The organism is Desulfosediminicola flagellatus, from assembly GCF_005116655.2.
In the GTDB taxonomy this organism is placed as follows: domain Bacteria; phylum Desulfobacterota; class Desulfobulbia; order Desulfobulbales; family Desulfocapsaceae; genus Desulfopila; species Desulfopila flagellata.
Map to the genome: position 1 here is coordinate 3,487,987 of NZ_CP050698.1, position 57,671 is coordinate 3,545,657.

The 57,671-nt window shown below is 44.1% G+C and carries 38 protein-coding genes and 1 riboswitch (2 of these 39 only partly in view); of the genes, 16 read left to right on the forward strand and 22 right to left on the reverse strand.

Features of this window, described 5'->3' with window-relative positions; translation table 11 throughout:
* Positions 1-472: the 3' portion of a hypothetical protein gene (locus FCL46_RS14430; protein WP_136807525.1), read on the forward strand. It extends 188 nt beyond the left edge of the window; the window shows 472 of its 660 coding nt (coding positions 189-660); its start codon lies off the left edge, out of view; the stop codon is at positions 470-472.
* Between the two features lie 369 nt (positions 473-841).
* Here the strand turns inward: FCL46_RS14430 and FCL46_RS14435 are convergent, their stop codons facing one another.
* Entirely contained in the window at positions 842-2,053 is a 1,212-nt protein-coding gene (locus FCL46_RS14435; protein ID WP_136807523.1) for a hypothetical protein, read from the reverse strand.
* A gap of 1,604 nt (positions 2,054-3,657) precedes the next feature.
* Between FCL46_RS14435 and FCL46_RS14440 the strand changes: the two genes are divergently transcribed.
* On the forward strand, positions 3,658-5,379 hold the full coding sequence (locus tag FCL46_RS14440) for a methyl-accepting chemotaxis protein (RefSeq protein WP_136807522.1): 1,722 nt from the start codon (positions 3,658-3,660) through the stop codon (positions 5,377-5,379).
* Between the two features lie 228 nt (positions 5,380-5,607).
* Here the strand turns inward: FCL46_RS14440 and FCL46_RS14445 are convergent, their stop codons facing one another.
* The 9 genes from FCL46_RS14445 to FCL46_RS14490 form a co-directional block, all read right to left on the reverse strand.
* On the reverse strand, positions 5,608-7,884 hold the full coding sequence (locus FCL46_RS14445) for a mechanosensitive ion channel family protein (RefSeq protein ID WP_167505876.1): 2,277 nt from the start codon (positions 7,882-7,884) through the stop codon (positions 5,608-5,610).
* A gap of 330 nt (positions 7,885-8,214) precedes the next feature.
* Positions 8,215-11,556 carry a non-ribosomal peptide synthetase gene (locus FCL46_RS14450; RefSeq protein ID WP_136807518.1) on the reverse strand — a complete coding sequence of 1,114 codons (3,342 nt, stop codon included), beginning with the start codon at positions 11,554-11,556 and terminating at the stop codon, positions 8,215-8,217.
* A gap of 18 nt (positions 11,557-11,574) precedes the next feature.
* On the reverse strand, positions 11,575-13,947 hold the full coding sequence (locus FCL46_RS14455; RefSeq protein WP_167505875.1) for a PhpK family radical SAM P-methyltransferase: 2,373 nt from the start codon (positions 13,945-13,947) through the stop codon (positions 11,575-11,577).
* A 14-nt stretch (positions 13,948-13,961) separates the two neighbouring features.
* Entirely contained in the window at positions 13,962-18,698 is a 4,737-nt protein-coding gene (locus tag FCL46_RS14460; protein WP_136807514.1) for a non-ribosomal peptide synthetase, read from the reverse strand.
* Between the two features lie 853 nt (positions 18,699-19,551).
* Positions 19,552-20,328 carry an aspartate/glutamate racemase family protein gene (locus tag FCL46_RS14465; RefSeq protein WP_136807512.1) on the reverse strand — a complete coding sequence of 259 codons (777 nt, stop codon included), beginning with the start codon at positions 20,326-20,328 and terminating at the stop codon, positions 19,552-19,554.
* Positions 20,329-20,770: 442 nt separating this feature from the next.
* Positions 20,771-21,403: a tyrosine-type recombinase/integrase gene (locus FCL46_RS14470; RefSeq protein ID WP_136807510.1), complete on the reverse strand. Its 633-nt coding sequence runs from the start codon at positions 21,401-21,403 to the stop codon at positions 20,771-20,773.
* A gap of 198 nt (positions 21,404-21,601) precedes the next feature.
* On the reverse strand, positions 21,602-23,569 hold the full coding sequence (locus tag FCL46_RS14475) for a tetratricopeptide repeat protein (protein ID WP_136807508.1): 1,968 nt from the start codon (positions 23,567-23,569) through the stop codon (positions 21,602-21,604).
* A 170-nt stretch (positions 23,570-23,739) separates the two neighbouring features.
* Positions 23,740-25,299, reverse strand: a complete 1,560-nt coding sequence (locus FCL46_RS14480; RefSeq protein ID WP_136807507.1) for a toll/interleukin-1 receptor domain-containing protein — start codon at positions 25,297-25,299, stop codon at positions 23,740-23,742.
* A gap of 377 nt (positions 25,300-25,676) precedes the next feature.
* The gene (locus FCL46_RS14490) at positions 25,677-25,967 is read right to left on the reverse strand and encodes a hypothetical protein (protein ID WP_136807505.1); all 291 of its coding nucleotides are present in this window, start codon (positions 25,965-25,967) and stop codon (positions 25,677-25,679) included.
* Positions 25,968-26,025: 58 nt separating this feature from the next.
* On the opposite strand from FCL46_RS14490, the gene FCL46_RS14495 reads away from it, so the two are divergent.
* On the forward strand, positions 26,026-26,712 hold the full coding sequence (locus FCL46_RS14495) for an IS6 family transposase (protein ID WP_136807503.1): 687 nt from the start codon (positions 26,026-26,028) through the stop codon (positions 26,710-26,712).
* 105 nt (positions 26,713-26,817) lie between these two features.
* On the opposite strand, the gene FCL46_RS14500 is transcribed toward FCL46_RS14495, so the two are convergent.
* From FCL46_RS14500 to FCL46_RS14510, 3 genes are all read right to left on the reverse strand, one after another.
* Positions 26,818-27,375, reverse strand: coding sequence for a cob(I)yrinic acid a,c-diamide adenosyltransferase (locus tag FCL46_RS14500; protein ID WP_136807501.1), 558 nt, complete (start codon positions 27,373-27,375; stop codon positions 26,818-26,820).
* Positions 27,376-27,622: 247 nt separating this feature from the next.
* The gene (locus tag FCL46_RS14505; protein ID WP_136807499.1) at positions 27,623-27,838 is read right to left on the reverse strand and encodes a hypothetical protein; all 216 of its coding nucleotides are present in this window, start codon (positions 27,836-27,838) and stop codon (positions 27,623-27,625) included.
* Positions 27,839-27,930: 92 nt separating this feature from the next.
* Positions 27,931-28,461 carry a hypothetical protein gene (locus FCL46_RS14510; RefSeq protein WP_136807497.1) on the reverse strand — a complete coding sequence of 177 codons (531 nt, stop codon included), beginning with the start codon at positions 28,459-28,461 and terminating at the stop codon, positions 27,931-27,933.
* Between the two features lie 172 nt (positions 28,462-28,633).
* On the opposite strand from FCL46_RS14510, the gene FCL46_RS14515 reads away from it, so the two are divergent.
* Positions 28,634-29,329 carry an SIMPL domain-containing protein gene (locus FCL46_RS14515; protein WP_167505874.1) on the forward strand — a complete coding sequence of 232 codons (696 nt, stop codon included), beginning with the start codon at positions 28,634-28,636 and terminating at the stop codon, positions 29,327-29,329.
* A gap of 68 nt (positions 29,330-29,397) precedes the next feature.
* On the opposite strand, the gene FCL46_RS14520 is transcribed toward FCL46_RS14515, so the two are convergent.
* Positions 29,398-30,345 carry a D-2-hydroxyacid dehydrogenase gene (locus tag FCL46_RS14520; RefSeq protein WP_136807493.1) on the reverse strand — a complete coding sequence of 316 codons (948 nt, stop codon included), beginning with the start codon at positions 30,343-30,345 and terminating at the stop codon, positions 29,398-29,400.
* Between the two features lie 211 nt (positions 30,346-30,556).
* A complete protein-coding gene (locus tag FCL46_RS14525) occupies positions 30,557-30,970 on the reverse strand; it encodes a gamma-glutamylcyclotransferase family protein (protein WP_167505873.1) in 414 nt (137 codons plus the stop codon).
* A gap of 152 nt (positions 30,971-31,122) precedes the next feature.
* On the opposite strand from FCL46_RS14525, the gene FCL46_RS28265 reads away from it, so the two are divergent.
* Positions 31,123-31,665 (forward strand): C40 family peptidase, encoded by a 543-nt coding sequence (locus FCL46_RS28265; protein ID WP_228723226.1) that lies wholly within the window; start codon positions 31,123-31,125, stop codon positions 31,663-31,665.
* 225 nt (positions 31,666-31,890) lie between these two features.
* Here the strand turns inward: FCL46_RS28265 and yjgA are convergent, their stop codons facing one another.
* Both yjgA and gpmI read right to left on the reverse strand, forming a co-directional pair.
* Positions 31,891-32,439, reverse strand: coding sequence for a ribosome biogenesis factor YjgA (gene yjgA, locus FCL46_RS14535; RefSeq protein ID WP_136807489.1), 549 nt, complete (start codon positions 32,437-32,439; stop codon positions 31,891-31,893).
* A gap of 52 nt (positions 32,440-32,491) precedes the next feature.
* Positions 32,492-34,117, reverse strand: coding sequence for a 2,3-bisphosphoglycerate-independent phosphoglycerate mutase (gene gpmI / locus FCL46_RS14540; RefSeq protein WP_136807487.1), 1,626 nt, complete (start codon positions 34,115-34,117; stop codon positions 32,492-32,494).
* Between the two features lie 615 nt (positions 34,118-34,732).
* Here gpmI and FCL46_RS14545 point away from each other — a divergent pair.
* From FCL46_RS14545 to FCL46_RS14580, 8 genes are all read left to right on the forward strand, one after another.
* A complete protein-coding gene (locus tag FCL46_RS14545) occupies positions 34,733-35,335 on the forward strand; it encodes a hypothetical protein (protein ID WP_136807485.1) in 603 nt (200 codons plus the stop codon).
* Positions 35,332-36,603, forward strand: coding sequence for a molybdopterin molybdotransferase MoeA (locus tag FCL46_RS14550; protein WP_136807483.1), 1,272 nt, complete (start codon positions 35,332-35,334; stop codon positions 36,601-36,603). The genes FCL46_RS14545 and FCL46_RS14550 overlap by 4 nt, the downstream gene beginning before the upstream one ends.
* Positions 36,600-38,528 (forward strand): molybdopterin biosynthesis protein, encoded by a 1,929-nt coding sequence (locus FCL46_RS14555; RefSeq protein WP_136807482.1) that lies wholly within the window; start codon positions 36,600-36,602, stop codon positions 38,526-38,528. The genes FCL46_RS14550 and FCL46_RS14555 overlap by 4 nt, the downstream gene beginning before the upstream one ends.
* A 101-nt stretch (positions 38,529-38,629) precedes the next feature.
* Positions 38,630-40,357 carry an aldehyde ferredoxin oxidoreductase family protein gene (locus tag FCL46_RS14560; RefSeq protein ID WP_136807480.1) on the forward strand — a complete coding sequence of 576 codons (1,728 nt, stop codon included), beginning with the start codon at positions 38,630-38,632 and terminating at the stop codon, positions 40,355-40,357.
* On the forward strand, positions 40,358-40,582 hold the full coding sequence (locus FCL46_RS14565; protein WP_136807478.1) for a MoaD/ThiS family protein: 225 nt from the start codon (positions 40,358-40,360) through the stop codon (positions 40,580-40,582).
* Between the two features lie 256 nt (positions 40,583-40,838).
* Positions 40,839-42,020: a diguanylate cyclase gene (locus FCL46_RS14570; protein WP_136807476.1), complete on the forward strand. Its 1,182-nt coding sequence runs from the start codon at positions 40,839-40,841 to the stop codon at positions 42,018-42,020.
* A 443-nt stretch (positions 42,021-42,463) separates the two neighbouring features.
* A complete protein-coding gene (locus tag FCL46_RS14575; RefSeq protein ID WP_136807474.1) occupies positions 42,464-42,736 on the forward strand; it encodes an acylphosphatase in 273 nt (90 codons plus the stop codon).
* 10 nt (positions 42,737-42,746) lie between these two features.
* The gene (locus tag FCL46_RS14580; RefSeq protein ID WP_136807472.1) at positions 42,747-44,357 is read left to right on the forward strand and encodes an ABC transporter ATP-binding protein; all 1,611 of its coding nucleotides are present in this window, start codon (positions 42,747-42,749) and stop codon (positions 44,355-44,357) included.
* A 10-nt stretch (positions 44,358-44,367) separates the two neighbouring features.
* On the opposite strand, the gene thiC is transcribed toward FCL46_RS14580, so the two are convergent.
* Positions 44,368-45,708, reverse strand: a complete 1,341-nt coding sequence (gene thiC, locus FCL46_RS14585) for a phosphomethylpyrimidine synthase ThiC (RefSeq protein ID WP_136807470.1) — start codon at positions 45,706-45,708, stop codon at positions 44,368-44,370.
* A 91-nt stretch (positions 45,709-45,799) separates the two neighbouring features.
* A riboswitch (cobalamin riboswitch) is annotated at positions 45,800-46,012 on the reverse strand.
* Between the two features lie 216 nt (positions 46,013-46,228).
* Here thiC and uvrC point away from each other — a divergent pair.
* Positions 46,229-48,037 carry an excinuclease ABC subunit UvrC gene (gene uvrC / locus FCL46_RS14590; protein WP_136807468.1) on the forward strand — a complete coding sequence of 603 codons (1,809 nt, stop codon included), beginning with the start codon at positions 46,229-46,231 and terminating at the stop codon, positions 48,035-48,037.
* Between the two features lie 147 nt (positions 48,038-48,184).
* On the opposite strand, the gene FCL46_RS14595 is transcribed toward uvrC, so the two are convergent.
* The 4 genes from FCL46_RS14595 to FCL46_RS14610 form a co-directional block, all read right to left on the reverse strand.
* Positions 48,185-48,838, reverse strand: coding sequence for a hypothetical protein (locus FCL46_RS14595; RefSeq protein WP_136807466.1), 654 nt, complete (start codon positions 48,836-48,838; stop codon positions 48,185-48,187).
* 445 nt (positions 48,839-49,283) lie between these two features.
* Complete coding sequence (locus FCL46_RS14600; protein ID WP_167505872.1) at positions 49,284-51,731, reverse strand: glycosyltransferase; 2,448 nt, start codon at positions 51,729-51,731, stop codon at positions 49,284-49,286.
* A 952-nt stretch (positions 51,732-52,683) separates the two neighbouring features.
* Positions 52,684-53,148, reverse strand: coding sequence for a hypothetical protein (locus tag FCL46_RS14605; RefSeq protein ID WP_136807462.1), 465 nt, complete (start codon positions 53,146-53,148; stop codon positions 52,684-52,686).
* A gap of 473 nt (positions 53,149-53,621) precedes the next feature.
* Positions 53,622-54,389 (reverse strand): 16S rRNA (uracil(1498)-N(3))-methyltransferase, encoded by a 768-nt coding sequence (locus tag FCL46_RS14610; RefSeq protein ID WP_136807460.1) that lies wholly within the window; start codon positions 54,387-54,389, stop codon positions 53,622-53,624.
* Between the two features lie 138 nt (positions 54,390-54,527).
* On the opposite strand from FCL46_RS14610, the gene FCL46_RS14615 reads away from it, so the two are divergent.
* Both FCL46_RS14615 and FCL46_RS14620 read left to right on the forward strand, forming a co-directional pair.
* Complete coding sequence (locus FCL46_RS14615; RefSeq protein ID WP_167505871.1) at positions 54,528-55,793, forward strand: 3-deoxy-D-manno-octulosonic acid transferase; 1,266 nt, start codon at positions 54,528-54,530, stop codon at positions 55,791-55,793.
* A 123-nt stretch (positions 55,794-55,916) separates the two neighbouring features.
* Positions 55,917-57,671: the 5' portion of a DNA internalization-related competence protein ComEC/Rec2 gene (locus FCL46_RS14620; RefSeq protein WP_167505870.1), read on the forward strand. The gene runs 672 nt beyond the window's last position; the window shows 1,755 of its 2,427 coding nt (coding positions 1-1,755); the start codon lies at positions 55,917-55,919; the stop codon falls past the right edge of the window.

Here is a 57,671-nt window from a genome sequence, read left to right on the forward strand (position 1 = left end):
ATCTTCAACATCAAATAGCGGAATGTATTCTAATATTGCAGGTTGGGCTGGGATTATAGGGGCTCTAATCACCATTATTCCTAAGATACTAGCACTATCCATGTTGCTTCAATTCTACTTTTCGTTCAACTTAACAAATAACAGTCAATTAATTCATGTATTTAGCCTATGGCTAGGCGCTGTCATGCTTTTTTGCTGTTGCCTAATTTTTTCCCTTCTCACAGTTAAAATATGGAGCAACAAAAACAGATATTTTCTTATAGGAACAATTGGATATATGATCCTTACTGTGACATTCTCAAAGCTGGTACTAAATTTCTTTTCAGGTTTTCAAATTAATTGGCACTGGGGAGAAATTGACACAAGTCTCACGTATTTAATCATCTCATCATCTGCTTCTTTTCTCTGTATTGCCTATTTCTATGCCGGATTTTTTAGTGGAAATGAAAACATTGGGAATAATGAAGATTAGCCGCAATATTACTAGTGTCAGAAAAGCCACTGCGCCCGTGCTTGAGTTCAAGACCCTGACCGCTGGAGAGCTTTTTTGGTCGTCTTGGCGGCTTCCTCTAACGATCTTATTGCCGTCGATGCTGAACTCCACAGCGGTAATGCCAGACCAGTGCTCTGTAATTCTGATTCTTTAAAGTATTATCCTAAACAAACGACTAACAGCATTTTTTAAAACCATGTAGCATGCCTGTTGTGGTCATCCAAGACTACCCCAGGTAGTGAAACGTGAGGAGTTCACGTGCGCAAACTCAGTGATAGGCAGTGTAAGGCAATATAAAAAACTCATTTTGTGTACCGGCATACCGCTTTTAAAAATATCCCTACCACATCATTTACCTCCTTTTGTCTCTGCTGGCTTCATTCTATCTATTACCATCTTTGAAACTATTGGTTCACTTATCGAGCACAGGAGACCTATCAGTAATCCAAACAGCGGATTTGAACTGACTTCGTTTAAAACTACACTCCCCACACCTAGTATGAAGACATTAAATTCCAACATAATAAGAAGAACTAGAGCCAATATGGTGATCAGTAAGAGGTAACGCCCCGGGCGCATTCCATAACGATAAATATCATCAAAACCTTCATATGTTATTTCTCGAGATCTTAAAAAACCGGTAAGAAGTAAGCCGATTGCCCCACCAATTATAGCGAGTCCATAGCCTAGAATAAGATTTGATGTTTTTTTAACCGTACCTGCGTATGATTTCCTTTTGGTCTCATTAAGAGCCGACCAGTTAGGAATTAATAATGAGGTAACATTAAGGGCTAAGGATGTTGAGAGTCCGTCACAGTAACTATGCCTCTTAATCCCCTCTTGCGAAGCGCCATTTTTAATGACTTCTTCACTAAAGTTATTCGACACTGATGGTTGACAAAGGCTAAACGCTTTATCCATATCACTAAACACTGAATAATGCATCGGTAGCCAGAGTGAAATAAAGGCTAGCGATACAAAAACCACAATCAGATTACAGATTATGGTACTCAATAAAAATCTCCTCCTAACCTTCTGTGATTCAATGGGTACCATACTCTTGAAGGCAGCGAAGTATAATTTGGCAAGCTTTATTTCAGTATTCTTGCCGTAAAATCCGTTTACAACAACGTCCATCAATGAATAATATAGCTGCTCGCGCTCTTGTGGATACTCTCGAAATGCTGTACTGAGGCGCACAGAAGCGATTTTCACCTCCCGTAACAACTCCAGCTCATCATTAGCCAGCTCTTCCTGCCCTTTTTCCGGAATCAGTATTATTTCGTTAGGTACATCATTATCATCAAGCCTGAAGCCTACCTCCCGAAACCACTTTGCAGATTCATTGGCCTCCATCTGACGTACCCACTTTATTTTCGCACCAGTTATTTTATCAGGCTTCTGGAAAAGATTTGTAGCTTTTGAAGTAATAGTATCAATAAACCCCAGTGCGCCTCCTCCCGACTGTTGAGTCTTGCCCGTATCTTTCTGCAGAGGTTCAGCTTTACTGGAATCAGTTTTAGAGTCTTCTGTTTCGGCATTTATTGGTTTCTTTTCCATGGAATCCCTCCCTAACAGCAATTTTCCCAGTATCCGTTGATCAAGGCATCTAAAACAATGCAATACACATAGCCTGTAAGCGTTTTCCCCTCTGTATTGAGCCCGCTCAAGACCTCTGATTCAACACAGAGGTCTTGAATTTTGCGTTCAAATTTTATCCATTAGATCCTGACCCTTAACTCACGATACCTGCATCCTGGAGCTGCGACGCAACCCCTGAGAATTCTGTCCGGTCTTGAAATTGGTCGAAGTCGCAGATCACGTAATGAGAGCTTGATTACTGTCGAGGATGGTCTCAACTTTTTCAGGAGCGTATCTTTATGCCATATTGTTACCAGGCAACCTTTTGGTAATGTCGCTCAAGTACATTGCGGGGAATTTTAGGGACAATTCAATCGCTTCTTCCGATTCCTCCACGTTTACGATAGGTTCAATCCCGAACTGGTCGCTATCATAAATAGTATCTAAGCCAGCAGGGTTAAAAAGAATTTTATTACGCCTAACAAACCTCCCATCTAATCTGCTTGTATTGTGATGCAAAATAGCTCCATTGCAGAGCGCAGGAACCATCCTATTGGCCCAAAAGACAATTGTTAGGATATTATTTAGCGTATCACATATTGACCTACATATTAATTACATAGAGAACCCATGAAAATACCATGTCGAATAGGAGGAGGAGCGCTGCAGCAACAACAGCAACTTATCGTTAGGTCAGTGCTGTTTTTTCATGAATCTCGATTATGGTGCCGGCCTTAAACATGTTCCTATCTCAGTGTTGGTTAGCTTTATTAACGGCTTCAGATTCACTCTCCATAGTATATTCTCAAAAGAATTTAAGGATTCAGCCATGACAATGTTGATGCTCTCCAGCTTTTTTGCCTGACCTTAGTTCTGTGAGGAAATCACAAGAAGATATGAGATCGACTCCCCCCTCACTTCTGTGTTGAATTATCTGTGCCAGTGGTCTACCCCCATAAATCAATTCATTATAATGAATTGATTTATGGGCATAATATTAAAACAGACAGCTTATGCCTAAGAAGCACTATCACTCAAAGTGAAGCGTAACCAAGCTGAGGTATTCTATAGAACTATCTATGCCGTCATTCATTGAAAGAACACCTTTAATAAGCTGAATATAATCAGGATTTATCTCCGAGCAGAGACTATTAGAAATCTTCGCTGATCAAAACGTGCATCTATAAGGTGTTGCAATTACTAACCTTCAATTTGAGACGGTATAATACTGCCGTGCTCCACCTGTCCATATTCATTTTGGGAATGCCCTTGCTATTCATTACTCACGGTAACCTGACTATCATCCTGGTCAGATATGTTGCTGGTCTCACCAGTTCGAGCCCCGGATTACAATATCGAAACAGAGGTTTCAAAACTAACCAACCGCCAATAACCAAACATGTCATACATTATCAAATACTTACATTGCAACTTCAAGACACACCCAATTACAGTGTATTTCGGTGTGGAATTTGCAAGTTCGATTGAAATTAACTTTGCATGATAACGTAATTCTACAAATATGAATCTGTATTCGGATTCTAATAATTCCCTCCAAAATACAAAGGTAAAGACAGGTCAAAATGCTAAACAGGTTAACCGTAAAAAAACGGATGTTCCTTATTGTTATCGCAACACTTGCATTGTTTGCGGTCATGGTCTGGTTTGCTATTCAAAATGGCAACAAAGCCAAGAACATGGGAATTGCTAAGACTGGTGAAGTGATGCTGGTTGATCAAAAAGCTAAAGTGAAAGTGGCAACACATACTGCCGCACTATCTGCCGGGCACGCTATTGAGAACATATCAGATCCTGATCAGCAGATAGAGGTTATTAGAAAGATGATAGACGATATCCGGTATGAGGATGATAGTTCCGGATACTTCTTTGTCTATGAGAACACCACGTGCCTTGCTTTGCCTACCAAAAAATCGGTACAGGGAAACGATCTTGGCCATACAAAAGATAAAAATGGCGTCTATTTTGTAAGAGAATTGCACGAGGCTGCCAGCAAAGGCGGTGGGTTTGTAACATTTAATTTTGACAAACCAGGTGCAGGTCTAGTCGACAAGCTAGGCTATGCCGAAATGATACCAGGCACCAAAATGTGGATCGGAACAGGAGTATATCTTGATAACATCGCGGTAGTTCAAAAGCAGATGGGAGAAGAGATTGGATCCAAAGTCCAGGCGAGTACAGTTACTATGCTTATGACAGCTGGTGGTATTTTCGGTGGTATTATTACGCTTATCATTTTCATAGCCCTGGGAATCGTCAACAACCTCAAATCGATGATCAACAGTTTTAAGGATATTGCTGAGGGTGAAGGTGATCTCACAAAACGTATCGAAATTAAAGCAAAAGATGAGATCGCTGAGTTAGCCGGCTGGTTCAATGTGTTCCTTGAAAAACTTCAGGAAATGATAAAGAAGATTGCATCCAACTCAACAAGCGTTGGTGATAGTTCAGAACAACTTAGATCGATATCCGGGCAATTACTTGGTGGAGCAGAAGATACATCTGAACGATCTACCAGTGTGGCTGCAGCAGCTGAAGAGATGAGTACGAATTTGAACAACGTTGCCGCTGCAATGGAAGAGTCATCTACCAATGCAAACATGGTCGCCACTGCTGCTGAAGAAATGTCCTCAACCATAAATGAAATTGCTGAAAACGCTGAAAAGGCCAGAGCTGTTTCCTCGGACGCGGTAAATCAAGCTAAAAATGCTTTTGAAAAAATGAAAGAGCTCGGAACAGCCGCAGAAAAAATCGGCAAAGTTACCGAAACGATCACTGAGATTTCAGAGCAAACCAACCTGCTTGCATTGAACGCTACCATTGAGGCAGCACGTGCAGGAGAAGCAGGCAAAGGTTTTGCGGTAGTGGCAAATGAAATTAAAGAGTTGGCAAAGCAAACAGCTGGAGCGACACTGGATATCAAAAGCCTTATCGAGGATGTTCAAAATACTTCCAAAATAACAGAAGAAGGTATTGAACAGATAGCATCAGTAATTACCGGCGTGAATGACATCGTCTCAACTATTGCTACGGCAGTTGAAGAGCAGACGGCCGCAACTCAGGAGATTGCCAATAATATTGCACAGGCAAGTATAGGCATCCAGGAGGTCAATGAAAATGTTACCCAGAGTTCTGTTGTGGCAACCGATATTTCAAAGGACATAGCCGATGTGTCCGCTGCTGCCCATAGAATCTCGGAAAGTAGTAATGAGGTCAGCAATAGTGCCCGGGATCTCTTAGAACGGTCCCAGGAATTAAATGGTATCGTTGGAAGCTTTAAGGTCTAACCTTTAGTTCTAAATAACAGATGACCGGATAATCTTTTCCGGTCATCTGTTAAAAATTTTCTGATAACCACTTATCCTCAGCAAGCTTGCACAAACAGTTTTTTTGGAAAGCTGCATGTCCCATCACAATTCAATGAAAAACGTTACAGGATCAGCTCTTGAAAAGTGAATTGTTTACTCATGAGAAAGTTAGCAGTTTAGTAAGCCAAATGCTCAAGCACTCGTTCCTCATTCTTCTTGTACTGCTGCAGCCTGTTTCTGCTGATCCGCAGCATCCGCTGCGATTATAGCTGCAGCACCGGCTTCTACAACCTTCTTCCGTGTCTCCTCATCCATGTCACCTTTGTGCGCGTCATCAGGGAAATCCACAATCACCTTTCGATGGGCATAATGTATGCCTTTGGCAGCAAGGGCCTCGGTAATTCGACGAAAAGCTTCACGCTTAATTACAAACTGTTTGCCAGGTTTTGCGGTAAATTTCACCCGGATAATCATGACAGAATTTGTTATTTCATTCACACCCTGCGACTTAATTGGCAGGATAAAATCGTCGCCCAGTTCCTCATCCAGAAGCATAGCCTGGCCGACTTTCTTGATGATCTTCCGCACCTTCTCAATATCTGTGTCGTATGGGAATTCCAGAGGGAATTTGATGACGATTCCTCCGCGCATGTAATTGGTAATTGCACCAAGATCGCTGTGAGGCACAATCTGGAGCATCCCACGATGATGCCGCAGCATTACATTCCTCAAGGTGATAGCTTCCACGGCACCTTTGGTCGAGCCGGCCTGGATATATTCACCGACACGAAACGCGTCATCAAGCAGAAAAAAGAATCCGGAAAGCACATCTGAAACCAGTTTTTGCGCGCCAAAACCTACTGCTAGTCCCAGTACTCCGGCACCGGCCAAAATTGGCGCAATATTTACTCCGAGAGAAGAAAGAATTGTCAGGCTGACCATAACAATCAGCGTTGAGGCAAGTACCTTACGTACCATTGGCAACAGTGTGTGACTGCGACTGGCCGGAATTGCCCCACCGAACTCGTTGTCATCTTCTTCGGCTTTTTCAGCCGGTTCGGGTGTCGCTTCTTCTATTTTTCTTGCGATGTACCTTGAAGTAACGCGCCAGATCATAAGGGCCAAAGCAAGGATGATGAGTGATTCAAAAATGGCCCTGATAGCATTAGACGCAAAAGGAATGTCATAGCCCCACAGTGTCAATGTCCATGTCGCTATTGCTGTGGCAAGTATGATTCTGAATAGTAGATACGCTTTTGATTCAATTTCCTCGTTGCGGGTAATCACCGCTTGCGCCTCTTCAATAGCGGTTTCATCGTCCGTATCTATACTATCTGGATCTAGAGTTACACCAACGCCCAGAGAATCTAAAACTGATCTGATAACTGCGCGCCCTGCATAACTCAGGACAAAATAAATTGGGATAATAAACAAACTGATAATGAAAGAACCATTTCTGACGACTGTTGCAGACAGTTCCTGACCTATCCAGGTAAACCAGGCGAAAAGGAGATACAAAAGTGCAGGGACGTGCCAATACGCTGCAAGTTGTCCCTTGATCCAGTTCTTATCCTCATGTTCGGCTGCCTGCAATGACTCTGAAATTGGAATTTTCAGATAGATCACAAGACCTCCAAGAATTGCAATAACCGTGGTACCAAGGATAATTGCCACCCAGGAAATGGTTTGTGGAAGGGCGCCGAGATCTACTATGAAGCGGCCAATGAGCTTGCCAGACAAGACAACACTAACGGATATGGCAGTGGCACGATACAGAGATTTTGCAACTGAATCGTTCAGAGCAAATGGACGCACCCCGGCATCATGGGGAGCAAAAACAATTTTACTAATGAGTGACGTTATATTGATAATGAGAACAATACCAAGAATAAGCAGGAACAGCATTCGCCCCCCGGTTGTTACATCTCCCGACAAAAGAAGAAATACAAGGGTAGCCGACAGTGCCAATACTACCACACTGGCAAGAGAAGGAATTGATCGTATAAACCCAGCCCAAAGGCACGACAGACTGTCACTGGCGGGAGGAGAAATCTGTTCAAGTTTAGCAATCCCTTTACCAGCGATGCGTTTTGCTCCGAAAACAACCATAAAACCCAATAATAATGACACACCCACCAGAAAGAGAACATACAACAATCCTCCGCTGCCGTACTCTCCTCCAACGGATTTGAAAACTCTGGCAAGGTCTCCTGGAACCTTTAGAGCGAAGGCTAAAACACTGCTGTTTTCAAATTCTGACGATTCACTTCTGTCGAGCATGTGTAGCCACATGGAAGGAGGGTGCGGTCGGGCATCCTGCGTGTTTAACTGAGCGGCGGGTAGCTCTTTACCCTGGGTTGTCACTTCGCTCCGGGGAACGGAACTCTCTGCAGTCTCTTCAGCACTACTGCTAAATACTATGAGAGAAAAATGACACAGGCAAAAGAATAAGACTGTACAGACTATACGTACGAGTTGTTTCATACTGTCTCTCCAAACTGGATTCAACATATGAGGATAATCCTTTGGGCAATTTTCGAACGAAAGAGCCTATCACGTTGATGATATCTTTTTGAGACGAATATTGTAAAGCCAAAAGATGATTCGTTTAAACTGTGATTATTTTTTCCATTATGCCGAAAAGTCTGTCCGACAAAAAATTAAAGGAATGAGTTAAATCGTTTTATTTGCGTAGTTGATTTGCAGCAATAAAGAGCAACACGCAGAGAACCATAGAATTAAAAGCCTGCCCGGTTCAGTTCATCATCATAGAATCTCCGCTTGTGCGAGTTCTACAGTTGTTCATTCAGCCTCTTATAATTCTCTTAAATTACTCAGGGATTTTTTTATACAATCCGAAAGGGTTTGTACATGAGGCTCACGCACAAGGGTGTTATGATTTCCGGGAACGAATGTAATTGTAACAGGATCGGAGATAACCTCCTGCCAACCTAGGGATGGGTTTGATGTTAAACGCTTGGCAAATTCCACCTCTTCGTCCGCTTTAAAAAGTTCTACACGGCCCGAATAATTCGAGGTTATCGGGCTCTGAACGATTCGACTATTTGCCCGAATAATCTTCATTACATTTCGCGCCTGCTCGTCACTGTAATAATCAGGTATGAGATCAGCCTCTTTTGCCAACTTTATTACCATTTCTACTTGTTCTTCCGGTTTATACATCCGTAATTCTTCCGCAGAGATAGGCGTGTCCTCTGCAAGAAGACTTTCCCACAAAGTTGCATCGTCACTCTGTTTCAACGAATCGGGTATAACATGTGGAGCGTAGGCATCAAGAAAAGCCAGATATTCTACTTTTTCGTCCTGTTCGCTGAGTTTAACAGCACATTCGTAGGCCACGCGAGCTCCGAAACACCAGCCAATAAGTGCGTAGGGGCCATTGGGTTGAACGGTTCTCAGAGCATCCATATATCTTTGGCTCATCGTTTCAATATCAGTGATCACATCCTGCCCGCTATCAAATCCGCTTGCCTGAATTCCATATAGGGGTTGATTTTCACCGAGCAAACGTGAAAGCTCAAGGTATCCCTGAACATTACCACCTCCGGGATGGAAGCAAAATATTGGTCGGTTCTCCCCTTTGGGTTGAATCTGGACAATATGAGTAAATGGAATATTTTTAGTTGCATTTTCATGCATATATTTTGCAATTTTCTCTATCGTCGGATGTTCAATTAACACAGCAAGTGACATCTTCACTGATAGGCGGTGTTGAATCAAAGCCAGGAGCCGAATGGCAAGCAGCGAGTGCCCTCCAAGTTCAAAAAAATCTTCTCTAATCCCTATTGAAGACGTTTCGAGAATCTCCTGCCAAATCCCAACCAGTTGCAGCTCCAAACTATTACGCGGGGCTGCGCACTCTCTTGCCCTTTCCCGATCAGCATCTGCAAGTTCACGGAGTGCTTTGCGGTCAATCTTCCCATTAGGATTGACTGGGAAGGCGCTGAGAATATGCCAGGTCGAAGGCACCATAAAATATGGGAGATATTTGCTGCAATGCTCGATGAGATCAGGTTTGGCCGGTTCCGAACCAGGAGCTTCAATAAAAGCCGCAAGAGCAGAATCATCAAGGCATGGTAAAACAATTGCCTGCTTCACTGTTGGTTCTTGTTCAAGAATATGCTCAATCTCACCGGGTTCGATCCGAAATCCCCGTATTTTTATCTGCTGATCTATCCTGCCAAAAAGTTCGATAGACCCATCCTCCAAGAATCGTCCCCTATCTCCACTCCGGTACATCCGTCCACTTCTAAAACTGGAAAAGGGATCAGGCATAAACCTTTCGCCTGAAAGTTCAACACGATTGAGGTATCCTTCAGCCACGCCCTCCCCTCCAATATACATCTCGCCAGGAACGCCAATTGGCATCATTCTTTTCTTGTCGTCAAGAATATAGACAGTGGTATTAGCCATAGGTCTGCCAATGCCTTTTACTGTATCGTCACTTGAAACTGGTGCAATTGTACTGCACACAGCCGCTTCAGTAACACCGTAGGCATTGTAAAACACCTTTGAAGATGACCACCGTGCAATCTGTTCAGGAGGACAAAAATCGCCCGCTGTAACAACATGGCTCAGAGTCGGCAATTCCGTAGGTTCCAAATACTGTAGTGCCGCAGGTGGAAGTGTAATATGGGTTATCTGGAGGGTATTAATCACTTCAGTCAACGGTGGCCCCGGCAGCATTGCCTCTGCCGTGCAAAGGCACATGCATGCACCGGAGCAGAGACTCATAGCAAGCTCAGATATCATGGCATCAAAACTCCATGACGCAAATTGTAGAACGCGGCTCCGGGGTGTAACTTCGAATGCTTCAATATGGGTGGTAGTCAGATTGCACAGACCACGATGAGAGTTAAGTGCGCCTTTTGGTGTTCCAGTAGAACCTGAGGTGTAAATCAGATAGGCGTGGTCATCAGACCCAACCACCCTCGTAAGGTTTTCTGAGCAACTTGCCTCATTTTCGTTCTCTATAGTACTCGGGTTGATGATGGTGATGCCTTTAGAATCATCCAACCAGTCTATCCGGGTCCTGTCTGTAAGAATGAGCGAAACCTGAGTATCATTCACCATGAATGCAAGACGTTCATTTGGGTAATCAGGATCAAGAGGCAGGTAGATCCCACCAGCCTTCAAGACTGCCAAAATCGCCGCTATGCCTTCAGGTGTACGATCAAAATGGATACCGACAACGTGATTCCGAATCGACCCGTTGGCCTGAAGGTGACTTGCCAGAATATTCACTCGATGATTGAGTTCATGATACGAAATCACCGTTTCTTCATGCATAAGGGCTGGTGCCTGCGGAGCCCTGCTCACTTGTCTTTCGAATAAAACTGAAAAACAGACATCATCAGGAAAAGGTTTAACTGAATTATTGAATTTTTCCATGATGCTCTGCTGCTCATCCTGTTGAAGAAGGCTCAGGTCTGCCACCTTTCTACCAGGATCTGCGACGGTCCAATCGAGAGTTCTACAAACAAGATCGGCAAACCGCTCTATGGACTGTTTTTTATACACTGCAGGACGATAGGAAATGAATCCGGTTAGATGATCATTATCCCTGGTGAGAGTGATGGTTATATCATTTCGAACTTCAGGTAGTGATCCATTGAGGTTTGTCAGGATAAGCGCAATATCGAAAATGCGGCACTTCGGTAGATCGATATCTAATCCGGCTTCTGCCAGCATTCGTTCATATGGCCACTCTTGATGTTTATATGCTTCACGCAGTACCTCAAGTTCAGATGCCAGAATTTCACTCATCAGCATCTCAGGCTTGACATGACTTATTATCGGCAGGGCATTTGGTACAGCATCACTTCCACGTGTCGGGCTTCCGACGGCGATTCGCTCAGCCTCTGTGTAGGTGTGAATAAGTAACTTTATGCAGCCACTCAGAATAGCGTAAAGCAATTGGTCATTATTGCGGGCAAGTTCAACGATTCGCTTCGACAATGCATTGTCCGGTTCAAAATGGATTTCGTTTATCTCTCCATCATAAACAGAAGGATGAGGGAAATCAGGAAGTATACCTGCAGCACAGTCAGGATCGCGAAGTTGTTTTTTCCAGTACTCCCGCTGCTGAATAAGATTGCGGTCAAAGAGTATAGTCGTTGGAGTTTGCACTGTCATTTTTCTTGCCACTCTCTATTAAAATTGAAATTCGACACATTCCTCAGCATCATCTGTGTCGTGGTGTTCTGCCCCCTCGCTTGCGAGCAAGGAAACAATTAATCTATTCTGATTTTGCAGTACCTCATTAAGAGCCTCGTTAAAGAACCGAGCAAAGTCTTGGGCAGTTTCTGGTGACATGAAAGACTGAACGCTCCTCAGGATAAGAAAGGAGTCATCACCGTTTCCCTGCCAGACAAGCTGGAGAGGAATTCTTCCAAAATAGTTCTCTTCTTTATCGTCCACGTCAGCGCTATCAGCCATAAAGAAACCTGCCTGTAGTTGGGACAACGCTTTTGTATCTGCCCAGACATGGAATGGGGAATTGAGAAAATACGTCATATACTCCGCATGGATACTACTTTCCCTGAGAGTCGTGTGTATCGCATCGAGGTGCTCCCGAAACGGGCCTTCCCAATTCACCTTAATTGAAAGAGGAAAATGCTGTTTTTTCGTACTAATAACCCCGAGAGACACCTGGAATTCACCATAGAATCTCGATAATATTGCCGTATAAAGTGCAAGAGCAAGAATCTGCTCCTCAACCTTGAGTTGCCTGGCCACCTCTCCCAGGATACTCCCTTTTATCAGTGGCACATCCTGAGATGGCTCCTCATTTGGCTTAGGCAATCCAATAGCCTTCGGGGTCAACAACTGAAGAGATTCATACACCTTCTTCCAAAACATTGTCGCTTGACGATAATGCTCTACATACCCCGGCTTAATAGGCTCTGAAGATGGCATAACGGTACTATCAAAAGAGCATACTGCCTTGAGATTTTCGATCGTGTTATTGCTCAGTGTGATTAAGGTGCTATCTATAATCTGCTCTTTTACTGCCGAGTTAAAACAGGTGAGAAATTGTTTTACCTGAGGCAGACTCATACCTTTACGCTGTAGATAAAAAATGGACCACAGCTCAAAACCGTATTGAGGAAGCCAGAGTGAATCTGAAACAGACATAAATATCTCTTCCACCCAATCCATCGCCTTCTGTGAGCTCATTGAATTGTGCGTCCAGTTAAAACCTGCTCCTTTAATTCCGTAATGCTCACGCTTCTCCCAGATCGGGGTCATAGGGTCGCAATACCATAATTGAGCACGGTAAAAATCAGGTTGAGATTCTTCAATGAGCGAAATTGTATCACGCACAGAATCGTCAGTCTCTCCTGGAAATCCGACAATCAGGCTCATGTGCGAAGCAATTCCGGCCTTTTTGAAAAGTGGTACTATTTCAGAAAAATGGTGACGGCGGACGGTTTTATTCATGCGTCGCAACATCTCGTCATTCCCTGACTCAGCACCAATAAACACCCCTTCACATCCAGCTTCTTTCATCAACTCTATAATTTCGGCATCAACATGATCACAGCGAAGAAAGGAATTCCATTTGAATTGATAACGTTTACGAATCATCATCTTCAGCATTTCCCTGAAACGTTTACGAGGAACATTGAAGGAGTCATCAAGAAAAGTAATGGTGCTGACATTTCCAAGATTGTGGATAACATCAATTTCTTTTTCAACATGCGCCAGATCAGCAGCTCTGTGACGCCCTGCTTTTTGCGGAAAACCGCAGAACGCACACGAAAACGGACAGGAAAGAGCCGTCCGGACAGAAATGTTTTCACCAAGATCCGTGCATGGAAAAGATGTGTAGTCAATAAGCGTGTCTTCGAGAAAATTCTCTTCAGGTATCAGAGAATTGATATGATAATGGCTATCCAGACGATAGGCGCAGTTTGGAATATGTTCAAAGTTACTGCCACTTTTTAGTGCTGAGAGGATTTCACTCAGGGCCTTTTCACCTTCACTCGTCATCACATAAAAATCGGCATCCAGGTATTTGAACAGGCGCTGGATTTCGCTTGGATCTGCATGGATGGTCTCTTTCAGGATATAGGGACCGCCGATGATTATTTTGACTTTCGGATCGTATTGCCGAATAAACGTGACAATCTCCAGTATCGGTTCAGGAGTTACATAGAGGGTTGTGGTAATGGCGATAGAACAAACATCTCCAGCAAGAAGTTTGCTTTTAAGCTGTTCTTTTTCCTGATGAAACAGATTTATGTAATCAAAACTGAAGCCTTGATCTTTTATAAAGCTGCCAAGATAAAGAATGGCCGGTGAGAGTAAATCCATATTGTGATACATCTCAACGGAATTAGCGGCATCTTTATTGGCGAGCAAAGTTAAGACATCAAGTGCGCGCAGATATTTTCCTTCGTGGCTTACCACCGATGTACGAACATCTCTCCAGGCAGTGCTTCTTTCGCCCATGCCCTTGATATTGGAACAAATTTCACTAGGATCTCCCTCATTAAAACCGATCAAGAGACAATCAGTCATCACCATCTCCTTTATTAAAAATCGAACTGGATATCGTCGGCTGCCAGTGCTGGCTGCCCATCAAACACATCATTCGGGGAAAGCTCAGGTTCAAGAAGCCGTACCTGAGGATTTTTTAAAACAGTGTTCAGTATGTTTTTGTAAAGCTCGACAATTCCCTGAGCTGTCATTTCCGAAAAAAGTTCTGTGCTGTATTCCAGTGCTCCATGCAATTCCCCGTTGCTCTGGGTGAGTGACACAAGAAGATCATATTTTGCCACAGTCTGTTCTCTGCCAATGGGTGTCAACTTCGTGTTCCCAAGCTTGAGAGTTGGCTCCGGCGTATTTTGTAAAACAAAGACAACCTGCACCAGGGGGTGACGGTTGAGGAGACGGTCCGGCCGTAGAACCCGAACCATTTCGTCAAAAGGCATGTCCTGATGGGTATATGCCTCAAGACATGTTCCTCTGACCTGTTTCAGAAAATCGGTAAAGGTTGGATCGCCGGAGAGATCAACCCGGATAGGCAACATGTTGACAAAAAAACCGATAATCGATTCAAACCGTTTTTGGTTACGATTAGCAATGGGGGTCCCGATAAGAAACTGATCCTGTCCTGTATACCGAAAAATGAGCCAGGAAAATGCGGACAGCATTGTCATGAAAAATGTGCTTGCCTGGGTACGTGAAAGAGCGTGTAGATCACCGCACAGCTCCTTGTCTAATTGGAATGATATAATATTTCCGGCATTTCGTGTTACCGCAGGCGGGATGAAATCAGTAGGGAATTCGAGTTGATGCGGAGTGTTCTTGAGTTGATTCATCCAATAGTTTCGCATAACTGTGCCACCGCGACCAGCCAGAAGCCGCCGTTGCCATAACGAAAAATCATGGTACTGATATTCCAGTGCTTTACTCTGAGGAATATCCCCTGAGAGTAGAGAATTATACAGAGTTGAGAGCTCTCTTGAGAATACTCCGATTGACCAGCCATCGCAGATGATATGATGAAAGGTTATAAGAATGACGTGACAATTCTGCTCAACTTCGATAATTCCCGCCCTGATGAGAGGACCTCGCTCTAAATCAAAAGGGGTGTTTGCTTCCCTTAGAATAATTCGCTCAATAGAGGATAGCTCTTTAGCATCAGGGGAGCTGGCTTCCTGCTCATGCCTGACTAGGGCAAAATCAATTTCGTCGAGAACCTTTTTCTGAGGAGTACCCGTTTCGTCTTTAGTAAAAGTCGTCCTGAGAGTCTCGTGCCTTTTGATGATAATAGATATTGCCTCCTGCAATATCTCGACGTCCAACTCCCCTTCACACCTTAACGCAACAGGCATATTATAGACGGCAATCCCCTTAAGTGATTGTTCAATCAACCATAGCCTTTCCTGAGCATAAGAAAGTACCGACTGTTCATTGTCCGTCTGAAAGTTAGAACCCAGATCCTCTTCTTCCTGGACTTCATTTGAATCGATACGATCTGCAAGCTCTGTAACAGTAGGACAATCAAAAATATCACGGATCGGCAAAGTGAGTGAGAACAACGCATTGATCTCAGAAATGAGTTGTGTTGCCAGAAGCGAATGTCCTCCAATATCAAAGAAGTTATCTTGTGGGTGAACTGTTGGCAGCTCAAGAACTCGTGCCCATATTTCACACAGTATCTGCTCAGTTGGCCTTGAGGCCTGGCTCTCGAGTACAGCAGTATTGGCGGAACGGTCTATAGCAAGAAGTTTCTGACGATCAATTTTGCCGTTTGCTGTCAATGGCATTTTCTCAATCGGCACCAGATACCGTGGAACCATATACGATGGCAGCTTTTCAGCGAGTTTCAGCCGCAAATCGGCCATATCGCTTTCAGCAATACCTACAACATAGGCGGCAAGTTCAGGTTGGGCGTCATCTTGATCATCGACTATCACAGCACACTCTCTCACCGCAGAAAAACAATCCAGCACACTTTCAATCTCCTGAAGTTCCACCCGGAACCCCCGGATCTTAACCTGGTGGTCAACACGTCCAAGACACTCAATGCTCCCGTCTGGCAGGTATCTGGCAAGATCACCACTTCGGTACATACGCGCATCAGGAACAGCACTGAACGGATCTGAAATAAATCGCTCAATGGTCAACTCTTGCCTGTTTAAATAGCCTCTGGCGCACACCTGCCCACCAATAAACAACTCTCCCGGAACCCCTACAGGAGCCGGCTCCATGTTGTTCTCCAGTATATAAATTGCACAGTTATCAATAGGCCTGCCAATAGATGGAAGTATCGGCCAGGTGCTGACGTCAATTGGCAGAGTCAGAGATGTTACAACATGGCTCTCAGTGGGCCCATATTGATTATGTAACCGACATTCAGGCAGCTCGTTAAAAAAGGTTCTTACCGGGTCAGTAATTCGTAATTGTTCGCCTGCGGTGATCAGATTCCGAAGAAAAGATGGATATTGTCGCTTCTTAACCGCAGTTATTGCCAGTTGTTGTAGTGCAACGAAAGGCATGAATAATCTTTCAATCTTTGAGCTAACCAAAAGATCAAGCAACGCTTCACTGTCTCTTCGAACATTCTCATCAATCAGGACAAGATTTCCCCCGGAACAGAGAGTACAAAATATTTCCTGAAAAGAGACATCAAAGCAAAGAGGGGAAAACTGGAGTGTGATGGCCTTGTCACCAAACCCCTCTTCGGCAAGTTGCCACCTGATCAGATTGGTGAGTGACCGATGAGGCATGGCCACCCCTTTAGGTTTTCCGGTAGAACCTGAGGTATAAAGGACATAAGCAAGATCATCAAGATCATCAAGATTCTGAGTAAGCGGAGGAGGATCTTCCGCCGGTGCAGTATACGAAATGGTATCAATTAAAAATGCTTCCGAGATCTTTTCATCAATAACAGTTTTGAATTGTTGATGTTTGTCGATAATCTCTGATGAGGTGATGAGAATCCTTGCTCCACTATCAACAAAAATAGTCCTGCTGCGCTCTAAAGGATTTGACAGGTCAACAGGAAGACAAGCACCGCCTGCCTTCAGAATGCCGACAACTGCAGCTACCATATCCACAGAGCGATCAAGGGCGACAGCCACCACAACATCAGGGCCAACGCCTTTTGTTCGCAGCATTTTTGCTATCTGATTTGCAGCACCATTGAGCTGTCGATAGCTTATCGACTGACCAGACCATGATAGAGCAATTCGTGACTCATTCTTTTGGCATTGCTCTTCAAAGAGTGCGATGACATTAGTATCACGCTCTTCTCCCTGTCGTACCTCGCCTCGACCACAGGTCAGTCCAGTCTTTTCCTGAGGTGACAGTAGTGGAATGTCTGATAATAACTTGCCGGGAGAACACACCATCCCCTCAAGAACACGTAAATAATATCTACCTAGCCGTTGAATGGTTTCCTCATCGAATAGTTCTGTGCGGTATTCAAATGAGACCTCCAACCCATCATTTTTTTCACCAAGAAAGAAGCCCAGATCAAAATGCGTGCTGTTGCGCTCTATGGCAATCGGTGTGAAATGACAATCCCCAAAGGCAGATCCAGGCATAGGTGAATTCTGGAATGCAAACATCACCTGGAAGAGCGGGGAATGGTCAAGATTTCTATCATCGACACACGCATTAACAACCTGCTCAAACGGAGCATCCTCATGAGAAAATGCATCGATAACTACTGAACGAACGTGCTGAATAAGCGACTCGACACTTGAGTCATCAAAAAAATGAATGCGCAAAGCGAGAGTATTAACAAACAGACCGATTAGAGGTTCAAATTCCAGCATCTTTCGGTTCGCCACCGGCGTGCCGACAATGATATCATTCTGTCTGCAGTATCTATTGAGCAGAGCGGAAAATCCCGCTAATGTGATCATAAACAGGGACGATTGAGTTCGAGTTGCAAGCGTCTTGAGACCGGCTGTCAGTTGAGAAGAAATGAAAAAACTCCCAGTCGCGCCACAGGCGGTTCCAGAGCCCGTCCGTGGCCTGTCGGTTGGCAGAGCTAAAAGGGGAGCTGCGCCTTTAAGAGAATTTCTCCAATACTTAATATCGAATTCGAATGCCCCATTTCGGGCAAGACTATGCTGCCAGGCGGCATAGTCGGCATATTGTATAGCCAACGGTGCCAATGTCTGGTCGACCGTGTTCGTAAGTTGATTATAGAATTGGGTAAGATCGCCGAAAAACACACCTAACGACCATCCATCAGTGATAATGTGATGCATAACGACCAGTAACACAAACCGTTCATCCTCTAGCCTTATCAGCCGGACGCGATGCAGAGGACCGCTTGCAAGATCGAAAGGTGCGTTTGTATTCTTCTCAATCAAGGCATCTTTCTCGATATTCCGCCTTTTGCTATCCAATGATCGGAGATCGCTATAGCCATAATCCAACACTGATTTGGTTGTTATTGATTGAAATGGTTTACCCTGAAAGTCTCCGAATGTTGTCCTCAGCATTTCATGACGATCAACAACCATCCTCAAAGCCTGTTCAATATGCTGCCAGGACAGTCCTCCCTCAATATACCCTGCACTAGCAACCGTATACGCGTTGAGTGTTTCATCAAGCTGTTCAATAAACCACATTCGCTCCTGCGCGAGTGAAAGCGGCATACGATCATGACGGTTAACCGATATAAGGGGATAGCTCTTGGCTTGAACCTCTACATTACCGGCCTGACCTCTTTGCCTGATTTTCTTCATAAGCAAATCACGCTGGGCCGGACTAAGAGACTCTAATCGATCCTGGATATTTGACATAAATTTCAACAAGGTTGTAGCAGTACGTATCTGGTTATAATACTCTTCTATTAAATTTTTCTATTGAACTGTAATTCTTGGATTTGTGAGAATCCCTCCGAGAGGATTTCTAATGTAGTTCTAATATTCCAACACGATCACCAGCTCTTCTTGTCACTGAAAGTGAAATAGAAAAGCATCAGCATTTCCAGGTGCTCAGATATGCTCAAACGAGTTTTCATCCTAAATCGACCCTTCTGGCCAATATTAGCGTGACGGCCAAGATTTTTATCCTCAGAATATCTGCTATATACCTGAGGTAAAAATCTGAGGTGCGCCTCGTTCTTGAACAGAATGCTGCGTTTTAGAATCAAAACTGACTATAAAGGGAGATAACTGGCTAAAACTAAATCGTATGTTTTATGTCAGCAAACAACGTCCCCAAAGACTTTAAAGAAAAGTAGATCGAAAACACCATGTCAATTTAACAGTACCCAATACTGGTTCTATCACACTCTTTCGTCACGTGTAAAACTAAGTTTTCCTCTATAATTGGGGGCTAGGGCGTATCCGACTAACGAAAACTCCAACCTGATGGCAACGAACGGCAAGGATCCACTTGCAGGCTAGGCACATATGCCATATTGATGAGTATTTTGAAGACGTGTCTGTACATTGTGACGAGATTGCGTATGCTCTAAATGAATATACTTTCTGTTCATCAAATAGTATAAAATTTGCCAGAAGAGCACTTCGGTAATGAGAATGGAATCAACGTTGATGGCAAGACTCCCGGTCTCCCTTTGACTAATCAACGGAGACCCCTGAACAAATCACCTACAGAACCATCGTGAAAAGATGCCCTGCCCGGAACCTATGTCGCTGCACTAACGCGCCATGCTTGATTTGTAGTCCACCAGTCGACACCCTTTGCAAAGATTTCCCCTGCTGTCGCCGCGTGGATTATAGCAGAATCGAGTACCGGGAAGTCGCATGATTGCTCATCAAAAATGAGAGAAAGTTCTGTACATCCCAAAATAATTGCATCAGCTCCACGATGAATCAAATCGTTAGCCATTGCATGAACTATGTGCGCTCGGTGTTTGCGATTAAAGCATAAATCCGAGTAAATAATGTCTGTTAATTTAGCCATATCTTCATCTGATGGATAAACAGTTGAGACATCATACTTTTTGAATGTTTCATCATATATTCTATGATCTTGAGTAAATGATGTACCTAGGATTCCAGCTTTTTTGTAGCCGCACGAAATAAACTTCTGAGTCACTGGATCAGCAATATGAACAAAAGGCACTTCGCTTGCCTTCGAGATCGGGCCGGAAACAATGTGAGCACTATTGCACGCCATCAATGTAAAATCCGCTCCAGCAGAAACCAGCAACTGATTTTTTTTACGCAGATATCTTGCAAGGGAATCAAAATCACCTTGGTGCAACCACTTCGCGGTTTGTGCACTATTGACACTGTATAGCAGAATTTCTGCATTCTTTGATTTGTTTGTGGCGTCTTCAGCAACCGAGTTGATTATATCATAATAGACAACAGTTGAATGCCAACTCATACCACCAATTAAGCCGATTATGGGATGTATCATGATGATTGTAGGAGCAAATGTTCTGTTGACCAGCATCACACAATTAACCAGAAGGCTTGACCGAAGTTTATTGTATTATATTTCTATATGAGCAAAGGGGTCGATTCCTACCGATTAATCAGCTAAAGACCTTCCACATGAGAGATTACGTCTCATTTGATCATAAATTTACTCATAAACAAAGGTATTCTACACGCATCTCACTGCTATAACCAGTTACCACCCACCTCTTTTACACGTAACTACGAATACTTGACAACATCACAACTTCTTGCACCATATTACACTCGTTGAACTATGCGAATTGGTTTCCCACTGTATTCGAGTAATAAGCAACCGCCCCCTAAGACAGTATTGTCCCAAGAGGAAAAACTGTTACAGAGCAGAATCTCTTTTTTCTTCGGCGACTATCAGGCAGGTACACTTCTCAATAAATGCTGGATACGTGAATTGAAGGGAGGATCGCCTCATTAGAAAATCATTCTTCCCATGCATCGAGGACAAGCTTACGTTTTTCATTTCCAACAACTTGAAGATAGATTTCTGTTGTTTTGGTGCTACTGTGACCCATAAGTTGAGCTAAAATATGTATAGGCAAGGGCTTAGTACCCGATAACATGGCGATACCGAAACCGTGCCTCAAGCCCTTTCCTGTAGCCTGTTTTCCTTTAACCTTCGCTCGATCCATAACTCGTTTTACTAAGCGATAAGCCGTTGGTCGACTCATAGACCAGAAAGGTTTATTCAAACCTTCGTTTCTCCGGTGTAGTCGCCGTATGTCAAAAACATAATCAAAGCTATCAATCAGAATTTTAGGGACCGGCACAGTCCTAAATTCAGGCTGCTTCTCCCTGCCCCTTCCGTCCTTTTTCCTCTTTTTCAAAGAACGAAAAACAATGTCTTTACTATCAATCAATATCCTACTGGGTGAAAGCTCAAGAGCTTCTGAAGGTCGGCAGCCAGTGTAATGGAGAACATGGCAAAAAATCCGATTTTCACGATCCTCTTCTTCCGCAGCGGCTAGATAATTTTTTCGCTCCTGAGCGGTCAGGTACAATCTTTCCCCTTTAGGAGAGAAAAGACTCATTTCTGGTGATTTTTCAATTTTCATAGGACCTGAATCAAAAGTAATTAGTTTTGATTCAAAATAGCCCAAAAAGAAGATCGAAGCAAGTTTGAATCACACCAACAAATGAAGCACAGTTAACATCGCTATTATAGACAGTTATCTCCGGTCAGCTTGGTTCAGTTGTGAAAACTTGATTTTCGGTCTTGTGGATGTATTTGCAACACTATGGGCTATACGGTATCACTCCATTTCTGCCTTCAGTTTTGCAATAATCTCCCGCACGATTTCAGCATGAGAGGATTGAGTCTCTTCGAAAATTTCAAAAGCTTTTTCAAGGACGTCAATCGCCTTTTCCCTGCGGTTAAGAGCAATGAGAATTAAACCCTTATTGTACCAAAAACCGGCAATATCCGGTTGGATCTTCAGGGCCTGGTCAGAGGCGGCAATGGCATCTTCATGCCAGCCAAGAGCTGCAAGAGAGCAGCCCTTGTTGCTCAAGGCTGCTGCAAAATCCGGTTGAATTTGTAGGGCCTCGTCGTAGGCGGCAATGGCATCTTCCTTGCGTCCAAGATTAGCGAGAGCGAAACCCTTGTTGTTCCAGGTCTCTGCAAAATCCGGATGAATCCCCAGGGCCTTATCATAGGCGACAATGGCATCTTCGTGCCGGCCAAGAGCAACGAGAGTGGTTCCCTTGCCGTTCCAGGTGACTGCAGAATCCGGTTGAATCTTCAGGGCCTCGTCGTAGGCGGCAATGGCATCTTCGTGCCGTCCAAGATTAGCGAGAGCGTTTCCCTTGTTGTTCCAAGTCTCTGCAAAATCCGGTTGAATTTCTAGGGCCTCGTCGTAGGCGGCAATGGCATCTTCATGCCGGCCAAGAGCAACCAGAGCGTTTCCCTTGCTGTACAGTGCTGCTGCAAAATCCGATTGAATCTCCAGGGCCTCGTCGTAGGCGGCAATGGCATCTTCGTGCCGGCCAAGAGCAACCAGAGAGTTACCTCTGTCGTACCAGGCGACTGCAAAGTCCGGTTGAACCTCCAAGGCCTTATCATAGGCGACTATAGCCTCTTCGTGCTGGCCAAGAGCATCGAGAGCGACCCCCTTGTTGGTCCAGGCATCTGCAAAATCCGGTTGTATCTCTAAGGCCTGGCCCAAGGCGACTAAGGCATCTTCGTGCCTGCCAAGAACATTGAGAGAGCTACCTTTATCGTACCAGGCGACTGCATAATCAGGTTGTATCTCCAGGGCCTTATCATAGGCGACAACGGCATCTTCGTGCCGGCCAAGAGTAACGAGAGCGAAACCCTTGTCGTACCAGGCGACTGAAAAATCCGGTTGTATCTCCAGGGTTTTGTCATATGCGGCTATAGCCTCTTCATGGCGGCCAAGAATTGAGAGAGCTGTACCCTTGTTGAACCAGGCCTCTGCATGTTCCGGTTGTATCCCCAGAGCCTTGTCATATGCGGCTATAGCCTCTTCATGGCGGCCAAGAGCTGAGAGAGCGGCCCCCTTGTTGTTCCAGGCATTTGTCGTATCAGGATTTGTCTCCAAAGCCTTATCATATGCCTCGATAGCCTCATCGTTTTTGCCAAGAGCTGAGAGAGCAACACCCTTGTTGTACCAGGCATTTGCATCCTCCGGTTTGAGAAGGGTAATTGAAGTCAAAACATCTGACGCTTTCTGATAATCTTCAACATAGTAGGCCGTTTCAGCTTTGCCAAAAAGGCTGGCAATGATTTTTTCATTTTCTGTTCGTGTGTCTTCAGCATGTTTTTCAGCTAAAGACATGCCACCAAGATTTACTGCCAAATGGTCTAACTCCGCTTCAAAGTCATTGAACAAGTTATATTGCTGATATGGAGATAAACGGTTATCACCCCGACCACAGTCCTCTAACCGGATAGGCACAATGGTAAATAAATCCTCTGACTGTACCCTGGCAATTTCATAGGCCTGTTGCAATTCCTCGTCTTGAAATCCTGGTTCATCTCCGGTCTTTTTCAATGCCGCTTCACTAATGCAGATGACGAAGAATCGACATTTCGGGATCGCTTTTTCAATCTTCCTCTTCCAGAATCCCGGCCCCAGGTCCTCTTTATCAAACCAAACATCAAGATTACGCTCTATTAATCCTGTATAGATCCTGCGCACCATATCAAGGTTCTCATGGGCGTAGCTGAGAAATACACGTGTTTTGTCTTTTCTGGACATGATGCCTCACAATAGGTGTGAAATTATTTGAAACGAAAGAAATACAGCTAGTTATAGCTTTTGATTAGCAGGATAGTGAGCGAGAGTCAAATTAAGACGTGAGAGCAAAAGAATTTATTGAGATTTTGCCCTAGTACCTGTGACAAACTGTCGCGGTGAATCCGGTTGGGTTATTCAGTTCCGGCCATCAAGTCAGCTCGTCGTTCACGAACAAGATCCGCAAGAGGTGATTTGATTTCCTCAAAAATGGTCAGAGCCTTATCATATGCTGCTATCGCCTCCTCCTTTCGGCCAAGAACAGAGAGAGCGATACCCTTGTTGTACCAGGCAATTTCATGGTCAGGCTTTATCTCCAATGCCTTGTTAAATGCCGCTATAGCCTCTTCCTGTCGGTCAAGAGCAGAGAGAGCGTTACCCTTGTTGTACCAAGCGTTTGCATAATCAGGCGCTATCTTCAAAGACTTGTCATATGCCGCTATAGCCTCTTCCTTTCGGCCAAGAGCAGAGAGAGCGTTACCCTTGTTGTTCCAGGGGACTGCTGAAACAGGATTTATCTCCAGAGACTTGTCATATGCCGCTATAGCCTCCTCCTGTCGGCCAAGAGCAGAGAGAGCGATACCCTTGTTGTACCAAGCAATTTCATAATCAGGCTTTATCTCCAATGCCTTGTCAAATGCCGCTATAGCCTCCTCCTGTCGGTCAAGAGCAGAGAGAACGTTACCTTTATAGCTCCAGATGTCTGCAAAATCAGGATTTATTTCCAAAGACTTGTCAAATGCCGTCATAGCCTCCTCCTGTCGGCCAAGAGCAGAGAGAGCGCTACCCTTGTTGTACCAAGCGTCTGCATAATCAGGCTTTATCTCCAATGCCTTGTCAAATGCCGCTATAGCCTCCTCCTCTCGGTCAAGAGCAGAGAGAGCGTTACCCTTGTTGTACCAGGCGTTTGCATAATCAGGCGCTATCTTCAAAGACTTGTCATATGCCGCTATAGCCTCTTCCTTTCGGCCAAGAGCAGAGAGAGCGTTACCCTTGTTGTTCCAGGGGACTGCTGAAACCAGATTTATCTCCAGAGACTTGTCATATGCCGCTATAGCCTCCTCCTGTCGGCCAAGAGTAGAGAGAGTGCAACCCTTGTCGTTCCAAGCGTCTGCATAATCAGGCTTGAGTAAGGTTATTGAAATATAAACGTCTAACGATTTACTAAAATCTCCAGCATAATTGAGTGCTGCAGCATTGCTCACCAGGCTTTCAATAATCTTTTCATCATCAGTACGAGTATCCTCAGCAAGCTTGTCAGCTAAAGATACCCCACCGAGATTTAAAGCCAAATGATCTAATTCCGCTTCAAAATCATTAAACAGGTTGTACTGCTGATAGGACGAAAGCCGGTGGTCTCCCCGGTCGCAATCCTCCAACCGGATAGGCACTATAGTAAAGGCCTCCGTTGGCTGTACCCTGGCAATCTCATAGGCCTGTTGTAATTCCTCGTCCTGAAACCCCGGCTCATCACCGGTCTTTTTCAGAGCCGCCTCACTAATGCAGATAACGAAATAGCGGGTTTTGGAGATCGCCTTTTCAATCTTTCTTTTCCAGGGTCCCGGCCTCAGTTCCTCTTTATCAAACCAGACATCGAGGTTACGCTCTTTGAGTCCAGTGTAGATCTGCCAGACCATGTCAAGATCCTCATGGGCGTAGCTGAGAAATATTCGTGTTTTTCCTGCGTTCAACATAACGCCTCTCAATGTAACGTACTCATTTGATATGGAAGAACAACAGCGAGTTATATTATTGGATTACCAGCATTCTCGAAAGGTGTCAAATTCCAACCTAGTGAATGATAGAAAGAGCGGGAGCCAGGCACCCGCCACGATCATTGATGGAGCTCTGCAGGGGAAAACCTAGTTGGTTAGGTTGTCGCCCTGGGGCCGGTGAAGATCTGCGGTCTCTCCGGATTTAGATTTTTGATTGCATTTTGCCAGGTCCTGGTTTGTCGCCGGCAATGAAAATGATAGCAAAAAGTGTTCGGTGTCGATCGGTGCCGTGCGGATCTGCGGCGGGTCCCTTGGGAAGTGATGGCAAAAAGGTGAATCAGATGATCCCAGCTGGGCTATATGGTTTCAAACAACGACCAGTTGTCCTCAAATCCAATCAAATCTTTTGTAAACAGGGCACAATGTAAGGTATGAGGATTGCGTGGCCTGATTCCTCCATGTTTGGATAGCATTGCTCGGTAGCTTTTAATGAACACATCTTGTATCTGAAGAGCAGTAACAATAAAGAATCTTGCAGTCGAAATATCCTGATCTTTAAGCTTCACCATTATCCAAATAATATTGGGATGGGCTAGCTCTACCGGCTTACCAATGGTCTGCTCGGTTCTGTCGCAAACTTGATTCATCCGTTGGCTGCTTTGCCGGCTTCTGCTATGCTATTTTCATTTCCATGGGGGTAGCTCAATGGCAAGCGAGGAAAGGTTTCACGGTGGCCATTTTCCCAAACACATCGTTCTTCAAGCTGTTTTCTGGTACCTGCGGTATAGCCTGAGCTATCGTGACATTGAAGAACTAATGGAAGAAAGAGGCGTTGAGGTCGATCACGCAACGGTTCAACGCTGGGTTGTAAAATATACTCCAATCCTGGAAGCAGAGTTCAGAAAAAGGAAGAAGACTGTCGGTACCAGCTGGCGAATGGATGAGACCTACATCAAGGTCAAAGGTCAGTGGCAGTATTTGTATAGGGCCGTTGATAAAGAAGGCAACACCATCGACTTCTTGCTGACTAAAAAGCGGGATAAAAAAGCAGCCAAACGATTCGTGATCAAAGCCATTAACCATAATGGTTTTCCCGAGAAGATCACCATTGATGGCAGCGCTGCAAATAAGGCTGCAATCGAAGAATTCAACAGTGATAACGATACGGCTATTGAAATTCGCCAAGTGAAGTATCTCAACAACATTGTTGAGCAGGATCATCGAAGCATAAAGCGAATAACCAATTCTATGCTCGGCTTTAAATCATTTCACTCTGCCAGCATCACATTGAATGGCATTGAGCTAGTTCATATGTTACGGAAAAGGCAACTACAATCACAGGATAATTCCGTCAAAAAATTAGCAGATATTTTCTACTCTTTGGCGGCATAATTGAGTTGAGAAAAGAGGGGAGATCATGATTTGTGGCAAGTTTGCGACAGAACCAAAAGGTCTACCTTATGGCACGGCATCCCCTGCCAGTGTTACCGCAATCGATTAATAATCAATCCCAGGTTGTGGTTCGATGTCCCGTCGATAGGCATGCTTAATCTCACGCACTTCGCTTACAGTATCGGCTATCTCGACTATTTCGGGGTGCGCTCCTCTTCCGGTCATGATGAGGTGTAATTCAGGTGGGCGGTTTTTCAGAATCCCAAGGACCTGATCAAGATCAACGAGTTTTAAATCCAGGGCGTTGTTAATTTCATCAAGGATGAGGGTTTGGAACTGGCCTGAGTCCATTTTTTCATGCACCAGCTCAATGGCATCCTGGGCGTTTTGGCGATGCTCTTCAAAAGGGTAAGGGTTTCCTTGAATACCACAGAATCCTTTACCTGTTGATGTTAGTTCAACCAGACCATCAAGCAGTTTTACGCCATCCCATTCGCCTGAATAGATGTCACCTTTCATAAACTGGATTATGCAGACCTTCATACCATGCCCTGCAGAACGCAGTGCCATTCCCATTGCGCTAGTGGTTTTACCTTTACCGTTACCAGTTATAACTACAACAACTCCTTGTCTTTTCTCCGGCTCCAGCTTCGTGATTTCCATTTATCGCTCTCTTTGGGAGGACGTTATTAATGAATCTCAACTATCTCGTTATCAACAGAAACTCCCCTCTCGATATCTTCGTTGATCGGGAGTCTATGCTTACCTGCTCAAACTCAGCGTTAGATGACATATTTTAACCTCGCCTAAGCGAAGAACACGACTTCGAAATATCATATATATGTCTGCGAAAAGAAACCATCAAACGCCATGATCTTAAACAGTTAATTGAGTTCCAACATAAAACTATCTATTGTCCAAACCCTCGAAATTTTTTCTTAAAAGATGAAGATTCCTTTTCTCCATCAAGAATCCTCCGTAGCATCTGCAACTCGGCCCTGGCCGCTCGCAGCTCACCTTCCAACTCATTCTGCTCAGTGAATGATGCTGTTTCAATCATTTTCTCAAGCCTGCTTACATTCTGCTGGGCTTTGTACATATCTTTTGCAATTGCTCGAATCGACATCTCTTACCTTAAGTACTGATCCATCTTTATTAAAATAGTATTTTAAAAGTACAGAATAGCATACATGGTATTCACTTAACCTCAACCTGTAACTATTGCAGCAGAAAGCCTCCTTTACCATCCGCTTTGGGGCCGACAACCCGTAATTGCGGAAACACTTTCAGAGCAATCAGCAACGCCAGCGCAACGGCCAGCATCAGGGCAGGCACCCTCAAAACCGATGCCAGATTAGCTGCATTAAACAGTGCAATAGCTTCAAGCAAATCAAAAGTGAACCACAAGGCTAATATCCTGTAAACTCCTCCATGAAAGTTGAAAGCAAAATAGCAGCCGACAAGTGGTGCAATCACCTTAATTGCTAAAAAAAGTGTCGGTTTGGTCATATCAATTGGAAAAGCCGAAAGCAAAGTCAATACTGCGCAAGCTAACAGCAATACAATGAAGACTGCATTGAGTCGTAAGTATTTGCTGCGCTTTTCAGGTGTTGGAATAGCACTGATGGCATACGCAATTTTAACAGTATCAGCAGGAGAATCTGCTGCAAGTTTAGCCAGTATTTCATGGCGGGTAAGGCCAGTCTGACTGAGCCTTTCTATCTTTTTTGTGAGTGCTGCAAGCCCCATAAATTCCTCTTTTATATAAAATGTCTACTCATTGCGTTTCCAAATACCATAAACAACCTTTACTATAATATCATCAATTGGAATTATTACAGTATTGCTATGTCAAAGATACTGCCATTACCATAAAGAAGATTATGCAACGAGTTAAAACTACACAATGGAGAAAACCCTCATGAAGATCAGTCAAGTACTTCTCATCCTTGTTCTGCTTACACTTCCTGCCGCCGTTCTGGCAGAAGAGAGAGGACGAGCAATTTCAGTGAAAGGCAGTTCGGAGAACACAGTAAAAGCCGATTATGCAAAAATTCATAGTCAACTCAAGGTGGTCAGTATATCTATCGAAGAGAGTTATAGCCAGGTGACGTCTAAACTCATCACCCTCAGTAACGACCTGCAGGAGTTTGGTATAACAAAGGATGAGCTCGTCGTTTCAGTTATCAGTCAGGGACCTGAATACCAATGGCGAAATAACTCTCGCGAATTACTCGGCTATTATTCAGCCTGCTCGTTAGTGGTAAAAGTCAAAACAATTGAAGACGCTTACAAAATTCATAAAACGTTATCAAAAGAGAGCGCCCTTGCGGTCGGCCACACAGAATATGGCAGGACTGATGCCTCTCAACTGGAAAACCTTGCATTACAGGAGGCACTGAAAGCTGCCAGAACAAAAGCAGAAATGATGGTTGAAGCACTCGGAGCCAAACTGGGTCAGCCTGTTCTGATTCGCGAGGCAGGAACTCCGACGCTAATAAACCATCCGGGAACTCTCCGCATGGCAGAAGCAAGTAGTACTGACCCTTCTTCAGTAACCACCGTTGGCAATGTAACGATTCGCGGAGATGTTATTGTTGATTTCGAGATACAATAACATCCCCATCGCAGGCATGTACAAGCTGAATAACTCTGTAAACACGAGAACACTTGGGAGTGTTCAGCTTAACCATTCACAACGCGTAAAGGTGATTTGCTAATATACCCTTTGATATTCTCTACTGTCTGAGCAATTATTCGTTGCCGTGCCTCTTTGCTGGCCCAGGCAACATGCGGAGTAACTATCAGGTTGGGAATATTACTATTTAGCAGGGGATTACCATCTTTAGGCGGTTCGACAGTCAGTACATCAAAAGCTGCGCCAGCGATTATGCCGTTTTTTAATGCTGCAGCCAGAGCGATTTCGTCAACTATACCGCCTCGTGCTGCATTAACCAGAAATGCTGTCGGCTTCATCCTGGCAAGCGCCGCCTCATCAATCAGGTTTCGTGTCGCGTCATTTAAAGGACAATGCAAGGTGATGACATCTGCCTCAGCCAGTAATTCATCAATTGACATTCTGCTGTCATCCGTTGCCCCTGGTCGTGCGCCAACAAGAACCTCCATGCCGAAGGCTTCCGCTATCTTCGCCACCCCTTTTCCAAGATTGCCATACCCGATTATTCCGAGTTTTTTTCCTTTCAGCTCAATTATCGGATAATCAAGAAAACAGAATTGCCTGGACGTCTGCCAGCGCCCTTCACCAACAGCCTTATTATACTGTAGCAAGCTGGTATGCAGTGCGAGAATAGAACTAAAAACATGCTGAACCACTGAATCGATCCCATACGCCTGGCAGTTACAGACGGTTACACCAGCCTCTTTTGCAGCCTTCAGATCAACGACATCCACACCTGTTGCTACCACGCAAATAAGTTTTAACGCTGTGGCGGATTGTAACGTCTCACTATCAATTTTGACCTTGTTTAAGATGATTATCTCAGCGCCGTCAATTCTGCTGGCAAGTTCATCAGGTTGTGTTGCCGGGTACATATCAATGCTGCCGCAAATTTCATTGAGCGCATTGAGATTACAATCTTCAAGACCTTCTACATCAAGAAAAACAGCCTTCATCGCACTTCCTTTTGTATTGTGTTCGTGGTTCTATCGCTTCAGTTTTTTTCAAATTTGCCGCTTACTAGATAATACCCGACCGAAAACCGCAAATTTCACCAGCTCTTTCGCTGGTCTCAAATTGTAATCCTCACAAGACTCCGAGTATTCCTACGGTTAAAATTATAAGTCACCTTGAACTTGAAAAAATTTGCCGGTTTCTATTCAGATCCTAGATATCGTTAAATCCACCATATTGGTCTTCAAAAAGTTGCTTGCCATTTTGAAGAAAATTCTCAAAATCCCAGGCTGATGTCGAAAGACGATGAGCATATTCATCTTTAAATACATAAGCCATCGCAGATACGGTTTCACCATCACTGTCCCGGGCTACAGAAACCGGAATACGATTGTACATCTCCCCCTCAAACAGATCCAGGCGTTTAACGGCATCAGCTGGAACGTTGAGATAAAGAATACCTGTCACCTTCTGTCCGGCTTCTGAGATTATTCCCGGATACTGCTCTCCTTGAACCTGAAAGCGCTGGTATCCAGACAACGTAACGCTCACAGATTCCAGAAGGGTTCCGGATACTTCCCTCATTATGTCAGGAGCCATCAACGTGCCATATGTAAATAGATTCACACGAATTTCCATTTGTAACATCTTTCAATATATGCCTGCAGCAATTGGGGAATAGTATTGAAGGATTGATTTATCAGTATAATTTCTATAGTATCAGTTAGGTACATAGAATCTTCAATTAGCCACTCAAGGATTTTACATAATTCAGGGATATGCACAACATCGGTTTTAAGAAACCAGAAATAACTCGTAGATCAATACAGCTGCTGAAGATAATTACACTTCCGCTGCTGCTCCTGTTGTTATTGCCAGCTGGTTGTACCAAAAAGGTTATCCCACCGTATTATGGAACTTCCCAGACAACACAAAACCAATCTCCCACATCTGCGAGTAAAGCATTATATCAGTTTTATAATCACTGGAAAGGCACACCGTACGCGTTGGGTGGCATGTCAAAAAATGCCATTGATTGCTCTGGACTGACAGTTCTGGCTTTTAAAGATGTTTTTGGATTGTCACTGCCGCGAACAGTATCTGAGCAGGCTACGAAGGGTAAGAAGGTTGCGCGCTATTCACTGCAACCAGGGGATCTGGTATTTTTCAAAACCGGTTTTTTCCAGAAACATGTAGGGATATATGTGGAAGAAAACAGATTTATCCATGCATCCAGCTCAAAGGGCGTGGTTATATCCACGCTCGATGAACCGTACTGGAAAAACACATATTGGAAATCGACGCGAGTCTATAGATTATAGTAGGAAGAACAATAACCTAATCCTTGCCCCTGCCCTTTCGGGCGTTGTTCTATCTTCGAATCACTGCCATATGATTCAACCATGTTCAAACCGGATTTCTCATCACGAAAGTTTTTCGCAGGCCGAGGTACAAGCCACGTCGCTGTAGTAAACTACCGCAAGTGGCTTGTAACGCTGCAGCTGAAGGTTTGCAGTGATTCGATTGCACCCTCACAGGAGAATGTTTTAACTCATTCTCTTTTTTAACTCTTCCTGATCTATTGCTGCTTTTATCATTCTGAACAACTCACGGTAATGCAGGCGGTTTCTGGTCTTAACGTAGCTGTAAACTATCTTGCGTATCTCTTGTTCTTCTAACGCAGGGTAATGTCCGACCGCATATGTTATTTCAAAAGCAGGCCAATCCATGTCCCATTGACGATGTTCCTGCATGGTTTCTTCTTGATTCTGGATAGCCTCGCTGATTATCGCATCACGGACACGCTCAGCCTCATGAAAGGATTTTTTATCTTTAAGATTGGACCCTTTTCTCTCTTGAAGATAATTATAAATTTCATCCAGAGGTTCCTGCCGCATAACCTTTGCAAGATGCTTTATCTGGCGCTTACGTGAGCCGCCTTTCAACCCGCGGGTCGCAATAATTTCTTCTTTCAGCTCATCACTGCAAGGCAGTTTTTTGAGATCTTTGTTAGTAAAATCTGCCAATTCTTCAGCTACTTTTTCTGTCTGCTTAAACTGGCGCTTTACCTCAGATTTGCTTATGTATTCTGTCATAGTTACTCAACATCTGTGAACTTCCAGATGATTCTATTTTTTGATTTTCTATCTATTTCAATGTAACGAGCGAAGGCTCATAATCACCCGGGCTCTGAAAGCCGAGGAGATTAAACAACGTTCCTGCCACATTGGCGAGGCCTGGCGCCTCAACTCCAGCGAGGGCGAAGCTGTTACTGTTATTATAGTCCTTCACAACAAACGGCACAGGGTTAAGAGTATGTGCTACCATCGGTGAGCGTTTACCGTTTTTCTCTGTCCACATACAATCGGCGTTGCCATGATCAGCTGTTATAACTGCAATCCCACCTGCCTTTTCTACAGCTTTGAGCAATCTGCCTAAGCAGAAATCCACTGTTTCGACGGCGATTCGAATAGCCTCCGGGACACCGGTGTGCCCGACCATATCACAATTTGCATAATTCAGACGCAGAAATTTTTTATCACCTTCGCGTAATTTAGCAATAACCTTGTCGGTTATCTCTGCAGCTTTCATCCAGGGACGTTGATCAAACGGGACTAAATCAGAAATAATCTCTTCATATGTTTCAAGATCAGCCTGTATATATCCTGAGCGATTCCCATTCCAGAAGTACGTTACATGACCATATTTCTGGGTCTCGGAAATCGCATAGGATGTCACACCAGCACCGCACAGATACTCACCCATCGTATTATCTATTGCTGGTGGCTCAACGAGATAGTTTGCTGGTATATGCGCGTCACCATCATATTGCATCAGACCCGCGTAAAAAACATCAGGGCGTCTTACCCGATCAAACTCTGTAAAGGTATCCTCTTCAAAAGCTTTTGATATTTCAATAGCCCTGTCACCACGGAAATTAAAAAAGACTACGCCATCACCATCTTCAACAGTCCCGACCGGTGAGCCGTTTTCAGTAATGACAAAACTCTCCATATATTGATCTGTAATATCAGGGTCTTCATCGTAATATGTACTGACGGCTTCTGAACAGCTGGCGAAATTTCGTCCCTCACCCAGCACATGTGCTTTCCAGCCATATTCAACTACTGCCCAGTTTGCGTTATAGCGATCCATAGTGGTAATCATTCGACCACCACCGGAAGCTATACGATAATCACGACCATCAGTTGAAAGCGCGGCCAATTTTTCTTCGAGCGGTACGATGAAATCGAGCGCACTCTTGGCACCCACATCACGTCCATCAAGCAAGGCATGTATCCTCACTTTTTTGGCACCGCTCTCAACACAACCATCTAAAAGTGAATAGAGCTGCTCAATATGGCTATGAACATTGCCGTCAGATACGAGACCGATAAAATGCAGGGTGCCTCCCTTTTCGGCTCTGCTCATCAACTCGGACCATGCTTTGCCTGTAAATACCTTTTTAGATTCCAGCGCCTCATTAACAAGCATTGCACCTTGCGAGAAAACCCGACCTGCACCGAGCGCGTTGTGGCCAACTTCAGAATTTCCCATATCCCCATCAGAAGGCAGCCCGACAGCTTTACCATGTGCTTTAAGATTTACATGCAATTCTTCTTTAAATAACTCATCAAGAACAGGTGTGTTGGAAATATATACGCCATCGCGTTCGTCCTGGCTCCCGATCCCTACTCCATCCAGAACAATCATTACTACCGGACCGTCAAAACTGGAGTAACCATTAAGGGGCTGTAATTTTAAAGATGTCATTTTCGCTCCAATGCACATAAGTTGAGATTATTGAATGTATGATCACAGCTTAGAGTAATGGTCCCGACCTGAGCACTGTTCAGATTTAATGCTAACAATCACTAAAAGCAATGTGGTATTTTAATGGGTACGTGTGGCGGTCAGAAGTAACATAACCTGCTCTATTGATGCAATAAACGTTATCAGAAGAAACATTTATTTGCTGTAGCGGCAGGAACTATCTGAGACGAACTCACTATAAGCATTTTTACTGTAATGTTTAGAAACCTTTTTTCAGATAATATTTTCTACTGTAATCAGTAGCTACCAGCCCTCAATATTTTTTTTCATCAAAGCATCTTCTCTATTGTGCAACCTGTCTCTTCTGCATACATGGCATATCCTTAAGATTAGGAGATTACTTAATGCACGACATTGTAGAAGCTGTTATTTTGACTCTGTTTTAGGAAGTTTAAAGCAATTGATGGTGCTTTTTTAGGTTTATCAACGTCATCAATTCTGCTATTGTCCAAAACAGGTTTATGAAAAAGACGGTGTGCAAAACCAACAACAACGTAACACTCCATCTCTTTTCCACTATTAAGTTTTCACCCACACAGGGATATTCACCAAATAATGGAAACACAGTTTATAGACAAACGAACTCTTGTTTTTAAAATAGACCCGCAAAAGGTCAGTTTTTTTACACTGCTCCTACAGTCAGGTATATTGGTGAAAACAACTTCAGGGACCTCAATCGGGGAATTACTGCAAAGCTTTCCTGACTTTTCCACCGAATACATCATCAATGATATTCAGACCATTTTCTTAAATGGAACTGCTACTGATGACCTTGAAACAGAGATGGAAAATGATAATGATACACTAGCAGTTTCTGCGGCAATGCCTGGCCTGGCTGGAGCGATATTTCGTAAAAATAGTCTCCATGCAGCACTCAGAACAACTCAGGAACAGACGCACACCCATACAACCGGTTCAGATATTACTGTTATTGTGAAGTTCTTTAACACAATAGCACGAGACAGAGGTGCTGGTCTGCTAAAGCAGGGAGTCACAATGCGAGCAGATTCGATTATTCAATTTTTAGATACCAGATCGACACTACCAGGGTATCTGGAATCGATTACTCTGGACGGGAAATTAATCGATCCCAAAGAATTGACAGCAGCCCTTTCTGATCTTCAGACAGTTCATTTCAGTATTAGATACGAATCATGACACCCCAAAATGCAACGAAGGACATGCTGGGCCGCACACGTTTAATCCCAGTAAAAGACGCACAGGAAATACTCAAGTCACATCTTGCAGGAGCTGCCCGACTTACCGAAAAGATATCAATAGAATGTGCACTTAACCGGGTTCTTGCTGAACCGGTTCGTTCGATAGAAAACCTGCCGCCGCATCCCAGATCAGTTATGGACGGATATGCCGTTTGCGCCTCAGATACCTTTGGTGCAAGTGAATCCATGCCCTGCTATCTGCAGATAACCGGTAATGTCGCTATGGGCGAGATGCCTGAAGGTGCAGTCAATAAGGGATGTTGTTTCCGTATTGCCACTGGCGGGTTTATGCCCGAAGGGGCAGATGCAGTAATTATGCATGAGCACACAGTCCCGATAGACGACACCATGATTGAGATTGTTAAAGGTGGCGGAGCAGGTACCAACATTATCGGAGTAGGAGATGATATACGGGATGGGGATGAACCACTCACTCCCGGCCACGTTCTACGGCCGCAGGATATCGGCTTACTGGCCGGTCTGGGTATTGCTCAAGTTACTGTCTATAAACAGGTTCGCGTAGGCATTCTGGCAACCGGTGATGAGATCATTCCCCATACTGAAACGCCGAAGCCCGGAAAAATTCGTAATATCAATAGCATTGCTCTGGCAGCATATGTTAACCAAGCCGGTGCAATACCTAATGATTACGGAATAGTTTCTGATCAAAAAGAGATTTTCTTCCCCACAATAGAACAAGCAGTGAAAGAAAACGATATTGTCTTGTTCTCAGGTGGAAGTTCAGTTGGTGTACGTGACCTTGGAGAACAGGCGGTTGAAGCTCTTGGGCCTCCCGGAATACTTGTTCATGGCGTAAAACTTAAACCTGGCAAACCGGTACTCATTGGGCTTAGCGGCACAACTCCTGTTTTCGGGCTGCCCGGCCATCCAGTCTCTGCACTGGTATGTTTTGACCTCTTTGTCAAACCAACAATCAGCCGGCTTTCAGGAATACAACTTGAGAGTGCCACACCTCAAGCCACTGTTTCAGCAGTTCTTAGCCGGAATATGAACTCTGCTGCGGGAAGACTTGATATCGTCAGGGTTCGTTTAGTGCGTGATGGAGACACTATCACAGCAGAACCTGTCATGGGAAAATCCGGCGCCATCTCAACGCTCTCCAGAGCACACGGATATTTTGTTATAGACGAAGAAAGCCAGGGTATAACCCAGGGCTCCATTATAGAGGTAATAGAATACAAATGAGTACCCGCAATATTTACGTTAAAAACACACCGCTAAGTGAAGCCCGCCAGAAATGGTTTGCCGCGCTTGATGATTGCGGTTTTTTCAAAAAAGGTCTTTCTGAAACAATTCCGGTAGACGAATGTCTTAGTCGTGTAACATCTGAGCCAATCTTCGCCCTACGAAGTTCTCCTGCCCATAATGCCGCAGCAATGGATGGTATCGCCGTTAATTTTGCATCGCTTGCTTCTGCCAGTGAGGCATCGCCGGTGATCTTAAAACCAGAGCAGTTTAGCCAGGTAAACACCGGAAACGCCATTCCAGATGGCTTTAATGCTGTGGTCATGATTGAAGACGTGCACGTTATGGAAAACGGCTCAGTTGAGCTGATGCAACCAGCAACTCCATGGCAGCATATCCGAACAATCGGCGAAGACATTGTTGCAACTGAGCTCATTCTTCCTGAAGGGCACCATATTCGCCCAATAGATCAGGGTGCAATGCTTGCAACCGGTGTTACCACCATCACAGTACAACGTCCACCGAAGGCAACAGTAATTCCGACAGGCAGTGAACTTATTGAACCTGATGCAGCCCCCAGGCCAGGAGAAATTATTGAATTTAATTCACGTATTCTCTCTGGCTACCTCAACGACTGGGGTGCAGATGCTTCACGGTCAAAGCCGGTTGCCGATGATCCGGAAAAACTTAAAAGTGCTTTAATAGCTGCTGCTGCCGAAAATGATTTTGTCGTGCTCAACGCCGGTGCATCCGCGGGAACCCGTGATTTCAGCTCAAATGTACTGCGTGAAATAGGTGAAGTTATCGTTCACGGTGTCGCTATAAAACCTGGAAAACCAGTAATTTTAGCACGAATTGGCAACACACCTGTAATCGGGCTGCCAGGATATCCGGTATCCGCTGTTCTTACGATGCGGTTATTTTTAAAAGAAATGATCACCACCCTGCTCGGCCGGGATATGGAAAATCATGGCTCAATAGAAGCTGTGATGTCAAGACCCGTTCATTCTTCAATGGGTGTAGATGAGTTTGTCCGCATCACTCTTGGCAAGGTAGGCGACACACTTATGGCAACACCTGCCGGTAAAGGTGCCGGTGCCGTAATGTCCCTTGTAAGGGCCGACGGTATTCTAACCATCCCGGCAGGAAATGAGGGTGTTGGTGCTGGTGAAAAGGTAGAGATTGAACTTGTTCGCCCGCAAGCTGAAGTAGACGCGACCCTCGTTTTTATTGGTAGTCACGACAACATTCTTGACCTGCTGGCAAATCAGCTGCACAAAGAACGCCCCCTCACTAGAATCTCATCAGCACATGTAGGTTCTATGGGCGGTATCATGGCGATCAGACGCAATGAAGCACACCTTGCAGGCTGCCATCTGCTTGACGAAACCACAGGCGAATACAACATACCGTTTATTAAGAGGCTACTGCCGGATACTCCGCTGCAACTCATTAACTTATGCTACAGAGAACAGGGGTTAATGGTAGTTAAGGGTAATCCGGAAAAGATCACCGGCTTTGAGGACATGGTTAAACGAAACCTCACATTCATCAATCGTCAGGGAGGTGCAGGCACACGACTGCTCACCGATAAAATCCTTAATGATCTGAAAATCGAGCCATCTCAACTTGCCGGTTACGACCATGAAGAATACACCCATATGAGCGTTGCCGCCGCTGTTGCCAGCGGTTCTGTTAATGCGGGAATGGGTATTCGAGCAGCCGCCATAGCACTTGGCCTCGATTTTATCCCGGTTGCTGAAGAGCGCTATGACCTGATTGTACCATTGAAATATCTGGATGACCCGAAAGTTCAAAAGGTTCTTAACCTGATTAGAACCGGAGATGAATTTCACAAAAAGATTCTCGCCCTGGGAGGGTACAGCCTTAGGGATGCAGGAAACATCATGTACCAAATGGATTAACTGAAACACATCATTAGCCAAAACACTCAACGACTACGGGTATAGTCGAAAAGCGTTAGCTGGAATAGCAATAACCTCACACCACATGCAGGAGGAAGTTTATGAATGACAAGATTTTTCGTGTAAACCTGTCGAATCTGACCACCAGTGTTGAAGATGTTCCTGAAGCCTGGGCCGGTCATGGCGGACGCGGACTCACCTCAACTATCGTTGCGGCCGAAGTGGATCCTACATGTCATCCACTCGGACCGAACAACAAGCTTGTATTTGCACCCGGCCTGCTCTCAGGAACCGTAGCAGCAAACTCAGGCAGAATGTCTGTTGGCGCTAAAAGCCCGCTTACAGGTACAATTAAAGAAGCTAACGCTGGTGGTACTTCAGCTCAACTTCTTGCCAGATGCGGTTGTAAAGCACTCATTATTGAAGGCAAGCCTGCCGGTGATACCTGGTATAGCCTCGCGGTTACTCCAGAGGGTGTTACCATTGCTGAAGAGACCGAGCTTATCGGTAAAGGTAACTTTGCTGTTGTTGAAAGCCTTTCAGAACGCCTTGAAGGTAAACCTGCCGTAATCACCATTGGTCAGGCTGGCGAAATGAGAATGGCTTCTGCTAATATCTCCGTAAAAGATCCTGATGGCGGTATTCGCTCCCATGGTCGAGGTGGTCTTGGTGCTGTAATGGGTTCTAAGATGGTTAAATTCATCACTATAACCCCAGGTGACGGTAAAGTTGAAATCGCTGATCCTGACAAATTTAAGGCAGCCAACCGTGCTTTTGCTAAAGCTCTCGTTGACCATCCTGTAAGCCAGGCACTTGGCCAGTACGGCACCAACGTTCTCGTTAACATCATTAACGAATCCGGTGGCCTGCCAACCAGGAACTTCACCCAGGGACAGTTTCCCGGACATGAGAAAATCTCCGGCGAGACCATGCATGACACCATCCAGGAACGTGGTGGCAAAGTAAAGCACAACTGCCATGCGGGTTGTGTCATTCAGTGTTCACAGGTTTACAATGATGCCAAAGGCAAAAAGTTGACCTCCGGCTTTGAATATGAATCAATCTGGGCAATGGGTGCTGACTGTTGCGTAGAGAACCTTGATCATATCGCTGAAGCCGACATGATTATGGATGATCTCGGAATTGACTCCATCGAAACCTCTGTAGCTTTCGGTGTTGCAATGGAAGGCGGACTTCTTGAATTTGGTGATGGTGCAGGAATCTGCAAGATCTTGAGAGAAGACGTTGCTAATGGTACCGGACTTGGTCGACTCATCGGTAACGGCGCTGGCGCTGTTGGTACCGCTTACGGTGTTACCCGGGTTCCTGTTGTTAAAAATCAGGCAATTCCAGCCTACGATCCTCGTGCGATCAAAGGTATTGGTATTACCTACGCAACTTCAACACAGGGTGCCGATCACACAATGGGTTACACCATTGCTACCAACATTCTCAACGTCGGCGGTGCAGTTGATCCGTTGTCAAAAGAGGGTCAGGTAGAACTTTCCAGAAACCTGCAGATCGCAACAGCAGCAATCGATTCTACCGGCATGTGTCTCTTTATCGCATTTGCCGCCCTGGATAACGAGACCTGCCTGCCATCTCTGATTGACCTCATTAATGCTCGCTTTGGTATTGCACTTACCGCTGACGATGTAACCAATCTCGGTATGCACATTCTGAAGACTGAAAAAGCATTTAATGAGAAGGCTGGTTTCACCAGTGCTGACGACCGTCTGCCTGAATTTTTCTACACAGAGCAGGTTCCGCCACACAATGTTGTTTTCGATTTCTCTGGTGAGGAGATCGATACTTTCTGGAATTTCTAAATGAAAGTTAGCGTTAAACTCTTTGCCTACTTCCGGGATAATCGATTCCTGGAAGAAGGCAGGGAGTATAAAAATAATACCACGGTAGGTGATGTTGTTGACGGTCTTGATATTGACAGAGAAGAAGTTGGAGTGCTCATGATCAATTCGCGTCACTGCCAATTTGAAACCGAATTACACGAAGGAGATATACTCGCTATATTCCCGGTAGTCGGTGGCGGATGAACTGACAACTCATTTTGTGGTATTTATTAAGTAATATTATACTGTTTCAATACAGGGGGGTTGGAAAATACACATTTTTTTCCAACCCCCTGTACATTAAGCATATTTTGAACATTTCTTCCCTCTTCCGTTGCCATATCTCTTTGCAATCGTAATGATATTACAAAATATAGTTTGCCTATACTCACAATACTCTGATAATATCTTTTGATATACCAACCTATAGTAACCACTGTAAATATTAGGATAGGGTAATATGGAATCTATTCGGGCAGCCATCATTGAGTGCAGAAACACAGCTGCAAATGAAGATGAGTTTATACTGAAAATGCAGGATCTTATTACAGAACACGGCAATAGTGTTTATCCTGTTATTTTTAATACACTCACCACGCTTGACCTGCCCCTCAAGACCGCCGAAGAATACTGGCACACGTTGAAGGAACATAGACGCAAACTCATTTGGAAGCTTGATCGAGAGGTAAACCTTGTTACAGCTTTAAGTGATTTCCTTGCAACAAAAACCAATTTTCTCCCTAATGCCCGTCTTGTAGATTCCCGTACTTTTGATCGGATCGTCACCGGAACAACCCACGACACCCTCACTGGCTTATTTAATCGAACCTACTTTGATGAGACATTTGAACAACAGGTCTCACTTGCGAAACGTTATAATACAGACCTTTCTATTCTCTTTCTTGATATTGATGATTTTAAAGAAGTGAATGACTCTCTGGGCCACATTGCTGGTGACGTTGCTCTCCAGGAAGTTGCAAGTGCTATTCGACGCGCAAAACGGGAAAGTGATATAGCAGCCCGTTATGGTGGTGAAGAGTTCGTCCTGCTTATGCCGCTTACACCTAATGTCAGCGCCTCTATTCTTGCAGAGCGTATTCGAAAAGAGATTGAAACAACACATATTCATTACGATAAGCATGTATTTTCTCTCACCATTAGCGGCGGATTAGCCTCGTACCCTCTTAACTCTGTTGATCCAAAAGATCTGCTCCAAATGGCAGACAGTGCTGTATATCTTGCGAAAGGAGCCGGCAAAAACCTTATATCGCAATTTAAACGTGAGCAGAGACGATATCTTCGGGTTAAATTGCGAAAACCTATACTGGTCCAAGAGCTAGGGTTTGACGACGAACAGGTTTTTTCAGGTCATTGTAAAGATATAGGAATGGGCGGCATTTTGTTTGAAACTCCTAGTCCTTTAGCTTTAGGTAGTACTCAAAAGATGAGTGTTCCGGTAAATAACGGAGACCCTGTCCTTCTGATAGGCAAAGTAGTTCGTATTGAAAAGAGTGATCCAGACACCTTCAATATAGGTTTAAGTTTTTCATTTAAAGAAATGGCAAAAACTGCCAGCAACCAGATCGCAACATTTCTTAAAGAAAATGAAATGCCTGAAATTCCTGACTTCAGGTCACACTGAGCGATCGGCAGTTATCACCAGATATTTTTTGAATAATCTCATATTACATCCGATTTCCTTATAAGCAGCCTTTCCCGTCAACCTTTCCTGAGACGTTTATTCAATACGAATTTATGCAGCATTTTTTTCTTTTGCTATAGCTTAATGAGTTTTCATCGCGAAACGAAGGATTACCATCTCAATCGAGGCGCTCAATAAAATTAATCACAGCCATACCCATGATATTGCAAGGATATATTTTCAAGAGCAACGAAGAGTTAGATAAAAAGCACCAATTTCGGATGGAAACTCATTACATCTCTGAATATTTAGCCTCTTGTTACTCCTTCTGGAAATAATCAGGTTGCTCTACATTTCTTGCTGATCTTACACGAAAGTGATGGTAAGCTTACAGTATAGTAACTGTCCGATTTCCAACTGCTACCACATCACCCAGGCGTTCTATGAAAACAGTACATGTCATCGTGCACGGACGGGTTCAAGGTGTTTTTTTTCGTGACTACACACAACGTAAAGCCAATCTGCTCGAGTTATCAGGTTGGGTCAAAAATCAGCCGGACGGATCTGTTGAAGCCTTGCTCTCAGGAATGCCAAAATCAATTGATACCATGATTGAATGGTTCCAGGAGGGTTCACCCCAATCAACGGTAACCGCTGTTACTGTCGATGAGGTTATTCCGACAGAGAAACTCAGAGGCTTTGAAATTCGCTACTGACAAACAATAGATGCTACTTGAAATCTCAAATCTTAATCTTTGGTTTCATACCGAAACCGCAACGGGTACTCTCGGTCGAACCCAGGTTCTTCATGACATAAACCTCCAGATTGGCAGTCATCAGACCATCGCACTGGTTGGCGAATCAGGATCCGGCAAATCGGTCACAGCGTTATCCGTCCTCCGATTACTTGAAGACAGCTTTAATGTCGATACAGAAGGTTCGATCAGATTTACCGGCCGTGAACTGCTTCCTCTGACTCTGGATGAGATCCGTACTATTCGCGGCAATCGAATTTCTATGATTTTCCAGGAACCGATGACCTCGCTTAACCCTGTGTACACGATCGGCAATCAAATGATTGAACCGCTCATAATGCATCAGAGTATGAACAAATTTGATGCTGAAAAAGAAGCTATACGATTATTGGGTCGCACCGGAATCACCGAACCAGCTGCAAGAATGCATGTCTACCCCCACCAGTTATCAGGTGGACAGCGCCAGCGTGTCATGATTGCCATGGCACTGGCATGCAGGCCGAAATTGCTTATAGCTGATGAACCGACAACAGCTCTTGACGTTACAATCCAGGTCCAGATTCTTGAGCTCATAAAAGATCTGCAGGACGAGTTTGACATGTCGGTACTGCTTATAACCCATGATCTTGCACTGGTGAGAAGAACGGCTGACTATGTCTATATAATGAAAGACGGAGGGATTGTTGAATCAGGTGACACCGAACAGATACTCAATAATCCTAAAGAAGCATACACCATACACTTGATGTCGTCTGTTCCATCGGGGGCACCGGCCTTAAAAGATAAAGCGCCCATACTTCTTGAAACCAGAGGGCTCAATTGTACCTTTAAAATCAAGACAGGTTGGACCTTTCCACTCAAACGAACAACACGGAGCATTGCAGCCGTAGACAATGTGAGTTTTAATTTAGAGCAGGGAACAACCTGCGGCATTGTTGGAGAATCCGGATCAGGAAAGACCACCCTTGCCATGGCAATCTTAAAACTTGTTAAGAGTTCAGGAGAGATACTTTTTAATCAGACAAACCTTCAGCCGTTGTCAAACAGGGAGATGAGGAAGTTACGGCATGATATCCAGGTTGTCTTTCAAGACCCCTATTCATCCCTCTCTCCCCGACTCACTGTGCATCAGATTATTGAAGAAGGATTAAAAATTCATACTCCGAAAAGCACAAAGGATGAACGAAGTGATTTTGTATTTGCAGCACTTGAAGAAGTCGGACTAGAACCTGACATGGCCTGGCGTTACCCTCATGAATTTTCCGGCGGTCAACGACAGAGAATTGCCATCGCCCGGGCAGTGATACTTAAACCTAAATTGCTTATTCTTGACGAACCGACATCAGCGCTTGACGTCACCATCCAGGCACAGATTATTGAATTACTACTTGATCTTCAATCCCGCTATAACATGAGCTATCTATTTATATCTCATGATCTGCGCGTTGTCCGCGCCTTGTCAGATTATATTGCTGTGATGCAGAACGGACAGATTGTTGAGGCAGGGCCTGCCCGGGAAATCTTTCAATCACCCGGACAGGAATATACAAAAACACTGTTTTCAGCAGCGCTGGGAAACTAGTTTAACAGCATCATTCAGCAGGCTCTGTTTCCATATGCTTACTACGACATTTATCACCTGCAATGTCTTTCTCAAATAAAGAATGTCCTCGCTCCATTGCGCAAAAATCTCCGCACATGGTACATGTCTTCTCATTATCAGGTGTTCTGCTCTTACGAATCGCCTTAGCCTGCTCAGGGAACATCAGCAATTTAAAGTGATCTTCCCAGGCGCTGTCACGTCGTGCTAATGCAACACGTTTTTCCTGCTCTCTTCTTTCCGGGTACTTGGCAATATCACCAATTCGTGCTGCAAGCCTGGTGGCTCTAACACCTTCACGCACATCCTGTTCGTTTGGCAGTGCAAGATGCTCAGCCGGAGTAATGTAACAGATAAGGTCTGCACCATGTCGAGCTGAGTTTGCCGCACCGATCGCTGCGGTGATATGATCATAGCCAGCACCTGTATCTGCGGGCAGTGGTCCAAGAACATAATATGGTGCACCGCCGCTCATTGCTTTTTCCAGCATGATATTGCCTGCAATTTCGTCAAGCGGAACATGACCCGGACCTTCAACCATCATCTGACAACCCATCTCACGACCAAGTTCTGCAAGCTCACAGTTGATGATCATCTCAGCCATTTGTGCTCTGTCATGACTATCATGAATTGCTCCTGCGCGAATACCGTTTCCGAGTGAGAGAACCGCATCGTACTTCTTCATCAGGGCACAAACTCTGTCAAACTGTTCGTAAAGTGGATTTTCCTTTTTATGGTATTCCATCCAGGAGACCATAAAGGTGCCGCCTTTCGATACCAGACCACCATACCTGAACCCCTGCTTTCTCAAGCGCTCGATGGAGAACTGATTAATACCGCAATGAATTGCCATAAAGGAAATACCGTCTTCAAGCTGGCGCTCAATAAGCTCAAACAGATACTCCGCATCAAGTTTATTCGGGTTCTTATATTTTTTAGTGGCTTCAGCAAATGCCTGATACAAAGGCACGTTACCCACAGGCAGGCTGCATTCTGCCAATACCGCCTTACGGATACCATCGAGATCACCACCGGTGGAAAGTTCCATCAAGGTGTCCGCTTTCTCTTCCTGGGCTGCGCGAGCTTTCTGAATTTCAAGATCAACTGAATGTATATCTGAAGAGGTACCGATCGATGCATTTACCTTGGTACGTAAACCTTTACCGATGGCAACTAAGTTCTGATCAGGACGACCCGGGTGACACGGCATGACAATGTGACCATATGCAAAACCGTCCCGAATTACTGTTTCGTCAATGCCCTCATCCGCTGCAACTTTTTTCATTTGAGGAGTAATGATACCTTCACGTGCAAGTTCTAACTGCGTTTTCATAACTGCTCCTATAAAAATTTCATGCATTGCTCTCGGGCATAAAAAAAGTCCGCACCACAATAATGTGGTACGGACTTTTCTTGAGCAATAAAGTCATTATCTCTTCCAGGCAGGTCTTCTGACTTACGGATCATTCTCAGACTGCGCCTTCCCATCTGCTTTGCAAATCAGCATAAGCAGGCAGTGACGTAATGCAGTCGTCGTCCCCGAACACAGCGCCGGCCCAACGTTACGGATTTTCACCGTATTCCCTTTTCACTTTCTCCCGCAACTGGGTGAAAGCACCTGGTTGAGTTATCGATTATGTTACAGCAAGACAGTAGCCGAATTGACTGCTGTTGTAAAGATCACTTTTTGGGCTCAGTTTATTTTGTGACAGAGATGACGAAGAGTTAATATTGCATTACTATTCTGAGCTATTACTCTGTATACAACATACTATCGCACATGTCTTACAGCACCTACTACCAGCTAGACATGGTTACTCAAGGCAATTCTCACTTTCTACCATTGTTGACTTATGTTTCCTCAGGATTTTCTCAGCTCTGTACCGCATTCTCCCGGCGTCTATTTAATGCTCGGCCCCAAATCAGTAGTTCTCTATGTGGGAAAAGCAAAAGATCTGTTTAAACGACTCTCTTCCTATGCACGATATAAGGGAGCGGAATATAACAAAACACGAATAATGCTTTCACAGGTTGCCAAGGTTGACACCATCCTGACCCATACAGAAAAAGAAGCACTGATTCTTGAAGCATCACTCATAAAAAAGCATAAGCCCAAATACAATATCATTCTTCGTGATGACAAGAATTATCCCTTTATAAAAGTGACCTCTCAGGAAGAATGGCCCCGAGTACATATGGCCAGACGTAGGAAAAAAGACGGAGCCAGATATTTCGGTCCCTATTCTTCATCGTCAGCGATGTGGTCAACACTGAAGCTTATCGCGTCTCTGTTTCCGCTTAGAAAGTGTAAAGGTGGAGAACTTAAACAACGTAAACGACCGTGCCTTAATCACCAGATGGGAAAATGCCTTGCCCCATGTGCAGGACACGCTGATCATGCACTCTATACCCAGCATGTGAACAGTGTGATTATGATCCTTGAAGGTCGTAATAAGGATCTTATCCGACGGCTTTCCGAGCAAATGCAGGAAGCTGCAACTTCTCTTGATTTTGAGTTGGCTGCGACCTTGCGCGACCAGATTAATGCATTAAACCGGACCCTTGAAAAGCAGGTTGTTTCCAGCGAAAACGCCACAGACCAGGATGTTTTCGGGTTCTCGCGAAAGGGAACCGCTGTAGCGATCAGCCTGTTATTTATTCGTGAAGGCCTCTTAACCGGCAGCCGTAATTTCTTCTTAGAAGATCCTTATGGCGAAGATCAGGTCATCCTCTCGCAGGTACTCACTCAATATTATGATCAAGACAGCTATTTACCAAAGGAAATTCTTTTGCCATTTGAGCCTGAAGACCTTGAACTGATTGCTGATAGCCTTTCAGATCTACGAGGAGCAAGACTCTCTCTACTCGTCCCCCAACGCGGTGACAAAGTGCAGCTTATTACTATGGCTACCGCCAACAGTGATCAGGTATTCAGCGAACGTGAGAAAAAGAAAAAGGGTTGGGAGTCTCTTGCTAAAACCATTCAACACAAACTCCATTTGCAGAAATCACCTGAGCGAATCGAATGTCTCGATATCTCAAACATCAGTGGTAAGCAGGCTGTCGGCTCTCTTGTCTGCTTTGAAAAAGGTGAACCTGCAAAACCCAAATTCAGGCATTACAAAATTCGCACCATTGACGGCCCTAATGATTACGGCATGATGCGCGAGGTCTTAAACCGCAGACTCAGTCGCGGGATTGAAGAAGAAGACCTGCCTGATCTTTTTGTCGTGGATGGTGGTAAAGGCCAGTTAAGCATGGCGCTGAGTGTAGCAGAAGAGCTGGGTATCAGAGATTCAATTGACTGGATCGGCATTGCCAAAGAAAAACAGGAAGAAGGCGAAAAACTCTATAAGCCCGGTAGAAAAAACCCGATCCTGCTTCCCTCCCACAACCCTGTACTTCTCTATATCATGCGTATCCGTGATGAATCACATCGCTTCGGCGTAACATTTCACCGCAAACTCAGAAACAAATCGACATTTCACTCAGAACTCGATCAGATTCCCGGCATCGGCAAAGAACGAAAAACACGACTGCTCAAACACTTTGGCAGCTTAAAAAATGTGCGGGCAGCTTCAATAGAGGCGTTAACAGAGGTCGATGGAGTTGGTGGTGAAATGGCTAAAGGAATATTTGAACATTTTAATACTCCGGTTTGAAGTACCCATTGCAGCAACAGATTCTTTTACTACACTACAAATCAGGAAAACCTGCTGTAATACAATATCAAGTTCGCCTGATTTACAGTGTTCGTTAGAATATCTGACAAGTTGCATCGCTCTTTCAGCAGCGGGAGTGCGCTTTATTCACCTGCTAAGCTCCAGATAGTCGAGGTCTTTCCCCCCATTCACATAGTCATATATCCTCACCTGCTTTGAACTTACACGTCCCTTAAATGTTGTCCAAATCTGAAAGGTATTTTGATCTGTTACGTCTAGATGACCGCTTCCATTGATACTTCCAACAAAAACTTTACCATAAGGAAAGGCTGTAACTGTTCTTATGGTGATATCTCTGCCACATTGTTCTATAGTTGCAACAACCATTTGAGAACCGTATTGTAAAAGTCGTAATTTACCCTGCCAGTCGGTTCCTGCAATATCTGCCCCAACCGGATCAAGCTCGCACCCCACCGTACTACTACTGCTAATGCTACTGTCACTACCACCTCCCCCTCCTCCACCTGCAATAGCAATGGCACCTATACCGAGAGCCACAGCACCACCAATGATAAGTGCTTTATTAGGCGTCGAAGTGGTTGTACTGCTCGTTTCTTTTGGAGATGATGGTTTAAAGGTCTTGTCTTCCTGAGGCGCTTCGATATCTGTTGTCGCACTATGCTTTTTGCTATCATTTAATACCTCAACAGCAGAAGCGGTTCTAATTCCAGTACCTAATATCAATTGTACAGCCACCAAAAAGCCAACTCCCCACATTCCCCCTCTAAAATAATTATTCACAACACTCTCCTTTTCGTTGTGTTATTTAGCCAGTACCCCATCCACTGGCCTCTTTAAAAAATCTTTGCCTCCAGCACTGAACGTAATCATCAAGACAGCATGCAATTTGTGAAACGCAGAACGGACCAGTCCATCCCCCCTACCAATGCTTGGGGATGTTACACGTTTCCTGCTAACGTGAAATTACCTCGACATACCTTCTTGACCCACCGTCATTTGGAGAAGGAATAAAGCATGATACATCATCTATCGGTTAGTATTCAAATTTTATTAACGATTGAATACTATAATTAAGAAAAATTCTCTTTTTGTCTATAACCTCTAAATATTTTGAGATATGTATAGCTATCAGCCGAATTGGAGATGAAGATAAAACTCTGGATTATTCCGGAAACAAAATGGTGATAGAATCACTACGCGAATCATATTGAGAAAAATTACTTTATCACTTAACACCACTGCACCACTGGATAAATTCTTCATCCGTTATACCGTGAGCCCTATAACATCCAGGATGATAGTATGGATCGCCAATGCTAAGCGTTTCACGCCAACGATGTTGAAAATCATGCTTTTCTAACATCCACGTATCTTTATGACGACTCTCATGAATTCCTGTCCTCTCAACCACCCAGTCTGCTTCACAATACGGCGTATAGATATTTATATATCCTTTGGTCCTCAATCTAAAACTCAGATCAACTGCAGCCAGTATTCCAGGAAAGAGTTGAGCCCGAAAACCGCCTGAAGAGATAAACAAACCAGCTTTCACCATAAAGAGTTCCATGGGCACCGCCATCACTTCCTGTGGCCATTGCAAACCATTCATGTGAATTGAGCATGATGTGAGAAACTGCATAAAATACAATGGGGATTCACATCGTATATTAGGGATATGATCAACCTTTTCCATTTCTGCCAGAGAATTCAACCTACCACGAACCATACCCACTTCACGACTCTGTCCGTATTCGATGAGCGCTTCCAGCCATCCGTATTTTTTAATACACACATCACTTGAGACAAAAACCAGATAGTGACCAGTTGCATCCTTCGCTGCATTATTGAATGCCTGCGCTTTAGTGAGTTCCTCGTTTTCTAGATAGATTTCACTTGTAATCGACTCACCCAGCTGAGCCTGGAGTCGCAAACACCATTCCCTTGCCTCAGGGTGGTTACGGGTACAAACCAGGATATATTCTGCATTGGTATATTGTGTATTCTGTGCAAGTAAAAGCACATTGTGAAATGATTCATCAGTTAATGCCTCAATATACGCCAATACAGTTACCGGCAATTCTTCAGAGATTGCCCGTGAAGTTTTGTAGTAAAATTTCCATTCTGTTGCTTCAACTTTACCCTGAATACGAGTACGGGCAAGTGATGCCTCTACTGCTGCTATTCCTGCACTATCAGCATACCCTTTTTGATCATGGTTGATGCTGGTCGAAGTCTCGGATGCCCGCCAGTGATATACAACTTCGGGGACATGAACAACCATTCTCGCCACTTCTGTGAGCTTGAGGAGTAAATCGAAATCCTGCGCACCATCAAGCTTCGGATCACATCCACCTACTTTTACAAATAACTCTCGTAGCGTTACAACAAAGTGTGTGATGTAGTTGTGGCAGAGCAAAAGCTCCCTGTTGTATCCCGGCTTATAGAATGTTGAGAACTGTCTGCCATCTTCACCTATGAGATCTTCATCGGTATATAAAATATCTGCACCGGTTTCATTGATGGTTTTTACTATCTGATATAAACAGTCCATCGACAGTTCATCATCATTATCCAGAAATCCTATATACGTGCCGGTAGCCAGCGAAACTGCACTGTTCGTTGCTGCTGCAATCCCTCGATTTTCTGTATGTCTGGTAACATGGATACGCTTATCGAGGGTAGCCCACCTCTCAAGAATCGGCCTCACATGCGGCGCTGTGCTCCGGTCATCACAGAGACAAATTTCCCAGTGTGGATATGCTTGAAACAGTACCGAACGGATACAGTTATTGAGATGGTGAGGTGCCGGATTATAGACAGGGACAATAATAGAGATAACAGGTTTAGAAGCTAAATCTGCAATTCGCTGATCTGCGTAGGTCTGATGAAACACACCGAACTTCAGATAATGCTCCAGCATTGAATGATGCCAGTTGTTTTTTACTGGATAAGAAGCCCTGTAATATTCTGGGTCAAACCACGGAGCAGGTGATCGTTTATCAATATTTTCCTTCTTTTTATAATGAGCAAACGGTTCCGGAATATATTCACCACGTTCATTATTTCCCTTAAGATAATAGCTGCTTTTAAAGATCGGTAACGGATTTTTCCCTTCATGCACTCCATAATCAATGTAATGGTGCCATAAGGCAAGGGTATCTCTAGGCAACCCGGGGTTCTGATCATGGTACCATCCTGAATCAAAATATGCCGGTGGATTATCCCTCACCGCATCAACCTTCTCAAGGAAATAAATAAGAGGACAAACATCCCCACCCTTTAAACGATGTACTACTCTATGATACTCTCCCCGTGCAAAGATTTCTGAAGGTAAATACCCCTTTTCCCATCCTTCATCCAGATAGTGAAATAACGGATTTGTCTTTTCAGAAAACTCACCGCCGTGCCTTGTCAGATAATATGCGGTATCAAAGTAAACATTGGGATTATTTCCGTTCTGCCAACCTTCATCAATATAATGGACCAGAGGATCTATCTGGCCCTGGGTTATGTCATAATTGCGGGTGTAATATAAGCTGTCAAAGATAAGACTGGGTCTTCGACCTTCACTCCAGCCAGAATTACAATAATGCAGTAGAGGATCACCTCCCTGCGATGCAACATCAGGATATCTGTTGAGATAATAGATTGGATCAAAGAGGTCTGAAAACAATATCTTCCGATATTTCGGATTGTTACACAACAACACAAGCTGTCTAACACGTTTTAGTACCATATTCGTAATTGAGACGTTTTTTAAAAATAGTTATACAGATTAAGAGTAATGACAGCACCTTGCGATTAATCATTCGTCTGACAGCTACACAAGAAGTATGTAGATGACCTCACAATTAACGTGCCTCCCATTCTTTCGAGCTTTTCTTGTACTCTACCTAAAACGGTAACGAACCTGCTGAATCAATAACACATTCCGTTATATTACACCATTTTTTAGACAGGTTTTATATAATTTCCGGTACGCTTCAAAATGGTAAAAAACGACACTTTCATCTGAAAACACAATGTTCAGAGAAAAATCCAAGCCCCAAGGCTGCTGGCCGAGAAAAGGAATTTTGATCAAAATTGAGACATTTTAAAAAAATAATCACAGCCATATGTATGCTTTTACAAGCATTATTTTTTGAAATTCCGAAGAGTTTGACAGGAAAGCAAGCGCAGCGAAACTCTGCAGAAAGGCATTCTCGGACAGTCTCCTACAAACCTTGCCAATATCTCCTTGTAGTGCTAAATCCTTCAACAATTTAATGCATTGTGTTTTTAAAGAATATTCAGGCAATACAGGCTATTGCACATACTCTTGATATTGCTAGTTGATTTACTCCACCTATTGCTTAACAAAATCAGGTATTTCACATCATGAAACACGTCGTTTTTTACCAGTCCATAACGATGCTGAACACTACTGATAGATCCAGTGGCCAGTCATCATGCCGGTGTTCCTGGATGCTTATAAAGTCAAAATAGAAAAGGTGAGATATATGGTCAATTGCATGTCCAATCTGCTAGCGACAAAAACAATGAGGCAATAGTGAGCCAGGCGTAATGGGAGTTTGAAAAAAAGACGTTGGCTGAAAAGAATCCTTCAGCCAACTGCGTGAAAACATCTACATAATATCATCCGAAACTACAAACGATGTGGGGGGAAGGTGTTCACCATTACATGAAACCTGCACCTTCCATCTGCCGTAAACAACCGACGTATATTCATCTCCGCTTACCAGTTGCCCCAGCGGACCTTTGGCATGAAGTTTCAACCAGAAAAAAACACGGTACGCTTCAGTTTTTTCACTGAGAGTAAACGGGTGTGACGAGTTACGGACAAGTTTTCCATCAGGTTGGATCCAGTCGATATCAATTTTGTAGTCGCCGGGTTGCATATCGGAAAAATCAACCACTGTGTAAATGGTATCAAAAGGGAAAAATTTTTCCTGTTCTTTAGAAAATGACTCATCGTGGAACAAACGGACATCATGTTGAGGGACTGCTGCTATTCCTGCATGGGGTGCAATCAGACAAAGAGCAATGCTCAGGAAACAATGGGAAACATATCTTAAAAATGTATTATTCATTTACAACACCTACACTAGTGGGCACGTGGAGCACCAATGGCCCTTCATGTACTGAAATAATGCTCCATAGTCACATCTGACTCCCGTAGATACACCTAAAAGCAGGAAACATCTTTAATCGACCAGGAACATTGATTTTATTACCATTAAACAACAATTCGCAACATATAATGCGCATTATATATAGCAAATGAACCTGACACTGTACAGCCTAATAACCGATAGAAGAGATTGATAAACAGGCTTCTTACCCAATTCACCAGATACAATAAAAACAATTCCTGGCAGTTACAGATTTCTTAGGTAAATTGGTTTAGATGTCAGTTTTACTAGGAGGCTGTCCGAAAAGACCCTTTCTCCCCAACTCTTCGTCATTTCGGCAATACCAATGTTCGAAGGCACGTGTACACTCCGATATCAAAAATATGACTCTGTTTGTTATCATCAAAATCTCTCAATTTGAGCAAAAAGGTTTATTCTGGAACAGTCTCCAAGGACGTTTTCATTTCTAAAATCTGGCTAATCCTGCTGTGGATAGAAATTACAGCTGTATCTACTTTCAGTATTCTTTCACCCAAAGAACATGTTTGAAAACCAGCCTCTGTAAATTTATTCACTTCAAAATCCACCCATCCGCCTTCAGGTCCTATAGCAAGTAGAATGCGCTCTGCATTCCCTTTCATACCTTGAGTTAACGTCAATTCAGCATCAGGATGTGCCAGTAGAAGATGCGAATACTCTTCAGCAATTGACGGAATTACATCTTCTATAAACGGTTTAAAACGACGATGATAGCTCACCTCCGGCATTCGTGTATCTACAGCCTGCTCAAGACCGAGCAAAAGATGTTCCTGATAGTTTTCCTGCTCTAAAAGTGATGCCTCCCAAAAACTTTTTTCAACACGATTTGCATGGGTGATTAAAAAACGTCCTACACCAAGCGCTGTCGCCTGGCTAAGAATTCTTCGCATCATTATTGGACGTGCCAGGGCAACAATCAGGTCTATCTGCGGGCGGGAATTCATTGCTTCAGTTAAATTCACCCTGATTGATACTGATCGCGGATGCTTTTTCTCTATGGTCTCAATGATGCCGGTACCTTTCAGACCATTTATCACACCAAGACGGACAGAATCACCAATCTCTGCACGGAGAACTTTAACTATATGGGTAGCCCGATGATCGGTCAGAACTAACTGTTCATTTTCAATCTCGTTTTCTTCTGCCAGTATTATATTCATTTATGCCTGATACATTACAGCGATAACTGTATGATATTTTTAAGAACCATACTATACATATACGACGTATGATTCTGTTACTCTTTAAGTAATTACATACCTATGGTATTCTCTGCCACCACTTCCGGAGGTTTATTTTTGATAGCACTACTCTATAACATATTGCAGTTGATACTACTGATTATCTTCTGGCCGCTCATCTTCGCGTTTGTAGTTTTTAAACCCAAATACCGAAAGCGCATCCCTGCACGGCTGGGTTTCCCCCTCCCCACTCGAACTGTTAGAAAAAAAGGACCAACATTCTGGGTCCACGCACTCTCTGTAGGAGAAACTACTTCAGCGGTACCACTGGTTAAAGGTTTACGCAAACATTACCCTGAAAGTCGAATAGTTGTTTCTGTATCAACAGAATCTGGGGAAGCTCTAGCAAAAACGTTACTCGCGACCACTGCTGATGAGATTTTCAGTTCACCTCTGGATATCCTCCCGGTTCTCTCACGATTTGTTCTTCAAATTCAACCGGATGTATATATCCTCGTTGAAACAGATTTCTGGCCAAATATTCTGTCGGTATTCAGACGAAAAAAAATCCCGACCCTCCTTGTAAACGGTCGTATATCAGAAAAGTCTTTAGCGGACTATAAAAAGTTCTCTTTTTTCTTTACTCCAATGTTCCGGTGCTTCAGCCATCTCGTCATGCAATCAGAAACTGACAGACTGAACATACTGAAACTCAATATTGATCAGGATAAACTGCACACTCTGGGCAATCTTAAAATGGATGCTCATATCAACATTGCAACAGACGACATGAAATTTTCAAAACTTCTTCCTGAGAACAAACGTATTATCGTGGCGGGCTCCACGCACCCCGGTGAAGAAGAAGTAATTTTTTCTGCATATTCATCCCTTAAAACACACTATCCTGATACTTACCTTGTTCTTGCCCCACGTAAGCCTGAAAGAGCAGAAGAGATTCTTGCGCTCGGGGCAGAACAGAATCTTTGCGGTGTCAGGCGTTCAGAGAAACTTTCAGAATTTGGGGATTACTTCCTGCTAGACACAATAGGCGAACTTGCTGACGCTTACAGACACGGAGCAATATCTTTTGTTGGTGGAACTCTGGTTGCAGAAGGTGGACACAATCCGATTGAACCAGCCTCTATGGGAATTCCTGTACTCTTTGGTCCCCATATGGAGGATTTTGCTGAAGTCGCATCCAATCTCATTCATTCGGGTGGTGCAGTCTCCGTTGCAAACCACTCCGAATTAGAATCGACGTTACGAGAGTTGATGAGTGACTCGACAAAGAGGGAACAGATGGGATTAGCGGCAAAGGCATGCATTGATTCCCAAAAAGGTGTGATCAAACAACATATTGACCTCATCCAGACAGTGTTATAACTACGCGTGCGTGCACTGTTCAGGCAACATCTCCTCGCCTCTGTAGCCGTTTGCTATATCCTTGGAATAGTTTTATCCACTCGCATAGAGTTTCAAACCGGGTTCCTGGTATTGTTTGTCTTCGTGGCTGCAACAATTGGGATTTTTTACGTTAATTACCAAAAATATTCCCAGACAGCATCAGTAGCAACACTCTTGCTGGTTTTCTCTACAGGTATCTATGTAGGAACGTTAAGCAGCCAGACTCCATCGGCCCAAAACCACATTTATACTATTATACAGGAATCAACAGATGCAGTCGTTGTAGGAAAACTGCAATCCATGCCATCCTATAACGGCACATCATGCCAGGCAAAAATTGATGCAATTTCAATCAAAACTCAAACAGATACATCCTTTAAGAGTATACAGGGAATACTCTTACTCAGATTACAAGGCCCCTGGCCCAAAGATTACCGGCCCGGAGATCTTCTCGTTATCCGCGCAATATTAAATCGCCCATCAACATATAAGACACCCGGGACATTTGATTATCCACGATGGCTCGCCAGAAAAAACATCTGGGTTACAGGTTATGTACGTTCCCCAGCCCAAATACATGAAATAGCCATTGCCCATTCTCTCATTAACAGTTTGAAATTTTTCCCGGAGAATCTTCGAACCCGAATTGGTCATTATCTGGACAGCACCCTTTCCCCTGAGTTGAGCAGTATATACCGCGCTTTATTGCTCGGAGATCGATCCCGAATTCCAGATGTCATAATTGAGCAATTCAAAGGCACCGGCATTATGCATATTCTCGCAATATCGGGCGTTCATGTCACCATCCTGGCAACTCTGCTTTTTCTGTCACTCTATTGGTTGCTTCGCAGATCAGAATGGTTGATGCTCCACGCAAACGTCAAAAAGATTGCAGGAATTCTCTGCATCCCTCTTATTATTGCCTACGCCCTGCTTGCCGGACTGAACAATCCGGTTATCAGAGCGTCAATTATCAGCTCTGTAGTCATTCTGATTTTCTTCAGCAATCGACCTAAAACAGTATCGAGTCTTATTGCCATAGCTGCACTCATTATTCTGAGCTACTCTCCACAGGCCATATTTACAGCTTCATTTCAGCTCTCTTTTGCTGCATTCACATCTATTTTGGTGGTTATTCCACTATTAAAAATACACAACGAAGAACATTCATCTCCTCCTGAACACACAATTTCGAAATGGTTTAAAACTTCGAAGAAATGGATAGTTGCGTGTTTAATGGCCTCGACCGCTGCAATCGTTGGAACAGCACCAATCATGGTTCATCATTTCCATCGTTTTCCACTTCTTGGGCCAATAACAAATCTAATTATTGAACCCATAATCTGTTTGTGGGCATTACCCCTTGGCCTGTTATCACTTCCTGTAATGTTTATCTGGCCCGGCCTAGCTGACGTCCTACTCAATATAGGTGGAATTGGATTACACATATCGCTCTGGGTAACAAAGTACCTCTACCTGCTCCCAAACAGTTCTATCTGGAGTCCATCGCCTGGGCCAACACTCCTCACTGTATATTACGGATCTCTCTTTGTACTTACTAGTTCCTGGCGGAAACGCCGGAACCTATCATACGCTTTTGTGCCGCTATTTCTATTGAGTCTTATAATCATGCTGTATCGGCCACTATCAACAACTGAACAGCAGCAAACCCCAATCGTGCACATACTTGATGTCGGACAAGGATCTTCAACTGTAATACAACTTGATGATGGAAAGACAATTCTTATAGATGGTGGTGGTTCGTCCTACTCCAAACCGTCTGTTGGTGAACGGGTAATAGCCCCATTCCTATGGTCTATCGGGGTTACGCATCTCGACACTATCATAATTACACAT

Bases quoted from the DNA above. Each gene is read 5' to 3' on its own strand.
- FCL46_RS14475 (WP_136807508.1), bottom strand. From the start codon at position 23,569: ATGTCCAGAAAAGACAAAACACGTGTATTTCTCAGCTACGCCCATGAG.
- FCL46_RS14460 (WP_136807514.1), bottom strand. From the start codon at position 18,698: ATGTCAAATATCCAGGATCGATTAGAGTCTCTTAGTCCGGCCCAGCGT.
- FCL46_RS14465 (WP_136807512.1), bottom strand. From the start codon at position 20,328: ATGCTGGTCAACAGAACATTTGCTCCTACAATCATCATGATACATCCC.
- FCL46_RS14580 (WP_136807472.1), top strand. From the start codon at position 42,747: ATGCTACTTGAAATCTCAAATCTTAATCTTTGGTTTCATACCGAAACC.
- FCL46_RS28265 (WP_228723226.1), top strand. From the start codon at position 31,123: ATGCACAACATCGGTTTTAAGAAACCAGAAATAACTCGTAGATCAATA.
- FCL46_RS14435 (WP_136807523.1), bottom strand. From the start codon at position 2,053: ATGGAAAAGAAACCAATAAATGCCGAAACAGAAGACTCTAAAACTGAT.
- gpmI (WP_136807487.1), bottom strand. From the start codon at position 34,117: ATGACATCTTTAAAATTACAGCCCCTTAATGGTTACTCCAGTTTTGAC.
- yjgA (WP_136807489.1), bottom strand. From the start codon at position 32,439: ATGACAGAATACATAAGCAAATCTGAGGTAAAGCGCCAGTTTAAGCAG.
- FCL46_RS14570 (WP_136807476.1), top strand. From the start codon at position 40,839: ATGGAATCTATTCGGGCAGCCATCATTGAGTGCAGAAACACAGCTGCA.
- FCL46_RS14505 (WP_136807499.1), bottom strand. From the start codon at position 27,838: ATGTCGATTCGAGCAATTGCAAAAGATATGTACAAAGCCCAGCAGAAT.
- FCL46_RS14490 (WP_136807505.1), bottom strand. From the start codon at position 25,967: ATGAATCAAGTTTGCGACAGAACCGAGCAGACCATTGGTAAGCCGGTA.
- FCL46_RS14565 (WP_136807478.1), top strand. From the start codon at position 40,358: ATGAAAGTTAGCGTTAAACTCTTTGCCTACTTCCGGGATAATCGATTC.
- FCL46_RS14500 (WP_136807501.1), bottom strand. From the start codon at position 27,375: ATGGAAATCACGAAGCTGGAGCCGGAGAAAAGACAAGGAGTTGTTGTA.
- FCL46_RS14515 (WP_167505874.1), top strand. From the start codon at position 28,634: ATGAAGATCAGTCAAGTACTTCTCATCCTTGTTCTGCTTACACTTCCT.
- FCL46_RS14545 (WP_136807485.1), top strand. From the start codon at position 34,733: ATGGAAACACAGTTTATAGACAAACGAACTCTTGTTTTTAAAATAGAC.
- FCL46_RS14575 (WP_136807474.1), top strand. From the start codon at position 42,464: ATGAAAACAGTACATGTCATCGTGCACGGACGGGTTCAAGGTGTTTTT.
- thiC (WP_136807470.1), bottom strand. From the start codon at position 45,708: ATGAAAACGCAGTTAGAACTTGCACGTGAAGGTATCATTACTCCTCAA.
- FCL46_RS14605 (WP_136807462.1), bottom strand. From the start codon at position 53,148: ATGAATAATACATTTTTAAGATATGTTTCCCATTGTTTCCTGAGCATT.
- FCL46_RS14480 (WP_136807507.1), bottom strand. From the start codon at position 25,299: ATGTTGAACGCAGGAAAAACACGAATATTTCTCAGCTACGCCCATGAG.
- FCL46_RS14470 (WP_136807510.1), bottom strand. From the start codon at position 21,403: ATGAAAATTGAAAAATCACCAGAAATGAGTCTTTTCTCTCCTAAAGGG.
- FCL46_RS14510 (WP_136807497.1), bottom strand. From the start codon at position 28,461: ATGGGGCTTGCAGCACTCACAAAAAAGATAGAAAGGCTCAGTCAGACT.
- FCL46_RS14550 (WP_136807483.1), top strand. From the start codon at position 35,332: ATGACACCCCAAAATGCAACGAAGGACATGCTGGGCCGCACACGTTTA.
- FCL46_RS14440 (WP_136807522.1), top strand. From the start codon at position 3,658: ATGCTAAACAGGTTAACCGTAAAAAAACGGATGTTCCTTATTGTTATC.
- FCL46_RS14450 (WP_136807518.1), bottom strand. From the start codon at position 11,556: ATGACAGTGCAAACTCCAACGACTATACTCTTTGACCGCAATCTTATT.
- FCL46_RS14610 (WP_136807460.1), bottom strand. From the start codon at position 54,389: ATGAATATAATACTGGCAGAAGAAAACGAGATTGAAAATGAACAGTTA.
- FCL46_RS14495 (WP_136807503.1), top strand. From the start codon at position 26,026: ATGGCAAGCGAGGAAAGGTTTCACGGTGGCCATTTTCCCAAACACATC.
- uvrC (WP_136807468.1), top strand. From the start codon at position 46,229: ATGTTTCCTCAGGATTTTCTCAGCTCTGTACCGCATTCTCCCGGCGTC.
- FCL46_RS14445 (WP_167505876.1), bottom strand. From the start codon at position 7,884: ATGAAACAACTCGTACGTATAGTCTGTACAGTCTTATTCTTTTGCCTG.
- FCL46_RS14520 (WP_136807493.1), bottom strand. From the start codon at position 30,345: ATGAAGGCTGTTTTTCTTGATGTAGAAGGTCTTGAAGATTGTAATCTC.
- FCL46_RS14455 (WP_167505875.1), bottom strand. From the start codon at position 13,947: ATGACTGATTGTCTCTTGATCGGTTTTAATGAGGGAGATCCTAGTGAA.
- FCL46_RS14555 (WP_136807482.1), top strand. From the start codon at position 36,600: ATGAGTACCCGCAATATTTACGTTAAAAACACACCGCTAAGTGAAGCC.
- FCL46_RS14560 (WP_136807480.1), top strand. From the start codon at position 38,630: ATGAATGACAAGATTTTTCGTGTAAACCTGTCGAATCTGACCACCAGT.